The sequence below is a fragment of the Myxococcus dinghuensis genome (assembly GCF_024198235.1).
GTDB lineage: Bacteria > Myxococcota > Myxococcia > Myxococcales > Myxococcaceae > Myxococcus > Myxococcus dinghuensis.
The window spans coordinates 1-57,273 of sequence record NZ_JAKCFB010000003.1 but is presented as its reverse complement, the minus strand read 5'-3'; the positions used below and the strand labels follow the sequence as shown (position 1 = coordinate 57,273).

Here is a 57,273-nt window from a genome sequence, read left to right as displayed (position 1 = left end):
CCTCCAGCCGGAAGTGCAGGTCCCGCGCGGCGCGCTCGCCCGGCCAGAAGTGCTCGCGGATGTTCATGCCCCCGGTGAAGCCCACCGTGCCGTCCACCACGAGGACCTTGCGGTGGTTGCGCAGGTTCATGAACGGCAGCCGGTACGGCATGAGCGACGGGAGGAAGCGCGCGGCCGTCACGCCCTCGCGCTTGAGCCGGCCCAGAATCGTGGGCCACGTGTAGCGGGCGCCCACCGCGTCCACCAGCACGCGCACCGCCACGCCCCGCCGCACCGCCGCGCCCAGCGCGGCCGCGAAGGTGCGGCCCGCCACGTCGTTGTCGAAGATGTAGCTGCACAGGCTCACCGACGTGCGCGCCCCGGCGATGGCCTCCAGCATGGCCGGGTACGCGTCCGTCCGGGACTCCAGCACCGTGACGCGGTTGCCCGGCAGCAGCGGCCGGTGCATCACCGCGTGGCCCAGCCGCGCCAGCGGCGCCAGGTGCGCGGCCCGGGGCTGGGTCATCAGCAGCGCGCGGTCCGGCAGCGCCTCCAGCCCCTTGGTGGGCGGGAACTGGCCGTGCTCCCGCAGCGGCGCCAGGGACAGGGCCCGCCGGCGGATGCGGTTGATGCCCAGCACCAGGTACAGCACCGCGCCCAGCACCGGCACCAGCCACGCCAGCCCCACCCAGCCCACCGCCGCGCGCACGTCGCGCTTGTGCAGCACCGCGTGCGCGCTGGCCAGCACGCTCACCAGCACCGTCAGCACCGCCGCGACGTGCGGCCACGCCGCCTCCAGCCACGCCAGCACGTCGGCCATTTCGTACGAGGAAGGAGACACGAGCCGTCCCCGCCTATACACGTGCCCGGCCCACAACGCAGCGCGCTGCCGCGGGGGCCCCTCACGCCGCGCCCCGTCGACTTGACGCACGGGAGCACGGGGTGCATGGTGGTTGACCCTTTCCACCCGGATTGCGAGCACGTCGGACGCGCGTTGTGGGTCGCCCCTGGGTCCCTGACTGATTCGCGGGCAGCATCGTCCGATTTCCGAACAGTCCCGCCCGCCCCCGAAAAGCGATGGGCGCAGGCCGCGTTGAGCCTCCCCCTGTCAGGTCCGTTTACATCCCGGCCGCCCCGCGCGGAGCGCGGATAGTCCAGGGATGGCCGGTGTGTCCGCTATTCCTGCTCCAGGGCCCCGCTGGCCCGGGGGTTGCTCATGGGCAGGGCGCGCCGGGCGGTCGACGGCACACGGCGAGGCGCCCGGGTTCTGCGACGGGCGGGGCCGGGCGCACGCGCGGTCCCCACGACTTTGACTCACCCGGTGGAGGTCCCCGCCGCCACGCGCCGTGGCGACGGAGGCCGAAGCCCCTGGCCGGAAGGTTTCCTTCTCACGCGGAGGGGGGAGCCTTCCGGCCTTTCTTCCCGGGGTCGGCTCAGCGGGCCAGCTCCTGGCTGAAGAAGATGAGCGTCTTGGAGTTGTCCTCGGCGCTCTCGATGTCGAGGCACTCCAGCTCGCCGCTCTCGCTCTCGTCCGCGTAGATGCGCGCGGGCTTCAGGATGCGGTGGGTGATTTCGTCGTCGTCGCGGCCGGCGATGATTTCGACCACGCCCTTGTCGCTGCCCTTCTCCTCGAGCGAAATCTCGATGAGCGGCAGGTCCTGGGCGAGCGGCTGGTCGCCCAGGTCGGTGCCCTCCACCTCGATTCGCACCGGGTGGTCCTTCTCCATGTTGGTGAGCAGGGCCAGATAGTCCGCCCAGCCCTCCCGGGGAATCTCACGCGTGTGGTCCGCACGGTCCATGTGTGCTGCCCTCCGGTTTCACGGGTGTGGCCCAACCGTAAGGCGCGTGGGCGCCGCGTGAGAGCCGGGCCCGCACTCCCGCCGGGTCGGGGAGTGCCCCACCGAGCCCCCGGCGCCGCGCGGGCCACAGGACTACTCCGCGACGCAGCGCACGCCGTCGCCGTCGCCGTCGCCGTCGCCATCCATGACCAGCCGCACGACGGAGGCGGTGCCCGGCTGCCCGAAGTGGGCGTAGGCGGCCTGCTCCAGGAGGGGGGCGAGCGTGGTGCGCAGGCCCCGGGCGCCCGTCTCGCGCTTGAGGGCGCCGGCGATGACGTGCTCTCGCACGGCGGGCTCCACCGAGAGGTGCAGGCCCTCCTGCTCGAACTCGCGCTCGTAGGCGCGCAGCACGTTGTGCTGGAGGATGTCGCCCAGCGTCGCCGCGTCCAGCGGCGCGAAGGACACCAGCCGGTTGAACCGGCCGATGAGCTCCGGGATGAAGCCGTAGCGCGCGAAGGCCGTCGTCTGCTCCAACTGCTCCTGCGTCACGCTCGAGGCGATGGACTCCTCCTTCGTGGCGCGGGGCTCGCGGCCGAAGCCCAGCCGCTCCTCGCGCGCCATCCCCTCCGCGGTGGCGCGCAGGCCGCTGAAGGCGCCGCACGCGATGAAGGTGACACAGGACAGCTCCATGGTGTCGGGCTGCAACCGGCTGGTGAAGCCGAAGTCGGCGGGGAAGTCCGCGCGGGAGGCGGACAGCAGGTGCAGGAGGCTGCGCTGCACGCCGAAGCCGCTGACGTCCTTGGTGGTCTGCTGGCCCGCGAAGCGGCTGTCCGAGCGGCTGGTGGCGAGCTTGTCGAACTCGTCCATGCAGACGACGCCACACGCGGCCCACTCCGCGTCCCGGCCCGCCACCTCGTGCAGCCGCGACAAGAGCGTGTTGACGTCGTCGCCCACGTAGCCCGTCTCGGAGAACTGCGTCGCGTCCGCGAGCACCGTGGGCACGGCGAGGATTTCGCGGAACAGCAGCTCCACGAGGAACGTCTTCCCGGAGCCGGTGGGGCCCAGGAACATGCAGTTCTCGCGCTGGCCCGGCTCGGGGGCCAGGCCCTCCAGGTGCAGCCGGCGGATGCGGCGCAGGTGGCGGTAGGCGAGCACCGCCGCGGCGCGCCGCGCCTCCGCCTGACCCCGGTAGCCCAGGTCCCCCAGGCGCGCGTCGATTTCCCGCGGGGACAGGACCTCGATGGCCGCGACCCGGTCGCGCACGTCCACGCGGGGGGGACGGGACTCCAGACCAGGTCGGGCGACGGTCATTCCAGGGGACTCCATGCGAGGCGGGCCGAGGTCGACGGCGCATCATCCCGGCGGCGCGCCCCATCCACAAGCAGGTCGGACTCCCGCCGCTTCCCACCCCGTCCGTCGGGCCCGGAACGCACGGGGGGCCGCGAGGGCGGCGGCGCGGGCGCCCGGCCGGCCGGCGGGGTGGCGCGCGGGGTCCGTCCCCTGGTGCCCACTGCGCGGCGCGTGGGGTGCCCACCCGTGAACATCCGACCCGGGTCTCCCCCTACCTTGGAGGCGCCAGCGCTCCCTCCCGGCGCCGACGTGCATTACACGGTCAGGCACATGAGCACTGTGGGCGAGGCAGGCGTGGCGCGGGAGGAGCAGGTCCCCGCGCTGGGGGCATGGGTGGAGGCGGGCCCGCGGGTGCGGTGGCGCGTCTGGGCGCCGGGGCACCAGCGCGTGGAGGTGGTGCTCCACGACGCGGAGGGCGCGCCGGGGCAGGTGCTGGCGATGACGCCGGAGCCCGGGGGCTGCTTCGGCGCCGTGCTCGAGGGGCGGGGCGCGGGGGTGCGCTACAAGCTGCGCGTGGATGGCGAGGGGCCGTTCCCGGACCCGTGGTCGCGCAGCCAGCCCCAGGGCGTGCATGGCCCGTCCCAGGTGGTGGTGGCGGACTTCCCGTGGACGGACGCGGCGTGGAAGGGCGTGCGGCCCGAGTCGCTGGTCCTCTACGAGGTCCACGTGGGCACGGCCACGCCCGAGGGCACCTTCGAGGCGCTCATCCCGCGCCTGGACGACTTGAAGGCGCTGGGCATCACCGCGCTGGAGCTGTTGCCGGTGGCCAGCTTCCCCGGCGCGCGCAACTGGGGCTACGACGGGGTGGACCTGTTCGCGCCCGCGCAGGGGTACGGCGGGCCGGAGGGCCTGCGCCGGCTGGTGGACGCCGCGCACGCGCGCGGGCTCGCGGTGCTGATGGACGCCGTCTACAACCACTTCGGACCGGACGGGAACTACCTGCGCGTCTACTCGCCGCACTACTTCACCGGCCGCCACCACACGCCGTGGGGCGACGCGGTGAACTACGACGGCGAGGGCAGCCGCGTGGTGCGCGCCATGGTGCTCGCCAACGTGGAGATGTGGATTCGCGACTACCACCTGGACGGCCTGCGGCTGGACGCGGCCCACGCCATCCTCGACGAGGGCCGGCCGCACCTGCTCACCGAAATCGCCGAGCGCGCCCGCGCGAGCGCCCCCGGCCGCCAGGTCCACGTCATCGCCGAGGACGAGCGCAACGAGCGGCGCCTGGTGCTGCCGCGGACGCGGGGCGGCCACGGGCTCGACGGCGTCTGGGCGGACGACTTCCACCACCAGCTCCGGCGCGCCTTCGCGGGGGACAGCGAGGGCTACTACCAGGACTACACGGGCAGCGCGGAGGACCTCGCGCGCACGCTCGTCCAGGGCTGGTTCTACGAGGGCCAGACGTCACCCAACCGGGGCCACGCGCGCGGCACGAGCGCGGAGGGACTGGAGCCGTGGCGCTTCGTCTTCTGCATCCAGAACCACGACCAGGTGGGCAACCGCGCGTTGGGGGAGCGGCTGGGGCACGACGTGTCACCGGCCGCCTTCCGCGCGATGAGCGCGCTGCTCCTGCTGTCGCCCTACACGCCGCTGCTCTTCATGGGGCAGGAGTGGAACGCGAGCACGCCGTTCCTCTACTTCACGGACCACCACGCGGAGCTGGGGCGGCTCGTCACGGAGGGGCGCCGCCGCGAGTTCGCCAGCTTCTCGCGCTTCGCGGGCGAAGCGGTGCCGGACCCGCAGGCCCCGGACACCTTCACGCGCTCGCGGCTCGACTGGAGCGAGGCCACGAGGCCGGCGCACGCCGGGGTGCGCGCGCTCTACCGCGAGCTCCTGCGGCTGCGCGCCCACGACCCCGCGCTGCGCGAGGCGCGCCGGGGCTCCTACGACGCGTGGGCCCAGGGCCAGGACGCGCTGGTCCTGGAGCGCCGGGGCGACGGACGGGTGCTCCAGCTCTGGCTGAACCTCCAGGGCGCGTTGGAGGCACGGCCGCCACCCGGCGCGGAGCCGGTGCTGTGGACCGAGGCGCCGCGCTTCGGTGGCGCGCTCGAGGCGCCTCCCCTCCAGCAGGGCGTGCTCCGCCTGGAAGGTCCGGCGGCGGCGCTCGTGCGCCTGTCCCGGTAGCGCGTCGTGGAGACACGCAAGGGGAGGGGGTCCCGGTGGGGACGTGGGCGCGCGCGCGCGTGGAGCGGGCTCGTCCTGGCGGCGGTGCTCCGGGGCGGCGCGCTCGCGCGGGCGTCGGAGCCGGAGCACGTGCGGGAGTGGGCGTTCGCGCTGGCGGGCAAGGACCGGTTCGGCGTGGCGATGCTCTACCCGTCCCGCCTGGGGGGCGAGTCGTGGACCCTGACGGACGCGCCGCTGGAGGACCCGCGCTTCGACCCGCGCTCGGTGCTCACGCGCAACGAGGACGGCTCCTGGAAGGCGCGCGACCCGGAGCTGCGCATGCAGGTCTTCACGTCCGAGGGCTACGACGCGTCGCGCATCACCACGTACGACCGCGAGGTGCTCGCCCGCCGCGGCTACATGCAGTCCCCGGCGGACTGGCACAACGTCGAGATGACGGGCTTCGTGAGGCTCAACGCGGCCACCGTCATGACGGACAACTTCGACTGGTACGCGCGGGGCGGGCGGCACAACACCGAGGCCGCCGGCTGCGAGGGCAGCAGCTACAAGGCGGGGTTGCACTACGACGGCCGGGTCCGCTGGCAGAAGGAGTCCTGGCACGTCTCGTACGTCCACGCGCCCTTCCTCCCGGCCGTCTCGCCGCTGCTGGGCCGGTGGGTGGGCTTCAAGGCCGTGATGCGCGACGTCAGGGTCGGCGGGCGGACGACCGTGCGGATGGAGAGCTACGTCAACGACAACGCGGACCAGGTGACCTGGCGGAAGGTCTACGACTGGGTGGATGCGGGGGCCTGGGGCGGTGACGCGGGGCATTGTGGTGGCGGGGTGGGGGCCGCGCCCATCACCTGGGGGGGACCCATCGCCACGTTCCGGTGGGACAACGCGACGGATGTCGACTTCAAGTGGTTGTCCGTGCGTGAAATCCAGCCCGAGTAGGGGCGCGAGGGTTCTGCGGGTTTCACCGGCGGTGGCTCGAGGTCGACACGAACGGCTTCCCGTGCTCAGCATCCGCCCCCATGAACGTCCAGACCGCTTCCGCCTCGTCCGACCGTATCTGGGAGAAGGAGATCCTCCCGGCGCTCGAGCGCTACATCCGCATCCCCAACAAGTCGCCCGCCTTCGACCCGGACTGGGTGAAGGCCGGCCACATGGAAGCCGCGGTGCAGCTCATCGCGGAGTGGTGCCGGGCGCAGGCGCCGCACCTGCCCGGGCTCACGCTGGAGGTCGTCCGCCTCAAGGACGAGCAGGGCCGCGACCGCACCCCGGTCATCTACATGGAGGTCCCCGGCACGCGCGGTGACGACACCGTGTTGATGTACGGCCACCTGGACAAGCAGCCGGAGATGACCGGCTGGCGCGAGGGCCTGACGCCGTGGACGCCGGTGCGCGAGGGCGACAAGCTCTACGGCCGCGGCGGCGCGGATGACGGCTACTCCGCCTTCGCGTCGCTGACGGCGCTGCGCCTGCTGCGCGAGCAGGGCATCCCCCACGCGCGCACGGTGGTGCTCATCGAGGCGTGTGAGGAGAGCGGCAGCTACGACCTGCCGGCCTACATCGAGGCGCTGGCGCCGCGCATCGGCAAGCCGTCGCTGGTGGTGTGCCTGGACTCGGGCTGCGCCAACTACGAGCAGTTGTGGATGACCACGTCGCTGCGCGGCATGGTGGCCGGCAACCTGCGCGTGGACGTGCTCACGGAGGGCGTGCACTCCGGTGACGCCAGCGGCATCGTCGCGTCGTCCTTCCGCGTGCTGCGCCAGGTGCTCTCGCGCGTGGAGGAGGAGGGGACGGGCCGCGTCACCGTGCAGGGCCTGCACGTGGAGATTCCCCAGGCGCGCCGCGAGCAGGCGAAGGCCGCCGCGAAGGTGCTGGGCGAGGAGGTGTTCTCCAAGTTCCCCTGGGTGCCCGGCATGCGCCCCATGTCCGATGACGGCGGGGAGCTGGTGCTCAACCGCACCTGGCGGCCGGCGCTGTCGGTGACGGGCGTGGAGGGCATGCCGTCGCTGCAGAGCGCGGGCAACGTGCTGCGGCCCTTCACCACGGTGAAGCTGTCCATGCGCATCCCGCCCCGGCTCGACCCCAAGGCCGCGCAGAAGGCGCTCAAGGACGCGCTGGAGAAGGACCCGCCGTACGGCGCGAAGGTGGCGTTCGAGGGCGACAAGGCGAGCGTCGGCTGGGACGCGCCGCCGCTGGCGGACTGGCTGTCGCGCGCGGTGGAGACGGCGTCCTCCACGTACTTCGGGCGGCCGGCCATGGCCATGGGCGAGGGCGGCACCATCCCCTTCATGGGCATGCTGGGGGAGCGCTTCCCGGAGGCGCAGTTCCTCATCACCGGCCTGCTCGGCCCGGGCAGCAACGCGCACGGCCCCAACGAGTTCCTGCACGTGCCCACCGGCAAGAAGCTCACCTGCTGCGTGGCCGCCGTCATCGCGGACCACTTCAAGCGGTAGGCCCGCATGGGATGTGCGGGGGCCAGGCGCCCCCGCCGTGCCCCGCAGGTCGAGTGACGGATGCAAGGCATTGGGGACCGCTGGGGTGGCCCCCGTCAGGCAATCATGGTGGACGGTCGAGTAGTCTTTGACTCCATGGGGAGGACACGACTCGGGTCGTGCTCAACTCCTGTTTCATGGAGGTATCGAAGCTCATGTTCAACCGTCTCAATCGTAGCTCGAGCAGGTCGCCGGTCAGGCAATCCCAGCCGACGTCCCAACCCACCACGAACGCGGCGACGCAGAAAACGCCGCCTGCGCCGCCGCCCCCGCCCCCGCTGCCTTCGAGCTCGTTCACGAAGGCCTCCACGCAGCCGCAGAAGGTCAGTCTGCAGTCCCCTCCTCCTCCCGGGGCACCGCACCCTGGCTCCGCGTCCACTTCCAACCTCTTCGGGGCGAAGAAGACCCAGAACGCCAGCCCGTCGTCATCGACGTCGACGCAGCAGTCTCCCATCAAGGACGTGCCCGGGACGACCCAGCCCATCGCGGCGACCGGCAAGTCGGGGATGGACAAGACGTACTTCCACAACGAGGGGGAGAAGTTCGGCTGGCTGGCGACCTCGTCCGAAGTCGTGGAACAGGAGGTGAAGGCCTATCAGAAGCTGGAAGGGCTCGACGGCATCCACCTGCCCCAGCGCATCGAGGTTCCAGAAGGGGGGAAGGGGCCGACGACGACCGCCATCCCTGGAAAGGAGGTGCCCGCGACGGGGTTCTTCATCGAGCACCTGGATGTCTCTGCCAAGTTCAAGCCCAAGATGCTCGCCGTGAGCGCGGACTCCTCACTGGGGGATGGGATCAGCAGCAAATACAACAACCTCTCGCCGGCCGCGAAGAACCAGATGCACCAGGACCTCCAGGCCATCGACAAGCACATCAAGGACATCGCGGGCACCGTGGGAGAGTTGACCCTCACGCTCGACCCCGCCTCGGGGCACGTCCGTCTCCTCGACGTCGGGCCCTCCAAAGGGCAGGTCGGTGGGGATGAGCTGGCGGAGCAGGCCTTGAAGGGGTTGGCCAATCTGGTGAAAAAGTGCCCGCAGCCTCCATGAGGCCCCGTGCACCGGACTCCGTCTGATGGTCCGTGTCGCGTCCCTGGGGGCAATCCCTTGCATGGGACGCGACAGTCCTCCCGACCAGGAGGGATGGGAGGGCGAGGTGGGTCTGTCCTCCAGTCCATGTCTGCCCTGGACGCGCCGGACCGCGGCGTTGTGAGGGATTGGCGCGACCTCCTATTCCACGCCTCCCCGTCGTCTGGTCGTCGGACGGCGCGCCGGACGCGCGGGTGCGCAGCGTTCACCAGAATGGGAGCGATGACATGGCAGGCGAAAAGTCACGGGTGGTCACCACGCGGGAAGGCCAGGTCCAGGGCGCGCTGAACGAGGGGGTGTGGTCCTTCAAGGGGATTCCGTACGCGAAGCCCCCTGTCGGGAGTCGGGGCGGGCTGCTCCCTCCAGGCCCGACCCCGCGCTACGTGTCGTGCTGCGAGGGGGTGGGCTTCATGTGCTCGAGCGAGTACTTGGGGTAGTCCCTGGCGTAGCCCAGCTTGTTCATGTGGACGACGGCGAGGTTCACCAGGTCGTCGAAGCTGTTGGCCTTGAACTCACCCGTGTTGGGGTCCATGAGCTTGAACTCGCCGGCGTCGAAGTCGACCTTCATCCCGACGACATGGCCGGGCCCCGCTTCCGGCAGGAAGCTGAGGCGGTAGTACCCGTCCCGGGGATAGAGCTCGTCGCCGTTCGTCGGCATGCCGTCACCGCCGTTGGCCAGCTCCGTGCCGAGCTGCTGGATGTCCTCGGGGTCATCATGGGCGACGGGTGTGTCGCCGGGCGTGTAGCGCAGGCAGAGCTGTCGCTGGAGATGCTCGGCGAAGTTCCCGGTGATGGGCGCCTTGATGGCCAGGCGCTTGAGGGGGAGGTTCGCGCATTGGTCCCGGAGGACGCCGTCGCTGATGTCCTGGACCTTGGCGAGCATGCCCTTGATGTCCCGGAACGTTTGCTTGGACTGGGCGCCCAGGCGCTCCAGCTCCTTCTGTTCGGTCGGTGAGAGCGGCTGCGTCTTGGCCTTCTCCTCCAGCGCGGTCTTGCCGGCCCGGAGGGTGTCGAGCTCGGCCATCTTGGTGTCGATTTCGCCGAGGAGGTGGTCCTTGTGCGCGATGGCCCCGTCGTAGTTGTTCTGCTTGTTGACGAACATGTCGAACTTGTTCGCGAGCTGGTCATGGAAGCCAGCGGGGTCGCCGTGGTTGTCGTTGCCGATCCAGTGCTCCACCATGACGCTGCAGACGCCCGCCGCCCTCCCCGCCTTGATGTCGGGGTGCTCGGTCTGGTTGATGTGGTGCAGGAGCTGGGCGTTCGGGCACTCGTTCCGGATGGAGTTGAAGAGCGTCCGGGCCTCCTGGCCGACACCCCAGCTGTGCGCGGGCGTCGAGGGGCGCGTGTTGTAGCCCAGGGAGCCCCTGCGCGCGTTCAGCGCGGCCTGCTGCTCCGCCGTGGGCGGAGGGCTGGGGGCCCGCTGGGCATGGGCGGGGGCGTTCGCGTCGAACCGGGTGGGCGTGGGGTGCGCGGTCGTGGGGGAACCGGGAGTCGTCCCGTGGGATTGCGCGACGGGCGTCGTCGGGGGAGAGGGGGTGGAGGCGTTGGACCGCGAGGCATTGGACGGCGTCGTGGTGAAGGGGCGCGGCGAAGGCGTGCGGCTGATGGGGGGCACGGGCGGCTCCGGGCAGAGGGCTGGAATAGCTTCCCCCAGACGGCACACCGTGTCATGGCCTCGCGGGTGGAGGTGCGGGCCCGGCGCCGGAAAACCCTGCTGGGATGCGGACTTGCGTCCCGGGGGCAATCCCTTGCATGGGACGCGACAGTCCTCCCGACCTGGAGGGATGGGAGGGCGAGGTGGGTCTGTCCTCCAGTCCATGTCTGCCCTGGACGCGCCGGACCGCGGCGTTGTGAGGGATTGGCGCGACCTCCTATTCCACGCCTCCCCGTCGGCTGGTCGTCGGACGGCGTGCCGGACGCGCGGGTGCGCAGCGTTCACCAGAATGGGAGCGATGACATGGCAGGCGAAAAGTCACGGGTGGTCACCACGCGGGAAGGCCAGGTCCAGGGCGCGCTGAACGAGGGGGTGTGGTCCTTCAAGGGGATTCCGTACGCGAAGCCCCCTGTCGGGAGTCGGCGCTGGAAGGCCCCGGAGCCCATGGCCCCGTGGACGGGGGTGCGGCCGGCGCTCGAGTTCGGGGCCTCGCCGCCCCAGGACCGGCAGGCCTGCATCGACACGGGCGCCGGCGACCCCGGGAAGCTGAGCGAGGACTGCCTGTTCCTCAATGTCTGGACGCCTCGGACGGAGGTGGGCGCGAAGCTGCCCGTCGTCTTCTGGATTCACGGCGGGGCGTTCATCCTCGGCGCGGGGCACCTGCCGGCGTACCTGGGAGGGCCGCTGGCGGCGAAGGACGTGGTGATGGTCACCTTCAACTACCGCCTGGGGCACCTGGGCTTCTTCGCCCACCCGGCGCTGGAGCGGGAGAGCCCGGGAGGCCCGGTGAACTTCGGGTTGTTGGACCAGATTGCCGCGCTGGAGTGGGTGAACCGCAACATCGCGCAGTTCGGCGGGGACCCGGACAACGTCACGGTGATCGGCGAGTCCGCGGGCGCCAAGAGCGTGCTGTCGCTGTACGCGTCGCCGTTGGTGAAGGACAAGCGGTACTTCCGGCGGGGCGTGGCGCTCAGCTCGTACGTCATCAACGAGCTGCCCCGGGACGAGGCCGTCTCGCGCGGCACCGTCTTCGCCAACGACCTGGGGCTGACGGGAGACGAGGTGACCCCGGAGCAGTTGCGGGCGCTCCCGGGGGACGACTTCTGGATGCGCTCGCCCGGGACGGTCGTCACGCCCTCGCCCGTGGTGGGGGACCCGGTGTTGCCCCGGACGATTCGCGCCGCGTTCCGCGACGACCACGCGTTGAGGGTGCCGCTCATGCTGGGCAGCACCAGCTTCGACTCCAGCGTGGCGTTGGCCTTCGGCATCGACCCGAAGGACATCATCGAACGGTTGGGCAACCTCGCGGCGCTGGTGCGCCCCTACTACCCGGACGTGACGGACGACGAGGAGCTGGGGCGGCGCGTCTGCACCGACTTCGTGTTCACCGTGGTGCCCAGGCTCCTGGGGGACCACCTGTCGCGGCACGCGCCGGTGTACCGCTGCTTCTTCGACTACACGGCCGCGCGGCTGCGCCCGGACTACCCCCACGGCGTGCCGCACGGCCTGGACGTCCCCTGGTTCCTCTTCACGGAGGACCACTGCCCGCCCAACCAGGGCAAGCTGGAGGAGGAGGACCGCGAGTTCGCGCGGCGGCTGCAGACGCACCTGCTCCAGTACTTCCGGGGCGGGGAGCCGGGCACCAGCGACGGGCTCGCGTGGGAGCAGCACTCCAGCACCCATGACACCGCGTTGGTGCTGGGGGAGGAGCGCCTGCTGGCGCAGCCCTACCGGAAGGACCTGCTGGGGCTCGCGGTGCTCGCGGTGGGCCTGGGCCTCATCGACAACGCCATGCGCCCGCCCGCGGGGCGCCGGTCCACGCCGCCCGACCCGTACGCCGTCGCCACGTTCGGCCGCGCGGGACAGCAGGCGCAGGCGGCCAGGGGAGGGCGATAGCGCGTGAGGTGGTGACGCCATGGCGGAGGTCGTCCATGGCGTCACTGCACGTCGAGGGGGCGGTCGAGTGGAGCCGCCTCGTCCCCATCCTGAAGCAGTCAGCGCGCCGGCAGCTCGCGAAAGGTGATGCCGTCCAGCTTCAGCCGCTGCACCGCGTCCATGAAGCGTTCCGTGCCGATGACCATCGTGGCGAAGTTGCCCACGCGGAAGAGGTCCAGGTCGGTGGGGAGCGCGGTCGCATCCAAGAAGGGGTCGTCCGGTCGTTTGAACGCATGCCTGCCACAGGTCGGGCATGGTGGCGGGACATCGAGTGGCACGCAGTCCGGGTGGAGGCGTCCACGGGGAGGAATCTGGAACTCCAGGAGCGCTGGTGGAGTCTTCTGGCGGAACCGCAGGGCCGTCGGGCAGGCCTGGAGCCCCTGCAGGTCCTCCGACTGGAGCGCTGTCCAGGCCTCCTGCTGGATGAGCAGTACGTCGATGATCCAGGCGAAGGATGGGAGCTTTCCGAAGCCGGTTCCAGTCAACGGACCGAAGCCTGTTCCAGGAGGCAGCTCCGCGTTTGACGGCACCAGGGGGTGCACCAGCTCGCGCAGTCGCGCGAACTCAGGAAAGGGCTCGGGCCGCGCCTTCTCGAACGCGCGATGCTCCGACAGACGCGTCAGGTCGACACTCGGGAAGTAGTGCCCGGCGCCGCTCCAGGTCACGCCACAGGTCGGGCAGCTCGCGCCGGGCAGCCCCCACTGGTGTGAGCCGTGGACCTCTCCGCCGTATCCATTCGCGACCGCACGATCTTCCCGCAACCAGAAGACTCGCCTCATGGGTTCATGCTCCAGGGCGGGAATAGTACGGCTGGATGGGGCCCCCCATGAGCTGGAAACGATGAATGAGCTCCCCCGCGTGTTTGTAGATCTCCACGGGCGCCGCCGTCGGGTTGGATTCCTTGAAGTCGCGCCATGCCTGGTTCCACTCCCCACCGCGACCGCCCGCGCTGTGAATGCGGTAATGGAGGTCGCGTGGAATGGGCATGGTGTAGTCGTGGATCTTGACACCCTGGCGCTCGAACCACTCCTTCAGCTCACGTTCCTGCGGGAAGATGTGGTGCTTCTCCCAGCGTCCAGGCGTGAGCTGGCGCGAGGGCGGGAGGACGTTCGTCGGAGCCCCGTTCCAGTTCGGGAACGTCATGACGGAGCCTGGGGGGAGTTTCTGGCTCGCGCCCCAGTTCCTGCGGGGGCCGCTACCGGGGGCCGCCGCTGCCGCGGGAGGGCGCGCGGGTGGGAAGCGCGCCAGCTCGACCTCTCCCGGCATGTCCTCGCACCGATAGAAGCCGCAGGCGTCTTCCAGACAGAGGAGTGTGACGCACAGGTCTTCGTCGGGCGCGTTGCACTCCAGCTCCGCCTCTTCCCACGCCTGCTGGATGGGAGTCCTGCCGACGGTGGAGCAGCCCGCCCCGGACGCGACGACCCACAAGAGCACGAAAGCGTGGATGGCTCGCATGCGCTGGAAGGTTAGCGGTCCAGTCAATCCGTGGGCCACGTCACCGCGTCCAGCCCTCGTCGCGAGTGTCTGGCAGCGGCGTCACCCAGGATGGCGCGGGCTCCCAGGCCGCTCGGGCGTGCCGGCAGGGTGCTCGCTCCACCATGCCGGGCCAGGTCCTGCTGGAGCGCTCAGCGCCCCGTCTTGATGCCGAGGTTGCCGCCCGGCTGCGACGGAGGCGTGGGGCGCTTGGTGCCGGTGCCCGGCGGCTTGCCGTTCCCGGCGGGCTGGCGCCGCAGCTCCAGGCGCAGCTCGTCGTCGGCGGCGGACACCTCGCGCGTCACCGGCTCGTAGCCGTTGAGCGCCAGCGTCACCGACACCATGGGCGCGCCCTTCTCCAGCTCCAGCTTCATGGGCGTCACGCCGCGCTCCTCGCCGCCGATGCTCACCGTGGCGCCGGGGGGCTCGGTGATGACGGCCAGCGCCACCGTCTGGCTCTCCACCGGCTGCGCCGGAGTGGCGGGCGGCTCGCGCTCCACCTGCACCGGCCGCGTCGTCGGCTCCGGAGGCAACGTCGCCGCGCCCGCCGGGCCCCGCAGGACGACCAGCGCCACGGCCGCCAGCAGCAGCCCCGCGCCCGCCGCAATCACGGGCACCAGCGGGATGCGCCGGCCCGTCGGCTCCGGCACGCGGTCCATCGGCGCCGTGCCGCGCGTCCGGTCGTTCACCGGCGCCGCCGCGCCCTGCTGCTGCCGCGCGCTCGTCCCGGTGCCGCTCTTGGGCTGCACGCGCGACGGCACCGTCCGGTGTCCCGGTCCGCCCGGCACGCCGCTCAGCGAGGAGTTGGAGCGCGAATCCAGGTCCGCGTCCTCCGCCAACTGGTCCAGCTTCGCCGGGTCCGTCTCCGTGGCGATGCGGTCGGCGTACAGCTCGCGCAGGTGCGCGGACAGGTGCGCGCTGCTGGACGGCAACCGCAGGTTCAGCGCGTAGTCCTCCAGCGCCAGCCGGAACGCGCCGCAGTCCGCGTAGCGCGCCTCCGGCGTGGGCGCGAGCGCCTTGAGCACCACCTCGTCCAGCCCCGGCGGCAGCTTGGGGTTGAGCTGCGACGGCTTCGGCACCTGGCAGTCCTTCACCAGCCGCAGCGTCATCAGGTCCGAGTCCCCCTTGAACAGCCGCTTCCCGGTGAGCAGCTCCCACATCACCACGCCCAGCGCGAACTGGTCGCTGCGCGCATCCATGGCCAGGCCTCCCGCCTGCTCGGGGGACATGTAGGGGTACTTCCCCTTCAACACCCCCGTGGCCGTGTTCGCGCTGCTCGTGGCCGCCTTCGCCACGCCGAAGTCGATGACCTTCACCCCACCGTCGAAGCCGACGAGGATGTTTTGAGGTGAGACGTCCCGGTGGACCAGGTGCATGGGCCGGCCCTGGGGGTCCCGGGCCTGGTGCGCGTAGTGAAGACCCGCCGCGGCATCCGCGATGACGCGCAGAATCAAGCCCACCGACAGCGGCTTGCCCTGCGCCCGCGCGAACTTGTCGAGCCGCCGCACGTCGTCGCCCTGCACGTACTCCATGGCCAGGCAGTGCCGGCCTTCGATCTGCGTCAGGTCGAGGATGGTGATGAGGTTGGGGTGCGTCAGCCGCGCCACCAGCCCCGCCTCGTCCAGGAACATGGAGAGGAACTCATCGTCCTCGGCGAGGTGCGGCAGGATGAGCTTCAGCACCACCAGGCGCTCGAATCCCGTGCCGTGCTCACGCGCCAGGAACACCTGGCCCATGCCTCCGGACGCAATCTTCCGCAACAACTCGTACTTACCGAATGGAACCGCCATGATGTGAGAGGGAGGATATCTCCCTTTCTCACCCGGCGGGAAATGCCCAGTCGTCCGTCACCCCACATTCACACCCAACAGTAGGGGTGGGGGTAGGACTCAGGCCTTCATCTTGTAGCCGCTGCGGAGCACGAAATAGGTGACGGCGGTGGCCACCACGGCGACGCCCAGGAGGATGCTCCCCCCGTACAGCGGCGAGTACATGCTGCGGCCGAGCATCCCGTAGCGCAGCCCCTCCACCATGTAGACCATGGGGTTGAAGAGGCTGATGGTGTTCCAGGGCGCGGGCAGCTCGCGCACCGAATAGAAGACGCCGCCCAGGAACGTCAGGGGCAGCATGACGAAGGTGGGGAAGAAGTTGATCTGCTCGAACTTCTCCGCCCACACCGCCGCGAGCATGCCCAGCACGCTGAAGACGTAGGACGAGACGAGCAGGAAGTAGGCGGCCACCCAGGCGTGCTCCAGGCTGAAGCCCGTGAAGAGCGTGGCCACGGCCCACGTCAGGCCGCCCACCACGAGCCCGCGCACCATGGCGCCGCCGATGAAGCCCGCCATCAGCTCGCCGGGGCCCAGGGGCGCCACCAGCAGGTCCACCACCGTGCCTTGAATCTTGGTGATGAACAGCGACGAGGAGCTGTTGAGGAAGGCGTTGTTGGCGATGCCCAGGAACACCAGGCCCGGCACGATGAAGTGCAGGTACGGCGTGCCCGCCACCTCGTGGATGCGGCTGGAGATGGAGTAGCCGAAGACGATGAAGTACAGCGTGGTGCTGATGAGCGGTGAGAGGACGGTCTGTCCCGGCACCCGCATGAAGCGCCGGACCTCCTTCACGAACAGCGTCTGCATCCCGAGGACGTTCATGGTGTGTGCGCGCTTGCGAGGGCGAAGGGTTGTCAGGCGACCTGGGGCTGGGGCTTGCCGCGCAGGACCTCGAGGAGCACGTCCTCCAGGCGCGAGCGCCGCGTCTCCACGTCGGCGATGGGCAGCCCCTCCGAGTACAGCGCGCGCAGCAGGTCTCCCCCGGGGGCGGCGCCCTCGCGCTCCACGTAGGTGAGCGTGCGGCCGTTCTCGGACAGGCGGGCGGAGAAGCGGCGCGCGGCGTCGGACGGCGCGGACTGGGGCGCGTCGAAGGTGACGACCAGGCGCTTCTCGCCGAAGCGGCGCAGGAGCGTGGTCTTGTCCTCCACCATCAGCAGCCGGCCCTCGTTGATGATGCCCACGCGGTCCGCCAGCTCCTCGGCCTCCTCCAGGTAGTGCGTGGTGAGGACGATGGTGGTCCCCTCCGAAGCCAGCTTGCGCACGTACGTCCACAGGTCGCGGCGCAGCTCCACGTCCACGCCCGCGGTGGGCTCGTCCAGGAAGACGAGCCGGGGCTTGTGCACCAGCGCCTTGGCGATGAGCAGCCGGCGCTTCATGCCGCCCGACAGCGCGCGCGTCAGCGCGTCCTTCTTGTTGGCCAGGTTGAGCGCGGTGAGCACCTCGTCCACGCGCGCCTCGTCCCGCTGCTGCCCGTAGAAGCCCTGCTGGATGCGCAGCGACTCCGCCACGGTGAAGAACGGGTCGAAGTTGATCTCCTGCGGGACGAGCCCCACCTGGTAGCGCGGGCCCACCGAGTCCTGGTCCAGGTCCTTGCCGAAGATGCGGATGGTGCCGGCCGTCTTCTTCACCAGGCCGCACACGCTGCCGATCATCGTCGTCTTGCCCGCCCCGTTGGGCCCCAGCAGCGCGAAGATTTCACCCGCCCGGATGGTCAGGTCCATCTGCTGCAACGCGGTGAACGAACCGTAGCGCTTGGTGAGTCCCTGGAGCTCGAGGGCGGGTGTCGACATGGCGGCGCCTGCTGTAACACCTTCGGATGCGCCGCGCTCGCCTCGTGCGCCGGGCCACCTCGCGTGGAGACGACCCTCGGACGCCGTGTCCTACGCCGTGTCCTAGTCGATGACGATGCAGGGGAAGAAGGCGTCCACGGACGCCGTGTCGCCCGCCGAATCCATCACGGTGAAGGTCACCTGGGCCTGCAGGGACTCCGTGCACCGGCCGTTGCCCACCCGCGCGCCGTCCCGCCTGGGCATCAGGGGCAGGATGGTGGCGTTGGCGGTCCCCATCATGCGGCGTCGACGCCGTGTCCGGCGTGGGACCGTCACAGGCCACCAGGGGCGGGGTGGCCACGGCGAGGAGTGAACGGGGCCGCCCCCTGAACGCCAGCCCGCCCCTTCTGGACCCGGCCATGCCACCGCGGCGCCGCCGTGAAACTTTCGGGTGACACACTCCGGGTGACAGTCCGCGTCATGCGGTGCGGGCTTCTCAGGCTGTCTGGTTTTTGACAGCCTGGGGCCTTCCGCGAGGGTCCGGCAGGCGCGGAAGGCGCGGCGCCCCAGAGGGAGCGCGGCGCCCCGGGTCCGGACGAATCCGTCGGAGAAAAGGGGTCCCCCATGCCAGGTCAGCAGGGCTGGAGTGCGCGCGCGGTATTCACCTTGGGTATGTGTATTTTCGCGGTGGCTTGCAGCCGGGAGTCGCCGGTCCGGGAGCAGGAGGCGCCGGTGCCGGTGGCGGTGGCGCAGGCGGCGAAGAACGACGGAGCGGAGGTGCACAACCACGTCTACGTGCAGGCGTGGGGCACGGGGTGGCCGGGGCGCGTGTACCTGCCGAACGTCGAGCTGTGGGTGCGCGACGTCGCCACGGGCGTGGACAGCGTGCACGTGCGGTCGGACGGGCACGGCTTCTTCGGCGTGCCGCGTCAGCCGGCGGGCACGTATCGGCTGTGCTGGAGCGCGGCGGGGTTCGTCAGCGGCTGCCAGACGACGACGTTCGTCCTGGGGGACGACACGTACGTGATGCCGGAGCACCTGCCGCTGGTGGCGCTGCGCCCGCTGCTGTGGGGGCGGGTGCTGCTGCGCGGGGGCGCGGTGCCGTACCGGCTCCACTCCGCGCTGGGCATCGCGGTGGGGGCCACGGTGCGCGTGTCGAACCCGAGCACCGGCGGCAGCGTGGCCAGCGCGGCCCCGGTCAACGCGCAGGGCTACTACGCGGTGGGCGACGTGCCGGCGGGCACGTGGAGCGTGGTGGCGCAGGTGGAGAACGAGCAGGCGGTGACCGCGCTGGTGATGGGGACGTCGGTGATTCAGCGGGACGTGACGCTGCGCAACGCGCCGCCGGTGGTGCGCGCGCCGGTGGCGTGGCGGGGCTCGCAGGCGCTGCGCCGCGCGCTGCCCGGTGAGACGCTGTCCTTGACGGCCGAGGCGAGCGACTCGGACGGGGACCCGCTGGCGTGGCGGTGGGTGGCCTCCGCGGGCTCCGGCGTGGTGCAGGGCGAGGGCACCCAGGTCCGGTGGACGCTGCCGAAGAGCAACGGGCGGTTCAGCGTGTGGGCCGTCGTCACCGACAAGCGCGGCGGCGTGGCGACGAGCGAGCTGCGGCTGAGCACCCAGGGCCCCATCGCGTACTTCGGCGGCACGGTGGTGAACGCGGAGGGCAAGCCGGTGGAGGGCGCGCGCGTCACCGTCAACGGCGAGGGCGCGGACACCAACGCGCGGGGCGGCTTCCTCATGGGCGTGACGGAGGCGGACCGCTACGTCCTCAACATCCGCGCCACGGGCTATCAGCTCCTGTCGCGCGTGGTGCTCGACGAGGCCCCCGAGCGCACGTACCGGCTGGTGGCCGCGCAGGCCTTCACCATCGACCCCCTGGCGGAGAACACCCTGTCCGCGCGGGTGGGGACGGGAGAGCAGCGCCCGGTGCGCCTGACCATCCAGGCCAACTCGCTGGTGGACGAGGCGGGCCAGCCCGCCACGCAGCCCCTGACCGCGTGGCTGGCGCCGGTGGACCTGTCGGACCCGGAGGGGCGCATGCCGGGGGACCTGGCCGCGTTCGACCGCGAGGGCCGCGTCGTGACGCTGACCAGCTTCGGCGCCATGGAGGTCAACATCCGCGACGCGGAGGGCCGCCGCTACAACCTGCGGCAGGGCCTGCCCGCGAAGGCCATCTTCCCGCTCGACCCCAAGCAGGCGCAGGCCGGCGCGCCGCAGAGCATGCCGCTGTGGTTCTACCAGGAGGAGGCCGGCGTCTGGGTGGAGGAGGGGACGTTCGTGCTGGCCGGTGACGAGTACGTGGCGCCGATCCCGCACTTCTCCGTGTTCAACGCGGACATCGTCTCCACCGGCGCGGACTGCATGCGCGTGCACATCGACACCGCGCGCCTGCCCGTGCCGCTGACGGTGCGCATCACCATCCCCGGCGTGGGCACGCCCACCGTGTACACCACCACGTTCGACGCCGCGCTCAACGCGGTGACGCGCCTGCCGGCCAACACCCTCATCAAGTACGAGGTGCTCGACTCCAACGGCCTCGTCATCAGCACCGCCACCGTGAACGAATTGTCCGGCGCCGGCAACGCGAGCACCAACGACCTGTCGGTGCCCTACCCGTACAGCGTCTGCACGTCCGACGTGACGCTGACCCTGGGGGTGCCGCTGCCCGCGACGCCCAACTTCCTCAACTACTACGGCAACGGCAGCGCGGCGGACGCGGCGACGTACTACGCGGCCATCGACCCGGGGAGCACCAAGCTGACCCTGGCGGCGTGGAAGACGGCCAACGGCTTCGGCGCGGACGACGCCGCGGCCTTCTACTTCAACAACGGGGACCTGGGCTTCGGCCGCAGCATGCACATGAAGCGCTCCGGCGCGAACCGGGCCTTCTACGTCACCAACCACGCCAGCGTGGACCTCTCCATCTTCAACATCGCGCCCATCGCCACGGTGGCCATGGAGTACAGCCCCCACCCCACGCTGGGTGGCACGCAGTACACCAAGTTCTACGTCTTCGACGGGGCCGGCAACCGCGTGGACCGCGCGGACCTGGACGGCGGGGGCGACAAGTTCATCCCCCACCTGTGCAACGTCTGCCACGGCGGCGACCCGTTCACCGCCGACCCGCGCGGCGACACCAACGCCCGCTTCATCCCCTTCGACCTGGAGAGCTACCGCTACTCCACCATGGAGTCCCCGCCCGGCAGCGGCATCTTCCCGTGGTCGCGCGCCAGCCAGGAGGCCCAGTTCAAGGAGCTGAACAAGGCCGTGCTGGAGACCAACTTCACCACCACCGTCCAGGAGCTGGTGCAGGGCTGGTACGGCGGCGCCTCGCTGCCCAACACCACCCAGAACAGCACCTTCGTCCAGCCCAACTGGGCGGCGGCCGGAAAGAGCAACGCGTACCTCCAGGTGCAGGCCCCTTCGTGCCGCGCCTGCCACAGCACCCGCGAGGGCCAACTGAGCTGGCGGTACTGGAGCCTGGCGGGGGGGGGCAACGACTTCCAGGAGCGCTCCAGCATCTACTTCGCCGTGTGCTCGCCCTTCCGGCGCATGCCCCACGCGAAGCGCACGTACCAGAACTTCTGGTTGAGCACCTCGCCCCACCAGCCCAACGTGCTGGCCAACGCCGGAATCGCCGGGTGGACGCCGGCGGACCCCTGCCCGCAGTGAACGGGGACCCGGGAGGGGCCTGAAAGACGTCGGGAGGACGGCGGGCGGGATGCTCTCGTCTTGCGCCCGCTGTTCCTCCTTAGTATCCGCAGGTCCCCCAATCCCCCCGCTGGAGGCAGGTAAGCCGCGATGGCCCAGAATTTCATCTTCACGATGCAGGACCTGCGCAAGGTCAAGAATGGCAAGGAGATCCTCAAGGGCATCTACCTGTCGTTCTTCCCGGGCGCGAAGATTGGCGTCATCGGTCCCAACGGCTCCGGTAAGTCCACGCTCCTGCGCATCATGGCGGGGGTGGACACGGAGTTCTTCGGCGTGGCGAAGCCGGACCCGGGCGCGAAGGTGGGCTACCTGCCCCAGGAGCCGCAGCTCGATTCCTCGCTGGACGTGAAGGGGAACGTGGAGCTGGGCCTGAAGGAGATTCGCGCCTCGCTGGACCGCTTCAACGAGGTGAGCGCCAGGTTCGCGGAGCCCATGAGCGACGCGGAGATGGAGAAGCTCCTGGCCGAGCAGGGGCGGCTGCAGGACGCCATCGACGCGGTGAACGGCTGGGAGCTGGACCGCACCATCGAGATGGCCATGGACGCGCTGCGCCTGCCCCCGGGCGACGCGGACGTGACGAAGCTGTCCGGCGGTGAGAAGCGCCGCGTGGCGCTGTGCCGCATCCTGCTGGAGAAGCCGGACCTGCTCCTGCTGGACGAGCCCACCAACCACCTGGACGCGGAGAGCGTCGCGTGGCTGGAGCAGGCGCTCAAGGAGTACAAGGGCACCATCGTCTGCATCACCCACGACCGCTACTTCCTCGACAACGCGGCGGAGTGGATCCTGGAGCTGGACCGCGGCGAGGGTGTGCCCTGGAAGGGCAACTACTCCAGCTGGCTGGACCAGAAGCAGAAGCGCCTGGAGCTGGAGGAGAAGGCGGAGAGCCACCGGCAGAAGACGCTCAAGCGCGAGCTGGACTGGGTGCGCCAGTCGCCCAAGGCCCGTCAGGCCAAGAGCAAGGCGCGCATCAACGCGTACGAGGAGCTGCTCAACCAGACGCAGGAGAAGCGCGAGGCCACGGGCGAGGTCATCATCCCGCCCGGTCCCCGCCTGGGCGGGCTGGTGGTGGAGGCCAAGGGCCTGCGCAAGGCGTACGGCGACCGGCTGCTCATCGACGAGCTGAACTTCAAGCTGCCGCCGGGTGGCATCGTGGGCGTCATCGGCCCCAACGGCGCCGGCAAGACGACGCTGTTCCGCATGATGACCGGCACGGAGAAGCCGGACGCGGGCGAGCTGAAGATCGGTGAGACGGTGGTGATGGCCTACGTGGACCAGAGCCGCGACGCGCTCAACGGTGACAACAGCGTGTTCCAGGAGGTCAGCGGTGGGCTGGACCACCTGGACCTGGGCCGCGCGGGCCAGGTGCCCAGCCGCGCCTACCTGGCGGGTTTCGCCTTCAAGGGCCAGGACCAGCAGAAGCGCGTGAAGGACCTGTCCGGCGGCGAGCGCAACCGCGTGCACCTGGCGAAGATGCTCAAGAGCGGCGGCAACCTGCTGCTGCTCGACGAGCCCACCAACGACCTGGACGTGGAGACGCTGCGCAGCCTGGAGGACGCGCTGCTCAGCTTCGCCGGCTGCGCGGTGGTCATCAGCCACGACCGCTGGTTCCTGGACCGCATCGCCACGCACATCCTCGCGTTCGAGGGCGACAGCAAGGCCTTCTTCTTCGAGGGCAACTTCCAGGACTACGAGGCGGACAAGAAGAAGCGCCTGGGCCCCGACGCCCTGGAGCCGCACCGCATCCGCTACCGCCCCATCTCCAAGGGCTAGCGCGGGCGTCGTCCTCCCCTGACAGGAATGTAGGGGAGGACAGCTTGTACGGTTCTTGATGAGGGTTCACGGGTGGTCATAGCCTCCCGGGCATGAACCCTTCCAAGAGCGTTTTGTGGCGCAGTGGTCTGGTGGCCGTCCTCCTCGGGGTGGCCGCGTGCAACGCGGGCGACCCGGCGGAGGTGGACCCGACGCTGGAGTCGTCCGAGGACTCGCTGGTGTGCAACGTGTCGCAGACGTGCCCGAGCGGCACGCCGGTGACGTGCTCGTCGGCGTCGGGCGTGTGCAACTCCGGTGCGGACAACGGCGGCTGGGTGGAGTGTGACGGCGTGCGCACCTTCTGCCCGCCCGCGTGTACCTGTGGCACGACGCGGTACACGGCGACGCGCTCCGGTGAGGGCGCGACCTGTGGCGCGGCGATGAGCCAGGCGCGCACGCTGCTCACGTCGGCGGTGACGGCGAAGTGCCCGGCCGGCGGCTGCAACAGCTCGGATGCGCTGGGCGAGTGCGTGGCGCTGGGCCCGAACCGCACGGACGGCTTCCGCGCGACCATCACCCGCACCTACTCCTGCAAGGAGCCGGCGAACTGCCAGTAGCCCCGGGCTAGGGGGCTTCCACGATGGAAGCCCCCGTTTCGGAGTGGCTAGCGTCACCCGGATGCAAACACACACCCAGTGGCTGTGGCGAAGTGGTGTCCTCCTCGGCGTCGTCGCGCTGGCCGCGTGCAACGCGGGGGGCGTGGAGGAGGGCGCCGTCCTCGAGAGCTCCGAGGCGGAGCTGGCCTGCAACGTGTCCCAGCAGTGCGCCAACGGGACCTCGGTCTCCTGTACCGGCGCGGGGGGCATCTGCATCTCCGGGACGGACAGCGGAGGCTGGGTGGATTGTGATGGCACCCGGACCTACTGTCCTTCCACCACCCCGTGTACCTGTCAGCCCACGCGGTTTCAGGTCGGCACGACGGGGGTCTCCTTCAGTTGCAATTCCGCCTACATCCAGGCGAGGAACACCCTGCTCGCGCAGATGGCGGCGCAATGCCCCAAAGGAACCTGCAACGCCGTCGAGACCCGGTACCCGTGTGAGAGCCCCGACCCCGAGACCGAACGGGCGGTGGGGGTGTCGTACGAGTTCTCCTGCATGGGGCCGCCCAACTGCCAGTAGCCCCGGGCTAGGGGGCTTCCACGATGGAAGCCCCCGTTTCGGGGTGGCTAGCGTCACTCGGATGCAAACACATCTCCAGTGGCTGTGGCGAAGTGGTGTCCTCCTCGGTGTCGTCGCGCTGGCCGCGTGCAACGCGGGGGGCGTGGAGGAGGGCGCCGTCCTCGAGAGCTCCGAGGCGGAGCTGACCTGTCAGGTGTTCCAGCAGTGCGCCAATGGTTCGAGCGTGAGCTGTGGCTCCGCGAGCGGGGTCTGCAACTCCGGGACGGACAACGGGGGCTGGGTCTCGTGCGATGGGACCCGGACCTACTGTCCCTCCACCACCCCGTGTACCTGTCAGCCCGAACGGCAGGTGCTTTTCGGAATCGGGCTCAGCTTCAATTGCACCATCTCCTACCTCAATGCGAAGAATGACGCGTACGCGCAGATGGCGGCGCAGTGCCCGAAGGGGGCCTGCAATGTCGTCGAGGCGCGAGGAGGGTGTGCTCCGACCGAGCCTCCCGATGTCCAGCAGCAGGCGACGGTGAGCCTCACCTTCTCCTGCATGGGGCCGCCCAACTGCCAGTAGCCCCGGGCTAGGGGGTTTCCACGATGGAGGCCCCCGTTTCTGCGTGTCTAGCGTCACTTGGATGCAAAAACATCTCCAGTGGCTGTTGCGAAGTGGTGTCCTCCTCGGTGTCGTCGCGCTGGCCGCATGCAACGCGGGGAGCATGGAGGAGGACGCCGCCCTCGAACGCTCAGGGGCGGAGCTGACCTGCGGCGTGTCCCAGCAGTGCGCCAATGGTTCGACCGTGAGCTGTGGCTCCGCGAGCGGGGTCTGCACCTCCGGGACGGACAACGGGGGCTGGGTGGAGTGTGACGGGGCTCGGACCTACTGTGCCCCCGCGTGTACCTGCAGCGCCGCGAGGCAGTTCGCCACCGCGACCGGGGCGGGGGATCGGTGTCCCATCGCCTACGCTGATGCACGCGACGCCCTCGAGGCTCACGTCGCCGCGCAGTGCCCGGCGGGCGCTTGCGGCATCATCGAAGTCGAGAACGGCTGCCGCGCCATCGGCTCGGGCCCTTGGGTGAGCTTCGAGGCGTCGCTCACGTATTCGTACTCGTGCCTGGAGCCCGCGAACTGCCAGTAGGCCCCGTCTCACCGTGGCCGCCGCGGCGTCAGGCAGAAGCGCACCGTGGCGCATTCGATGCCCTGGAGGCTCGCCGCCAGCGCACGGGCGGCGGCCCGGGTATCGCGGAGGGGGAAGGCCCCGCTCACCGTCCCGTCCTCCAGGATGGCCTCCAGCAGCGCCAGCTCGCGGGCTCGGGGGCCCGCGAGCAGTGGCTCCAGTCGTGGCACCAGGTCCACCAGCGCCTCCGGCGTGACGCGCAGCGCGCGAATCATCCGCTCGGCCATGCCCTGCCGGTGGGTGATGAACGTCCGCACCCGCTCCTCCGGAGGGCCGGCCTCCCAGACGGCGGCCTCGAGGTCCGCGAGCGCCTCCGCCCAGACCTGGTCCACCACCCGCTCGAACAGCTCGCGCTTGTCCTTGAAGTGGGTGAGGACCCGCTCCAGCGACAGGCCCGCGCCCCGGGCGATGTCGTGCAGCGACGTCTCCAGGAAGCCCCGCCGCGCGAAGTGCTCGCGGGCCGCCGCGAGCACGGCGGCCCGTTGCCGGGGCACCATCGACACGATGTTGTGCGCGGTCGCTCCCATGGCGTTCACAGGCCGAAGCCCACCGCGACGGAGGTGACGACGTCCCCCGTCTGCGGGTCCCTGGTCACCTCGAAGCCCACCGCCGGGATGGCCACCTCGCGGACGTAGGCGCGCACGCCGATGCCGGGCGACACGTACCGCAGCACCGTGTTCCTCCACTCCACGCGGCCCACGTCCACGAAGGCATGCGCGGTGAGCGTCATCATGCGGGGACTCCAGAGGGGCACCTGATACTCCAGCGTCGCCAGGCTGGCCGTCTCCGCCCACAGCGTCCCGGTGGCGAAGCCCCGGCTCCCGGTGCGCCCGCCCAGCAGCTGCGCGTCCAGGAACGCGTCCCCCCAGGACTGGTTGTGCTGGGCCGTCAACGTCAGGGCGTGGGTGCCGAACACGGGCAGCGTGTAGCTCGCGAGGAGCGTCACCTGCCGCATCTCCCGCGTGGACCCGAGGAAGTCCAACCCCTGTCGGAGCAGCGCGCGGACCACCAACCCCTCGTCGAAGTAGAAGTGGAAGTCCTGGCCCAGGTACTCGGCGGAGAGGCTCACCCCGTACACCTCACCGCGAGAGGGGGCGAGGCTTCCACCCTCCGTGGCCAGGGGCTTGTTGACGAGCGCGAACGCACCCACGCCGAGGTTCAGCTCGGGCGTCACCTGGTAGCCGAGCGTCCCGGCGATGTCGAAGCGCCGGTCGGTGTACGTGTCCACCACGACGTCCTCGTTGCGCCGCTCGCGGTCCGTCTTGGCGAACTGGAACGACAGCAGGCCCGTCCACCGGGTGCCGCCGATGCTCGGGTCCCGGAACATCGAAAACAGCGAGCCACCGCGGTTGCCCGCCATGCCGCCCGCCACCAGCGTCTTGTTGAGCCCGAAGAGGTTGCTCTCCAGGGCGAAGATGCCCGCCTGCCATTGCCCCTTCCCGGAGCTGAAGACGGGGATGGGCAGCAGCGTCCAGCGCTCCTCCACGTCGACCTGGAGCCCCACGCCCGAGCGCTCCGGCAGCGTGAGGACCTCCACGCTCTTGAAGAGCTTCAGGTTGAGCAGTCGCCGCTTCAGCTCGGGGACGTCGCCGGTGGCCAGCACGTCACCCGGGCCCAGGCGCAGCGCCCGGAGGATGACGGAGTCCCGGGTGCGGGTGTTGCCGCGCAGCTCGATGCGCTCGATGCGTCCCGTCAGCGGGCGGGGCTCCGGCGCGGTGGCCTCGAGGCGCAACCCGTCGGGGTGTCCACCGGCCTGGGCTTCGCGGCCCTCCTGGGCCAGGGCTCCGCAGGGGAGCCCCACGGCTTGCAGCACCACGAGCAGGCGGACCTGGCTCAACGAGGAGTTCGTCGGGGGCATGTTCTTCATCCAGGGAGCGTGTGGCGCGGGGCTACTTCGCCGCGAGGGAGTTGCCGGTGGGGTCGAAGAGGCCCATCGCTCGCGCGAGGGCGAGGCGGGAGAGCTGCACGTTGAGCGCCTCGGCGACGGCGGAGAGCTGGGCGCTGGCGAGCGTCGCGTTGACGTCCGTCACCTGGAGGTACGTCGTGGCGCCCGCGTCGAAGCTCTGCTTGGCCAGCCGCGCGCTCTCCCAGGAGAGCTTCACCCGCTCCTCGGCCGTGGCGAGGTTGACCTCCGCGGTCTCCAGCTCTCCGCGCGCCTTGCGCACCTCGTCGCGAATCTTCTCCTCGGCGCCGCGCAGGTTGGCGTTCGCCTCGGCGATCTTCCCGGAGGCCTCCCGCAGGTTGGCCTCGCGCAGCCCGCCGTCGAACAGCGTCCACGACAGCGACAGCCCCACGTTCCAGTTGGTGGCCTGACCGGTGAGCCCGCCGGTGTTCGTCGCGGTGAAGTTGCCCGTGGCGAACAGGTTGGGCAGGTACTCCATGGCCACCTGTCGGCGTCCGCCGCGCGCGAGGTCCACGTTGAGGCGCGCCGCCGCCGCGTCCGGGCGCTGGTCGAGCGCCGTCTTCTCCGCGGTGGCCGCGTCCTTCGCGTCGCTGGGGAGCGCGACCTTCGTCTCCTCGGGCGGCGCCACGTCGAAGTCCACCGGCCGGCCGAGCAGCGCGGCCAGGGCGCTCTTCGCGGTCGCGTAGGCGTTGCGGCTGCGCACCACCTCCTGCTCGGCCTGCTTGCGGTCCAGCGTCGCGCGCAGGACGGCCAGCCGCTCCACGTCCCCCACCTCGAAGCGGTTCTCTGCGTCGCGCTCGAAGCCCCGGCGGACCTCCAGGAGCTGGTCCTGCACCGCCAGGGACTCTCGCAGGCTCGCGGCGCCGAGGTAGGCCTGGGCCACCGCGAACAGCGTCTCGCGGCGCGTGTTCTCCGCCGTCAGCGCGCCCACCCGCTCTCCGAGATAGGCATTGCCGATGGCGGGCCACAGCTTGGGGACGAGCAGCGCCTGCTGCGCCGTGAGCTGGCCCGCGAGCTGGTTCTGGTTCTGCAGGACGATGGGGTCCGGGATGCCCGCCATGGAGAAGGACAGCTCCTTCGGATACCGGGTGTAGGAGCCGCTCGCGGTGACGCTGGGGAGGTAGCCCGCCCACGCCTTGTTCGACAGCTCCCGGGACTGCTGGAGCCGGGCGCGGGCCGCGTCGATGCCGGGGCTCTGCTTCTCCGCGAGCGCCAGCGCCTCCTCGAAGGTGAGCACCGGCAGCGCCGTGGCCGCGGGGAGCGGGACGTTGCTCGTGAGTTCAGCCGGCCGCGTGGGCGTGTCCGCGGCGACGGGCGCCGTTCGCGTGGTGGGGGTGGGCTCGGGAGTCGCCGGGGTGGCGGGAGTCTGCGTCAGCAGGACACTGGAGAGCAGGACGGGGATGAGCATGACGGAGGTCCGGGAGGAAGCGGGCACACGCGTGGCGTCGTGGTCCCGTGGTGAGTCGGGGATTGGCGGGTGGAGGTCGGGAGGTGTGGCGGAGCCCGGGCCTGGCGCCGGGCCCCGCGTTCAGCGCGGGAGGGAGGTCGGGCTGCTCAGTGGGAGCCCTCCACGAGGTCGTTCGCCGCGCCGGCGGTCATCGCGACGTCCGCGTGCGTGTCCCCGGTGGCCTTCGCGCGGCGCTGGAAGCGCGCGGAGAGCCCGTCCAGCAGCGAGTAGACGACGGGCACCACCACCAGCGTGAGGACGGTGGAGCTGACGAGGCCGCCGATGATGACCAGCGCCATGGGCACGCGCGTCTCGGCGCCGTCGCCCTGGGCGAGCGCCACCGGCACCATGCCGGCGACCATGGCGATGGTCGTCATGAGGATGGGGCGCAGGCGCACCGGCGCGGCCTGGAGCAGCGCGTCCCGCGCGCTCTTCCCCGCGTCCCGGAGCTGCTGGGTGAAGTCGACCAGCAGGATGCCGTTCTTCACCACCAGGCCCATGAGCATGATGACGCCGATGAGGGCGATCATCGACAGCGCGTGGCCCGACAGGAGCAGCGCGGCGATGGCGCCGATGAACGCGAAGGGCAGCGACAGCATGATGGTGAAGGGGTGGATGTAGCTGCCGAACTGCGACGCCAGAATCATGTAGAGCAGGAGGATGCCCAGCCCCAGCGCCATCCCGAACGCGCTGGCCGTCTTGCCCATCTCCTTCGCGTTGCCGGAGAACGTCCCCACCACGCCCTTGGGCAGGTCCTGCTGGGCCTGCGCCGTGAGGTAGCCCATGCCCTCGCCCAGGGTGTAGCCGGGCGCCAGGTTCGCGAGCAGGGTGATCTGCCGCCGCTGGTTCTGGCGGTCGATTTGGACCGGGCCCTCGGACGGGACGATGTCCGCCACGCTGCGCAGCTCCACCAACTGGCCGTTCGACGTGCGCACGGTGAGCTGCCCCAGCGCCTCCTCGGAGGCGAGCGTGGCGTCCGGCAGGCGCAGCTTCACGTCGTACGTCTCGCCACCCTCGCGGTACTTCATGAACTCGTCGCGCCCCAGGTAGGCGCGCAGGGCGGTGCCCACCTGGGCGGCGGGGACGCCCACCTGGGCGGCGCGCTCACGGTCGACGCGCACGTCGAACTGCGGCTTGCCGCTGCGGAACGTCGAGTCGATGTCGGTGAAGCCGGGGTTGGACCGCATCGCCGTGAGCAGCTTCTCGCTGGAGGTGACGACCTGGTCCCAGTCCGAACCCTGGAGCACGTACTGGACCTGCTGGGTGCGTCCGCCGCCGCCGGTGCTGGAGGTGTCCTGGACGGAGAGCAGCACGCCGGGGTGCTGCCCCAGCGCCTCGCGCAGGCGCACCTTGAAGGTCTCCTGGTCGAAGGAGCGCTCCTTGCGCGGCACCAGGTTCACCTGCACCTCGCCCTTGTGCACCTCCTCCAGCGTGCCGCCGCCCGCGGTGCTGAACGTCTCCTTCACGCCCTCCAGGGTCCGCGCCTGGGCGGCGACCTGCGCCATCTCCCGCTCGGTGTCCTCCAGGGTGGAGCCCACCGGCAGCTCGAGCGTCACGCGCACCGCGCTGTTGTCGGACGGCGGGATGAAGGTGAACTTGAGGAACTTCGCCATGCCCAGCGTCAGCAGCAGCACGCCCACGGCCGCGGCGACGGTGAGGCCCCGGTGCCGGAGCACGCCGTCGAGGACGCGGCGGTAGCCGTTCTCCATGGCCACCAGCGCGCGCTCGATGGCGGCGCTCACCCGGTTCTTGGGGCCGTGGCCGTGCGACTTGAGCAGGCGGCTGGACAGCATGGGTGTGAGCGTCATCGACACCGCGTAGGAGATGAGCACCGCCACGGCCACTGTGATGCCGAACTGGTAGAAGAACTGGCCGATCATCCCCTCCATGAAGGCCACGGGGACGAACACCGCGACGATGGCGAGCGTCACCGCGAGCACCGCGACGACGATCTGCCGCGTGCCCTCCAGCGCCGCCTGCATGGGCGTCTTCCCCTCCTCCAGGTGGCGCACGATGTTCTCGATGACCACGATGGCGTCGTCGATGAGCAGGCCGATGGAGAGCGTCAGCGCCAGCATGGTGATGATGTTGAACGTGAAGCCCAGCAGCGCCATCACCGCGAAGGTGCCCACGACGCTCACCGGCAGCGCGATGGCGGACACCAGCGTCGAGCGCGGGTCGCGCAGGAACAGGAACACGATGAGGACGGAGAGCACGCCGCCCAGGAGCAGGTCCTCCTGCACCGCGTGGATGGAGGCGCGGATGGTCGTGGAGTTGTCGCTGATGGTGCTGACCGTGACGCCCTGGGGCAGGCTGGCGTTGAGCTCGGACAGCGACTCCTTGACGCTCTCCGCGACCTGCACCGTGTTGGCGCCGGACTGCTTGCGCACGACCAGCGCCACCGCGGCCCCCGTGTCGGACCGGGCCGCGCCGCGCGCCTCCTGCGCGCCGTCCACCACCGCCGCCACGTCACGCACGCGCACCGGGGTGCCGTTGGGGCTGGCGAGGATGATGTTGCCGATTTCGTCCACGCTGCGCGCCTCCGCCGTCAGGCGCACCACGCGCTCGCGGCCCCCCTGCGTGGCGCGCCCGCCGGGGAGGTCCACGCTCTGCGCCTGGAGCGACTGGCTGACGTCGCCGATGGCCAGCCCGTAGCCGCGCAGCCGCTGCGGGTCGACGACGAGCTGGATCTCCCGCTCCTGGCCACCCACCACGGTGATGCTGCCCACGCCCGGCTGGCTCTGGAGCGACGGCTTCACCACGTCCTCCGCCACGCGCGTCAGCTCCTCGATGGGCAGCGCGCCGGAGAGCGACAGCGTGAGGATGGGCGCCGCGCCGATGTCGAACTTCTCCACGACTGGCGTCTCGATGTCGTCCGGCAGCGAGCGCAGCGTGGCCTGCACGCGGTCACGCACGTCCTGGGCGGCCACGTCCACGTCGGTGCCCAGCTTGAAGCTGAGCGTCACCTGGCTGACGTTCTCCAGGTTGATGGAGTTGAGCTCGTCCACGCCGTTGATGGTGTTGAGCGCCTCCTCGAGCGGGTCGGTGACGTTCTTCTCGATGGACTCCGGGTCCGCGCCCGGCAGCAGCGTGGTGACGGTGACGACGGGGATGTCGACGTTGGGGTACTGGTCGACGCCGATGCGCGGGTAGGCGTAGAGCCCGAAGACGACGACCGCGGCCATCAGCATGACGGTGAAGACGGAGTGTTTGATGAAGGTCTGGAGCATGGCGAGGGCCTGCGTCGGAAGAGAGGAAGGGAAGGGGAGGGGCTACTGGACGACCTGGAGCGCCGTGCCGTTCTGCAAGGGCAGGCTCGCGTCGGCCACGACGCGGTCGCTGGCGCCCAGGCCGTGCACCACGCGCACGAAGCCGGGCAGCACGCGCTCCACCTTCACGTCACGGCGCTGCGCCTTGCCGTCCTGCACCACCCAGACGAAGCCCTGCTGGCCCCGCGCGTTGACGGCCTGCGTGGGCAGGAACAGCCCCGCCTGCCCCGCGTCGTCGGCGCCCGCCGTGCCAGAGAAGTCCATCTCCACCAGCGCGCCCGCGCGCAGCACCACCGCGTCGGCCTTCGCCGGCAGCACGTCCGCGAGCACCTCCACGGTGCGCGTCTGCGCGTCGATGGTGGCGCCGAGGCTGCGCACCTTCGCCTCGAAGGGCGCGCCGGAGGGGTTGAGCGTGCCCTGGATGACCGCGCCCACCTTCACGCGGTCCACGAACGCCTCCGGCACGGGGACCCGCACCTCGAGCGCCTGCGTGTTGACCAGCCCGAAGATGGCCGTGCCCGGGGACACGTAGTCACCCTCGTTGGCGGTGCGGCTGGTGATGACGCCGTCGAAGGGGGCGGTGAGGGTGGCGTCGCGCAGCGCCTCCTGCGCGCCGTCGAGCTGCGCGGCGGCCTGCTGGGCCTGGGCCTGCGCCTGGCGGTAGCCCACCTCGGCCTTGTCGAGCGACGCGCGCGCGAGGCTGCCCTGCGCCGCCAGCGTCCGCGCCCGCTCCACCTCCGTCCTCGCGCCCTCCAGCGCCGCCTCCGCCGCGGCCTTCCCGGCGCGGGCCTGGTTGGCGGTGATGCGCGCGTTGGAGGTGTCCAGTTGCGCCAGCACCTGCCCACGCTTCACCGCGTCGCCCGCGTTCACCGTGACGCGCACGAGCGTGCCGGACGCCTCCGCGCTCAGCTTCGCCTCCTGCTTGGAGCGCACCCCGCCGGTGGCTCGCAGGACGCTCGCCTCCAGCTTCGTGGCCGGCGTGACGGCGCGCACGCCCACCGGCTTCTGGACCACCTGCGCCGCGGGCGCGGGCGGAGGGGCGGACTTGTCTCCCTCGCCACACCCCGCCATCACCACCGCCACCACTGCCGCGCTCAGGATTCTCTTCATGGCTTCGTTCCTCGTCTTGCGGCCGGGGCTCTGGGATTCCGGCACTGAGTGACTGGATTGGTTTTCTGGTCAGTCCCAGGCAAACGAACACCCTGCTCCGCCTGGGTGCGGGGGAGGGGCTTCAGGTCGTGGGGGGAGGCCGGGCCTTGAGGCCGCGGATGAAGAGGTCGAAGCAGGTCTCCAGCGACTGATGGAACCGGGCGTCGGGTTCTTCCACCATCATGCGGAGGGTGGGCACGGAGATGAGCTCCTGGAGGCCCTGGGCGGTCAGGGCGGGGGACGCCGTCATGAAGACCCCCTGCGCCACGCCCTCCTCGATGATGCCCTCCAGCACGGCGGTCTCCGCCGCACGCATCCGGGGCACGAGGTCCTTGGCCTTCATCGCCTGGACGCCCAGGTCGAAGAGGTGGCTCAGCTCGATGGTGTGTCCGCCGGGCTTCCGGGCCTGCTGCTCGAACTTGCAGCGGATGTAGGCGCGGAGCTTCTCCTCACTGGTGGTCGCTTGCTGCACGCGGGTCTTGAGCTCGGAGATGCCCTGCTCGTGCGACCGCAGCACGATGGCCTCGAACAGCGCCTCCTTGCTCTCGAAGTGCAGGTAGATGCTGCCCTTGCCCACGCCCGCCTTCCGGGCGATGTCCTCGATGGACGCCTTCTTGAACCCGAACCGGGCGAAGATCTCGCCGGCGGCCTCCAGGATGGCGATGCGTGGGTCAGAACTCATTGACCAGATTTGTAATCCAGTCAGTCAGTCAGCGCAAGTCGTCGCTCAACCCACCGGAATTCCATGAGGTGGGCCTCCCGGTGGGCGAGCAGCCGGGCTCAAGGCCAGGCGGGGCGAGCAGCTTCCCGGGGCGCTCATCCGCTCATCCTCCGAGGCGAGGGGACGACCCACCCCCAGTGTGAGGGGCTGGCACCCCGCGCGTCATGGACAACCCACTGGAATCCGGATGACCCAGTGCTGGCATTGCCATTGCTCTACTCCTGACACTCATTGAAAGGAGTTGCATCGATGCAATTGCATTCCAATAACCAGAGAGGCCTCGTGGCCGCCGCGCTCGCGCTGTGGGTGGGCGCGTGTGGTGAGCCGGTGGAGACGCCGTCGCCGGAGCCGCGCTCCGCGTCGGCGGCGCTGGTCACGTCGCAGCGGCTGACGCTCGCGCCGTCGATGCTGTCGCCGGATGGCGTCCGCCCGACGGCGGGGGCGTACCAGAACCTGGTGGACGAGCAGCACCTCGTCGGGGACCCGCGCGCGGGAACGGGGGGGGCGCCGGTCACGACCTGGGGCAACGTCGTCTACACCGAGTCCGCCTACCCCATGGGCTTCATCATCGACCTGGGGCAGGAGTACGACCTGACCGAGGTGGGCGTCTACGACACGTACGAGACAGGCACCATCACCTTCGAAATGGGTGCGCCGGGGGCGTGGGTCCACACCCTCTCCTTCGAGTCCACGCAGTGGCAGAAGTGGGTGCTCAAGTCCGTCCAGGTGCGCACGCGCTATGTCCACTTCGCGCGGTCGATGAAGGGCGCTTCGGACGAAATCGTCATCTACGGCTCCCCGGCGGGCGGGCCCCCGGCGAACCTGCCGCCCACGGTCTCCGCGGGCGCGGACGTCGCGGTGGTGCAGCCCGCGACCTCCGCCGCGCTGAGCGGCACCGCGTCGGACATCGATGGCGCGGTGGCCTCCGTGCAGTGGACGCAGGTCTCCGGCCCGAGCACCGCGACGCTCTCCGGCGCGACGACGCTGTCCGCCACCGCCTCCAACCTGGTGCTGGGCCTCTACGAGTTCGAGCTGGTGGCGACGGACGACGACGGCGCCACCGCGTCGGACCGCGTGAAGGTGCAGGTGAACGCCGCGCCGAACGGCCGGGGCGTCGTGCGCGAGTTCCGCAAGGACACCACCCCGCTCAAGACCTACGGCTACGTCGTGTACACGCCGCCCGGCTACGACGCGGCGAGCAACTGGCCCATCGTCTTCTTCCTCCACGGCATGGGGCAGCAGGGCAACGGCAACAGCGAGCTGCCCAAGGTCCGTGAGGAGGGGCCGCTGCGCTACATCGACCAGGAGAACAAGGACTATCCCTTCGTCCTCGTGGCGCCCCAGACGGCCAAGGACGGCTTCTGGAGTGAGTGGGAGGTCGAGAACCGGGTGGACCCGTTCTTCGAGTTCATCCTCTCGACCTACAAGGTCGACCGCAAGCGCGTCTACCTGACGGGGCTGAGCATGGGCGGCGCCGGGACCTTCAACTACGCGGGGCGCTTCCCCGGGAAGCTGGCGGCGGCCGTCCCCGTGTGCAACGGCGGATATGGCTCCGACCAGGCCCGGGCGCAGTCGATGGTGGACGCCAACCTCCCCATCTGGGCCTCGCACGGCTACAACGACGAGGCCATCCTCTACGTCGCCACCTCCGGCTGGTTCGACAAGCTGGGCAAGGCGATGGCGTCCGGGAGCAGCGACGTGATGAAGGCGTACGCGAAGACGCCGGAGCGGCACCAGACGGCGTTCTACCGCCCCGCGACGGCGAGCTGGCAGTGGGTCGACGGCCTCACGGCCCTCGACGCCAACGGCCAGGGCCCGGAGCGGCCATACCTCTTCACCGTCCTCAACCCGGGCACCCACTACATCTGGGACACCGTCTACAAGGACCCCAAGGTCTTCAACTGGATGCTGGCCCAGTCCCGGCCCTGAGGTCGTCGCGGGCGCCGCGTCCGTCGTCCCAGGGCGCGGCGCTCACGGCGCCGCGCGGCGCTTCCCGGTGAGCGCGCCGCGCAGCGCGCGCACCTCCGCCAGCAGCGCGTGGGCCGCCTCCAGCGACGTGTCCACGAGGACCGGCGCCTGGGGGGACACGTGCTCCGTCGGCTCGCCGAGCCCGGTGTCCCGGTGCGTGCGCACGCGCGCGAGGATGAGGTCGCGGATGGCCTCCGCGTCGTCGACGCCGCGGAAGTGGGCCTCGTGGGGGCGCTCGCCCATGCCGGCGCTCTCCTCGTGCCTGCCGCCGCTGCCGCCTCCCGCCGTCTCCACCTTCACGTCCGCGATGCCCAGCAGCCGCTGGAGCGGGTTCTGGTGGATGGACAGCTGCTGGATGTTGGCGAAGGCCAGCGTCTTCTCGCGCAGGCTCAGGATGCCCTCGCGCACGCGCAGGCTGCGGTCGGACAGCACGTACCAGCGCAGCTCGTAGTTCAGCCGCGTCACCAGGAAGCCGAGGGTCAACTGGAGCAGGAAGCCGCCCCACGCGAGCACCTCCACCCCGTAGAAGACGAGCGGGCTCAGGTAGGGAATCTCCGCGTGGTGCACCAGGGGGCTCAGGATGACCCAGCCGACGACGAGGCCGGACAACACGCCCACCTGCTTCAGTCCCCAGAGGATGCGCAGGTACGTGAGGAACGCGGGGGACGCGCGGAACACGCGCTGCGTCCCCTCCGGGAGATGAGGACGGGGGTCCACCTTCAACAGGCGCAGCAACCCTTCCCGGACCAGGTCAGCCATGCCCTGGCTCCGGTGGCTTCGTCGGAGGGGCGGACGTGGCCAGCTCCTCGCGGAGCGCGCGCACCTCGGAGGCCACCTCGCGCAGCGCGTCCGCCAGCGCGTCGGGGCGTGTCACGCCCACCCCCGACCCGGGGGCAGTCGCCTGTCCACCCGTGGCGCCGTCGCGCGTGCCGCGCATGCGCGCATAGAGGAAGTCCCGCATCGCCTCGAAGTGCTGGAGCCCCTCGATGGTGATCTCCGCCTGCGCGCTGCCGCTCGCCGTCTGGAGCTGGATTCGCGCCAGCCCCAGCCAGCGCTCCAGGAGGTTGCTGGACAGGTGGATGTCCTGGATGCGCGCGTACGTCAGCGACACCTCGCGCCGGAAGAGGATGCCCCACCGCACGGTGATGCCCTCGTCGTCCAGCGCGTAGCGCAGCGTCTGGAACTTGAAGAAGCGCTGCACCATGAAGACGGGGAACGCCGGCCCCAAGAGCAGCGAGGACAGCAGGTAGTGGGTGAGCAGGTTGGCGTGTGGCTGGAGCACGGTGGGCAGCGGCCACAGCGCTCGCGCGCGCTCCGGGGCGAGCGCCTGTCCGGTCGTCGTCGAAGCGGCGGCGGGTCCACCACCGGGTGTCATGTGCGGTTCACCAGGGCTGTCCTCCAGGGGCTCCAGGAATTCAACGAGCGAGCGCCATCCCCATTTCATACGCGCTCCGGACGCCGGAGTCATGTCACGCCGTGAGGCTCTCTCGGCGTCTGGGAATGCGTGGGGAGGCGAGTCGGCGGGCGTCCGAGCAGGCGCCTCGCGTGGAACCCGCGTGCGACGCGCGCGCAACGAATTCGCCCGGGCCGCGTGCACTCCTCGTCGCTGCCCACTCGGCGACGTGATGGCTGTGGAGCAAGGCACGTTTCGACATGGTGTCTGACACACCTGAGACAGACGCGGGTCGTTTGTGGCGCCAGAGGTCTTTCCGGTTCGACGCCGCGCCCTACCGTGGCGTGCATGAATCTGATGCCCTGGCGGAACCTGGACGAGATGTTGAGTGGTCTTGAGATCCCTGCGGGATGCACCGCGGAGCAGCTCGCACGGGAGGACATCCCGCGCCTGACGGCGCTCCTGCGGGCGTGGTACCCGGACATCCAGGTGGGGACGGAGAGCCGGCACCTGGAGCCCTCCTTCTACGAGCGCGAGTTCTTCCTCCGGGGCGAGTCCTCGGACCGGAACCTGTACGGCATCGTGTGCCGCGCGAAGGACTCGGGAGACATCATCGGCCTCTTGTCGCTCGAGAAGAACGTGCGCGGGCTGCAGTTGTCGGCGGTGATGGGCGTGGTGGAGCCCTCGAAGCGGGGGCTGGGCATCGGCCACATCGGGTCGGCGGCGCTGGTGGTGGTGGGGGGCAACATCGGCGCGGAGGTGGTGCTCTACTACTCCACGCTGAAGACGGCGCGCGCGCAGCGCAACGCGGAGGGGCAGGGCTTCAAGCTGGTGGGCCTGGTGCCGGCCTTCGACGTGGACGCCATCGCGCCCAACACGGTGAAGCGCGTCTACGAGGCCCTCTACGCGAGGGTGCTGGTGGGCCCCGAGCGCATCCACCTGCCGGACTGGAACGAGCTCATCCCCACCACGCGCGCGCTGTTCACGCACCTGTTCGGGGACGCCCGGCAGCAGGGCGCCGCGGAGGCCAGGCCGCAGAACGTGGTCGTCGCGCCCGGCGGCGCCAGCCCGGGCGCGGGGCGGGAGCAGCTCCATGGTTGAGATCCGCTCCTACGACGGCGACGCCGTCGAGGCCGCGCGGTTCGTCAACAGCGTCTGGACGCGCTACTACGCAAACAAGGTCCCGGTGACGGACTTCTCGCCCCGGTTCCTCGACTGGATGTTGTTCGGCAACCCGGTGGCCCGGCGCGACTACATGCTGGCGGCGTACTCGGGCTCGCGGCTGGTGGGCACGCTGTTCGCGGAGCCCATCCGCATGCGGCTCGGGGAGCGGGACGTGGACGGGACGTTCGGGAGCTGGGCGAGCGTGGACCCCGAATTCCGCGGCCAGGGCGTGATGATGAAGCTGTCGGAGACGATGGCCACGCGCATCCGCGAGCGCGGGGCCGCCTGCATGCTGGCGTGCGTGGCCACCGGCTCCACCGCGCAGCGGTTCTGGGAGCGGGTGCGTGACACGCGCTTCCTCAACCACCTGGGCCTGTGGGTGCACGTCTTCGACGCGGACGCGGTGGTCCGCTGGTCCATGTCGTCGGCGGAGCGCGCGCTGTTCACCCTGGCCAGGCCCCTGCTGCGGCAGGGCTACCTGCGCACCCCGGTGGAGGGCGTGCGGCCCTATCGTCCGGAGGACCTGTCCTCCAGCATGGCGCTCGTCGCCCGGATGCTGGAGCCGGTGAACCTGGGCTACGCCTATACGGCGCAGCGGCTGGCGCACCAGCTCCAGTACCGCGACGTGCCCAACACGCTCGTGCTGGAGCGCGACGGCGCGGTGCGAGGCCTCGCCAACTACTACACGCTGCGGATGAAGGCGCGCGGGGAGCTGACGGTGGGCCTGGTGGACCTGATGGCCTTCCACGACTCCGTGACGCCGGCCGAGCGCGCGCAGTTGTTGGCGGCGACCATGCGGCACATGGCGGGGCAGGGCGCGAGCATCGGCGCGATGTTGCGGGGGCCGTGTGTCTCCACGTCGCTGATGTGGCGCTCCGGGTGGATGCCGTGGTCGGGTGGGGCGCGGGTGGTGAGCGCGTTCCCCGCGGCGGGCATCCAGCTTCCCACCGACCCCCAGGTCTTCGTGCACATGCGCTGAGGGTCGCCGGGCGGGAGGCCGTGGGGGCCTCCCGTCCACGGGGTGCGGGGAGTGGGCCCGGGCCCGGGTGGGTTCGGCAAGGAACTGGGACCTGGCGCGCGTCGCGCTATGGTTCCCTTCCGCCGCGTCCCGAGGAGCCATGAACTTCGTCTTCATCTCCCCCCACTTCCCGTCCCACTTCTTCCACTTCGTCTCGGCGCTGCGTGAGCGGGGTGTCACGGTCCTGGGAATCGGTGACGCGCCCTACGAGTCCCTGCGCGGTGAGCTGAAGGAGTCCCTGCGGGAGTACTACTTCGTCCCCAGCCTGGCGGACGAGGACGCGCTCCAGCGCGCGGCGGGCTACCTCACGTGGCGGCACGGGCGCATCCACCGCATCGACTCGCTCAACGAGGCCTGGCTGGAGGTGGAGGCGCGGCTGCGCGAGGACTTCCACGTGCCGGGGCTCCAGCCCGCGGACATCCTGCGCATGCGCTCCAAGTCCGGCATGGCCCAGGTCTTCCACCAGGCGGGCGTGCCGCACCCGGACCTCATCCGCGTGCGTGACGCCGCGCAGGTCAAGCAGTTCGCCGGGCGCGTGGGCTACCCGCTGGTGCTCAAGCCCGACGTGGGCGTGGGCGCCGCCAACACCTTCAAGGTCTCCAGCGACCAGGAGGTCGACGACGCCCTGTCGCACCCGCTGCCCACCACGTACGTGGCCCAGCCCTTCGTGCGCGGCACCATCGTCACCTACGACGGCATCGTGGACCGCCACGGCGTCATCGTCTTCCAGCTCAGCCACGAGTACAGCGACGGCGGCATGGAGACGGTGGTGGAGAAGCGCGACATCTCCTTCTGGAGCCACCTGGAGATTCCCCCCGCGCTGGACGCGCTGGGCCGGCAGGTGGTGGAGGCGTTCGGCCTGCGCGAGCGCTGGTTCCACCTGGAGTTCTTCCGCCTGCAGGACGGGCGCTTCGTGGTGCTGGAGGCCAACCTGCGTCCGCCCGGGGGCTTCATCCCGGACATGATGAACTACACGTGCGACATCGACGTGTACCGGCTCTGGGCGCGGGTGGTGACGGGGGACCCGGTGGCGGACTTCCGCTACACGCCGCGCTACCACGTGGCGCACAGCGCGCGGCGCCGCGGGCGCAAGTACCTGAACGACTACGCGGCCATCGCGAAGAAGCTGGGGCCCGCGCTCATCCTCCACCGCGAGCTGCCGCCCGTCTACCACAGCCTCCTGGGCGAGGAGATGTACCTGACGCGCCACCAGGACCTGGACGCCATGCACGAGGCGGTGCGCTTCATCCAGGCCACCGGGGAGCGCGCGCTCAACGCTCCTTCCACGTGAGCAGGTACCTCGTCTCCCCGTCGTCCTGGGTGAGGATGAGGACGCGCGGGGACTCCGCGCCGCCCACGCGCAGGAGGCTCTCGAACAGCGTCTCCGAGTAGCCGGGGCAGGGCAGCGCGGAGTTCATCCACATCTCGAACGTGGTCGGGTCCTTCTCCGTCAACTCCACCCGCGTGTAGTTGTCCGTGGCGCGCAAGGTCTGCGGCAGCCGCAGCACCAGCCGCCGGGGCCCGAGCAGGCGCATGACGCCGTACACGGCGCGGCCGATGAGCGTGCGGCCATAGCCCTCCACGTGCGCGGCGGCGAGCCGGGGGAAGGCCTGCTCCGGTGGGAGGCCCGGCCAGGTCTCCTCCACGATGATGTGGAGGCAGCGCAGCCATAGCAGCACGGGGTAGGTGGGCAGCAGCGGGCGGCCCAGGTCCACGCCCGCCTCCTTCAACCGCGCCTTGAGCCGGGGGGAGACGCGCCCGTTCAAGCCGTGCTCGAGCAGGCCCTCCACGACCTGCGCGTACACGAACCGGTGCTCCAGCGGGAGGTCCTGGGGGGACTTCACGGCGACCGTCTCACGCCAGCAGCCAGCGCATCGCCTGCGGGAGCCGACGCTGCCAGTCCCGCTCGTGGTGCTCGCCGCCCGGCTCCAGCACGAGCGACACCTCGTGGTCCGCGTAGCCCAGCGTCTTGAGGTGGTCGTAGAAGGCGCGCGTGGCGCGGCCGTAGTCGAGCGGCACGCCGTCCGCGTGGATGAACTCCTGCGCGCCGGCGTCCAGGTAGATGCGCGTCCAGCGGCGGCTGTGGGCCATCCACTCGGAGAACAGCCGGCCGTCGCCCCACATGACGGTGGGGGACAGCGCGCCGATGCGGCCGAACACGCCGGGGTAGCGGTGGCCCAGGTACAGCGACATGAGCCCGCCCAGCGAGGAGCCCATGGCCCCCGTCCACTGCGGCTCCGTGCGCGTGCGGTAGTTCAGGTCCACCTGGGGCTTGAGGTGCTCCACCAGGAAGCGACCGTAGGCCTCGCCCCGGGCCTTCGCCTGCGTCCGGGGCTCCTCCCAGGGGGAGTACTCCTGGAGCCGGCCCGTCCCGGAGTCCACCGCGACGATGATCCACGGCTCCAGGTGGCCGTGGTCCACGCCCTGCTCCAGCGCGAGGTTCGCGCACCACGTGTCGAACAGGGCCGACTCCGGATGCGCGAAGACGTTCTGCCCGTCGTGCATGTAGAGCACGGGGAAGCGATGCCAGGGCATCGCGTCATACGCATCCGGCGTGTAGATGCGCACGGTGCGGTAGATGCCCTCCTGCGGGGAGGGAAGGTCCCTGACGATGTGGACGTGGCCCATGGATGCTCGCCCCAGCATACATGGCCGGGCCCCACGCTGACGCGGGGGGCGCCGCGCCCGGTGGTTCCCCGGCGCACATGCCCTGGCGGGCGGCCGAGCGCGCGCCAGGCGCCAGCCGCGGCGTGAAGGGTTGGCCCCTGGAATGCAGTGAAATCCAGGAAATTGCCGAGGTGCCTTCGCGTGCTTTCCATGAGAGGAGAGAAGGGCCGGGGCCGCTGCGGGAGCGTCGTGGATGGAACTGAACCGCTTGAACCTCTGTGCGCTGCTGCTGACCACGGAGGAGGACGTGCGCGCCGCGAGGGCCTCGCTGGATGGCAGTGAGGAGGCCCGGCTGCGGCTGATGGCCGCGCAGGCGCAGATGGTGGCGGCGCGCTCGGTGGCGGAGGAGCTGCTGCTGGCGGACCCGCACCTCGTGCAGGTGTGACGCGGTTGCGTTCCGGTGGCTGCGCGTCCCGTGCGTGGACGGCGCGTCCTGGTGGCGGACGGCGCGTGACGGGGTGTCGCCTGTAGGGAACGGTGGTCTCCGGCGTGCAGAGGCGGCGCCGCGTGTCCGGGTCCTTCTGGGGTGGCGTGTTGGGGTGGTGGGTGGGCTGGCTCGTGGGGGTGTCGCCCGCGGGGGCCGCGTCGTACGAGGTGGAGCCGGAGGCGGCGGAGGAGCTGGAGCTCGTCGCGCTGCTGGAGGACGGCGCGATTTCGGCGGAGACGCTGGGCGCGCTGCTGACGCTGCGTGGGGCGGGCGTGGACCTGGAGCGGGCGACGCGGGCCTCGCTCCACGCGCTCCCCGGCCTGACGTATGCGGACGTGGACGCGCGGCTGCGCGGGCGCGAGGCGCGGGGCGAGGCGGCGCTGTTGAGCGAGGACGAGCGCGTCCGGCTCGCGCCATTCCTCGTGCGCGGGGCGCGCGACTCGGTGACGGGGACCGCGCGGCTGGTGACGGACTTCGCGCTGTCGGACGTGCTGGTGCCGCCCGTTTCGTTGCAGGCGCGGGCGCGGGGGCCGCTCGGGTTGAGCGTGGGCGTCGTCGTGTCGCGGGCGCGTCGGCGGCTGGGGGAGGTCCGCCGCGACGCGCGGCTCCGGTCGCTCGTGGTCGACGCGCCCGGTGCGGGGTGGGGGGTGCCCAAGCTCCACGTGCGATGGGAGGGGGCGCACGCGTCGGTGCTGCTGGGGACGTACCGGCTGGGGTTCGGTCAGCGCCTGACGCTGGACACGACGGCGCTGCCGGCTCCCGAGGGCTTCATCCCCGACGACGCCCTGCGCCCGCCGGCCGCGCTGGAGCAGGCCTGTCTCGTCGCGGGGACCGGATGCGAGGCCGGGGCGGGGGCCGCGGACGTGACGCCCGACCATCGCTGGGACGAGGGCTTCCGTGGCGTGGCGGGCACCCTGCGCGTGCCGTTGGGGGACGGGCAGGTGCTGGCGCTCACGGGGTTCGGTTCGTACCAGTCGCGTGGGCTCGTGAAGTCCGCCTTGAGGGACCTGTCCACGTGTGGAGGCCCTGGCGGCGACTGCGCGGCGCCGGAGGTGCTCGTGCCCGTCGGCCACGGTCGCGCGGAGCGGCTCCGGGCGCGCACGCTGCCCGGCGTGTTCGATGAATGGGCGGGAGGAGGGCACGCGAGGTGGGCCTTCTCCTCGCGCGCGCAGGTCGGGGTGACGGGCTGGACCGCGCGGCCGGTGTGGTCCGTCCCGGGGGCGCGGCTCGACTTCGGACCGGGGGCGCGCTACCCGTCGGGAGGCGGCTTCGGCGCGGTGGGCGCGGACGCGGCCTGGGGTGTCGGCGCGCTGGACCTCTTCCTCGAGGCGGCTCGGAGCTTCGATGTCTCGGCGGGGGGCGGTGGGGGCTGGGCCTTGTTCCAGCGCACCGTGGTGTCCGGTCGCGAGCAGGAGTGGGAGCTGTCGCTGCGCTACTACAGCCGGGGCTTCGCCAATCCCTACAGCGGGGCGACCTCCGGACCGGACCTGTTGGACGGGATGCGCGTGCGCAACGAGCTGGGGGCGCGTGTCCGGTCTCTGCACCGGGTGAGGGGCGCGTGGAGGCTGCGGGGACAGGTGGATGCGTGGACGTTGCCCTCGGACGGCGCGGTGGCGGGCACGGCGGGCAGGGCCCACGTGCGTGGCTCCGCCCGCGCGGACTGGCTCGCGTGGGAGGGCTTCCAGCCCTCGCTCCAGGTGGACGCGCGGGAGTCGGGGCTGCGCCCGGGACGCGCCTGCGACACGGAGGCGGGGGACTCCGTGGAGGAGGTCTCCGAGGCGTGTGCGGGCGGGAGCCGCTACGGCGCGGCGCTGCGGGTCCGCTCCGTGCTGAGCGAGCAGGTGGTCCTGGCCTTCGGCTACGGACATTCGCGCGGGGTCGAGGCTGGCGCCGCGAGCCCCCGGCAGGATGCGCGCGCGGTGGCCGAAGTCCGCCTCCGTCCCGTGGAGGCGCTGCGGCTGTCCGGGCGCGTGGCCTGGAAGGACGAGGACCTCTCCGAGCGCACGCGGCTCCGGCAGGAGGTGCGCACCACGGTGGACGCGAGCTGGGCGATGCATGACGCCGTGACGCTGCGGGGGCGGTACGCGTGGGTCGTGGACCTGAAGGACGCGCGAGGCGCCCGGGTGGCGCCGGATGCGCCGCGGCACCTGTTCCGGTTGGAAGTGGAGACCCGCCTCTGACGCGGGGTGGGCGGGGTCGATGGGGAAGGAGGCGGACGTGGGGCGTGGGGGTGGCGTGGGGGCGGTGGTGTTGGGCTGGGCGTTGGTGGCGTGTGGGGGCGCGCCGTCCGAGGCGTGGGAGGACGAGGCCTGCGCGGCTGTCCGGAGCGGGGACGTCGTCATCTCCGAGTACCTCAACGACCCGGAGGGGACGGACACGGGTCGGGAGTACGTGGAGCTCCACAACCCCACCCATGCGGCGGTGGAGCTGGAGGGGCTGCTGCTCTACGCGGCGCGCGCGGACGGTTCACAGGAGAAGGGCTTCCTGTTCCTGGAGCCGTTGTCGATGGCTCCGCGGGACTACCTGGTGCTGGGGGACGTGCGCGACGGCGCGCTGCCCGCGCACGTCGACCTCTCGTATGGGAGCGCGCTGGGGGCGCTGGGCAACACGTCGGGGGCGGTGGGGCTGCGCTGTGGGGACCGGGTCATCGACGAGGTCCCGCTCGCCGCGCCGGGACGCAGCGGCGTGGCCCGAGGCTATGACGGGAGGCTGGTGCCCGACTCGGCGGGGAACGACGACCTGTCGCGCTGGTGCGACGCGCCGGATGCGGGGAGCACGGGGGCGTTCCGAGGCAGCCCGGGCGAGCCGAACGCGCCCTGCGGGACGACGGTGCCCTCCTCGCCCGGCGGCCAGGATGGCGGTGTGGACGCGGGCGTGGACGCCGGGGTCGTGGAGACGTGCCTTCCCGCTGGTGAGCGGACACCCCGGGCGGTGCGCAGGCCTCGGCCTGGGGCGCTGGTCCTCACGGAGGTGATGGCGAACCCCCTCGGCGACGACACCCTGGGCGAGTGGGTGGAGGTCCTGGCCCTGGAGGCGATGGACCTCAATGGGCTGACCCTGGCGACCGACAGCTCCTCCGGGACGACGCTGAAGCGCGAGCAGTGTCTGTCCATCCCGGCGGGGGGCCACGCGCTCCTGGCCCGGAAGCTGGACGCGGTGCTCAACGGTGGGCTGCCCGCGCCGCTGGCCACGTTCGGGATGGACCTGCGCAACGCGGGGGGCGTGGTGTCGGTGCGCGCGGGGGAGGAGGTCCTCGACGCGGTGACCTATGGACCGGCGGTGGAGGGCGTGGCGACGCAGGTCGCTCCGGAGCGGGCGACCTCCTCCGCGAACGACGCGCCGGAGGCCTGGTGTCGGGCCTCGCTGGGATATGGCACGCGGGGGAACCTGGGCACTCCCGGCCTGCCCAACACCGCGTGCTCCGCGGGGAGCGCGGACGCGGGCAGCGCGCCGGACGGCGGCATGGATGCCGGGACGCGGGATGGCGGCGCGGATGCGGGCGGTGTCGACGCGGGGCCTGATACCTCCTGCGTCGACCGCGTCACCGGGAAGCCCCGGGCCCGGCGTGTCCCGGACGTGGGCTCGGTGGCGTTGACGGAGTGGATGGCGGACCCGAGCGCGGTGGCGGACGTGGTGGGCGAGTGGGTCGAGGTCCTCGCCCTGCGCGACGTGGACCTCAACGGCGTCGCCCTGTCGAACGAGAGCGGGGCCCGCTCGGTGCTGGAGTCGCCGCTGTGCCTGACGGTGCGCGCTGGCGCCCGGGCCGTGCTGGCGCGCAGCGCGGACACGGCGCTCAACGGAGGACTGCCCTCGGTCCTGGGGACATTCTCCTTCATCCTTCCGAACGACGCGGGCCCCCATGTCCTGCGGCTGTCGGTGGAGGGACGGGAGTTGGATGCGCTCGGGTGGAGCACCGCGGCGAAGGCGGGACAGTCGTGGCAGGTGGCGCCCGCGTACAGCGACCCCGTGCGCAACGACGTCCCGGGCAGCGCCTGCCTCACGCCCCTCGCCGTGCGCTATGGCCTGGGAGACCGGGGGACGCCGGGACTGGAGAACCGCCCGTGCTCACCCTGAGGCGGCAGGCGGGCGTCGTGGGACTGGGGCTCCTGGTCGCGGCCTGCGGCGGAGCGGTGGAGGGCGCCTGTGGCCCCACGACGGGGCGCGTGGTGGAGGTCATCGACGGAGACACCCTCGTCCTCGAAGGGGGCGAGCGCGTGCGCTACCTGCTCGCGGACGCGCCGGAGACGACGGGCGGGCACGCGGACTGTTTCGGCGCGGAGGCCCGGGCCTTCAACCGCCGCCTCGTCGAGGGGCGCGGGGTGACGCTCGTCGACGGGGAGGCCTGCGAGGACCGCTTCGGTCGGCGACTCGCCTATGTCTGGGTGGACGGGCAGGAGGTGAACTCGCTCCTGGTGGAGCGGGGCCTCGCCTGCGTGCTCCATGTCCCGCCCGCCGGGAGCGCGCGCAGGGCCGAGTTCCAGGCGCTGGAGGTCCGGGCGAGGAGCGCTCGGCATGGCATGTGGGGCGCATGCTCGCCCGTGGCCTGCGCGCGGTGAGCGCCGGACGGGACACGCGGCGTCCTGGTGCCCGCCCCCTGTGCGGGGCTTCGCGCGGGCGGCACTCGGGAGCGGGGAGCCTCGACGCGCGAGGAGACGTATCCCAATCATGTGACGGTCATGCCGACAAGAGCGGAGCCGGCGGGCATGGGCAGGCAGCCGGCGGCGGGGGAGCCCATGGCGGGGGAGGAGGCTCGGGGGCGGTCCGTGCTCGGGAGGAGGGCGTCATGACGCCATGTCCCGTGCCTCCCTGTTCGCTGTCGGAGCTGCTGGCGGCTCGCCGGGAGGACATCGCCCGCCGCTGGGAGGCACGGACGGGAGGCACGGGGGAGGACGGCCCGCCGCGCGACGCGGAGCCCGCGCCGGGCTCCCTGGAGTGGGTGGACGCGGTGGTGCACGGCCTGCGCCTGCTGTCCGACACGTCCGAGCACCCGACGTCACGTGCGCTCGGTGGAGGGCACGGGGTCGGGCGCTTCCGGGCGGGCACGGACATCGACGTGGTGGTGCGCGAGTACGGCCTCCTCCGCGACGTCGTCCTCGAGGTGCTCGAGGAGGTGGGTTGGTCACCGGACTTCCGCGGCCTGCGCGCGCTCAACCACGCCATCGACGCGAGCATCGCCGCCGCGGTGACGCACCATGCCCGTGAGCACGCGCGGACGTTGCACGCCACCGAGTCCAAGCTCCACGACATCCTGGACCACGCGCCCGTCGCCATCTACGCGAAGGACCTGGCCGGCCGGTACTTGTTCGTCAACCGCGCCTTCGAGCGGAACACCGGCCTGCGTGGCCCCGACGTGGTGGGCCACACCGACTTCGAGTTGTTCTCCCTGGAGGTGGCGCGGGTCTTCGCGGCCAACGACCGACGCGTGTTCGAGACGCGGCAGCCGTGGGAGTCCGACGAGCACGTGTCGTGGACGGATGGCTGGCACACCTACCAGTCGCTCAAGTTCCCCCTGCCTGGAGAGGATGGGCTGCCCTCCGCCGTGTGTGGCATCTCCACGGACGTCACCGAGACGCGCCGCGCCCAGCGCGAGCGCGACGAGGCCCGCGAGCGCCTGCGCCGGGTCATCACGCAACTGCCGGTCGTCCTGTGGGCCACGGACGCGGTGGGCTACATCACCTTGTTCGAGGGCAAGGCCCTGGAGGCCATGGGTGTGAAGCCGGGGGCGATGATTGGCCTGCACACCTCCGAGGCCTACGCGGACCGGCCGGACCTGCTGGACGCGGCCCGCCGCGCTCGCGCCGGCGAGACGTTCAACATGGAGATGGAGCTGGGGGGCTCGTGGTTCATGGCCTACGTCTCCCCGGAGCTGGGCGCGGATGGGCGCGTGACGAGCGTGTCGGGCGTCTCCCTGGACATCACCGAGCGCCGGCGCGCCGAGGAGGTGCTGCGGCAGTCGGAGCGGCGCTACCGCCTGGCCACGCGCGCCACGCGCGACGTCATCTACGACTGGAACCTGGCCACCGGCTGCATCGAATGGAGCGACCTGGCCGCGCAGCAGTTCCGGCTGGGGCCGGTCCCGGGGTCGATGGATGTCGACTGGTGGACACGCCACATCCACGCGGATGACCGCGAGCGCGTCGCGCGCGACATCCAGGAGGTCCTGGAGCGGGGCGAGGACTACTGGCACGACGAGTACCGCTTCCAGCGCGGCGACGGCTCCTGGGCGGTCATCGAGGACCGCGGGCAGGTGATTCGCGACGCGCGGGGGCTCGCCACGCGCATGGTGGGCGCCATGCACGACGTCACCGAGCGGCGCTCCGTGGAGCAGGAGGCGCGCCGCCGCGCGGAGTTCGAGCAGCTGCTCATCGGCATCGTGGGGCACGACCTGCGCAACCCCATCTCCGCCATCACCATGGCCTCCACCACGCTCCTGCGGCGCGAGGACCTGGACGAGCGCCAGCGCAAGGTGCTGGGCCGCATCCTCTCCAGCGCCGAGCGCGCCACGCGGATGCTGCGTGACGTGCTGGACTTCACGCAGGCGCGGCTGGGCGGCGGCATCCCCATGCAGCCGCGTCCCCTGGACCTGCACGAGCTGACGCGGCAGGTGGTGGACGAGGTGCGGCTGGCGTATCCCGAGCGGCAGTTGGACCTGGTCTGCCTGGGGGACGGCGCGGGCTCGTGGGACCCGGACCGGCTGGCGCAGGTCATCACCAACCTGGTGAGCAACGCCATCAACTACAGCCCGGAGCCGTGTCCGGTGCTCGTGCGCACGCATGGGACGCGGGGCGCGGTGTCGCTGTGCGTGCACAACATGGGCGCCCCCATCCCCGCGGAGCTGGTGCCGCGCCTGTTCGAGCCGATGAAGCGCGCGGAGCGGCTGGACGCCCGCGACGGGCGGGGCCTGGGGCTCGGACTGTTCATCGTGAAGCACATCGTGGACGCGCACGGGGGCCGCCTGCGGGTGCGCTCGTCCGAGCAAGACGGCACGCTCGTCACCGTGCGGCTGCCCCGGTGTCTCGACCCGCTGCCTCCCTGTCCCGAAAAACTTCGATACCGCTGAGCCTCGAGGGACCTTCCCGCACCCTGGGTGTCCCGTCCCAGGACGGGCGGGCGGGCAGGGGCCTCTTGCTCCTCGGGGCGGGGCCGACTAGCACGGGGCTCCTGACTCGTTTCCCTCGGAGGGGTGCATGAGCAACAAGGTCATCATCGGGCTCGGTATCGGCTGCGGCGTCATCCTGCTGGGTGTCGTCGGCGTGTTCGTTGCGGGCGGTATCTGGGCGAAGAACACGTTTGGCGGCACCGTCGAGGCCGCGAAGAAGATGCAGGACCAGGAGAAGGACCTGGTCGCGCTCAACCGCAGCCACCCCTTCAAGGCCCCCGCCGAGGGCGAGGTGCTGGCGCTCGACGAGCAGCGGCTGGCGACCTACCTCTCCGTGCGCGAGGCGTCGCTGCCGGTGTTCAAGTCGTACGAGGAGAAGTCGAAGGCCTTCCAGGAGAAGCACAAGACGAACGAGGAGGGCGCGCAGCCGGGCCTCGACGCGGCGCTGGAGGCCACCAACCTCCTGATGGCGCTGTCGGCCGACGTCCGCGCCGCCTACATCGCCGGGCTGAAGGAGCACCAGATGTCGCCCGCGGAGTTCCAGGCCATCACCGGCACGGTGTACGCCTCCATGGTCGCGGACAGCACGGAGGCCCTGAAGAAGATGGGCGCCCAGTCCAAGAAGATGATGGAGAAGCAGCTCGCGGAGCTCGACAAGCGCCTGGAGAGCGGCAAGCTCAGCGACGAGGAGCGCACGGAGACGCAGCAGGCGCGCGACGACCTGAAGCAGAGCATGGACGCGCTGGACGAGGAGCTGGGTGGCTCGCAGGGCGAGCTGTCCGCGGAGGCGAAGAAGAACGCCGCCGCCAACGTGGCGCTGCTCAAGAAGTACGAGGACCGCGTGAAGACCATGGCCAACGTGGCCTTCGACGGCTTCGTGATGGGCGGCGCGGCCAACGAGATGGGCGCGTCGGAGTCCGATTCGGAGTCGGAGGACTAGGGTCGCGCGGGAGCGTCCGGACCGGGCCCGAGCGGGTCGGGTCCGGGGCGCTCCCGGGAGTCACCGCGGGGCCCGCGCCGTGGGACGCGGGCCTCCCGGCGCCGGGCCCGCAGGCTCGCCCACACGGACACGCCGACGAGCGCCACGATGATGGCCACGGACGGCAGGGGCGGGAGGTGGACCCACGGCGCGAGGACCATCTTCAGGCCCGCGAAGGCCAGCACGCCGGACAGCCCGTAGTGCAGGTAGCGCAGCCGTCCCAGCGTCCCGGCCAGCACCAGGTACAGCGCGCGCAGCCCCAGGATGGCGAACGCGTTGGAGCTGTAGAGCACGAAGGTGTCCTGCGTCACCGAGAAGGCGGCCGGCACCGAGTCCACCGCGAAGAGGATGTCCGTCAGCTCCAGGCCCATGAGGGCCAGCAGCAGCGGCGTCGCCAGCCACCGCCCGTCCGGGTGCTTCACGAAGAAGCGCTTGCCGTGCGCCCGCTGCGTCATGGGCAGCCTGCGTGACAGCCAGCGCACCGCGCGGTTGCCCTGCTGCTTCGCCGGGTCCTCGCGCAGCACGCGCCAGGACGTGACGAGCAGGATGCCGCCGAAGACGTAGGACACCCACCCCCAGCGCTCCAGCGCCGCCGCCCCCACGAAGATGAAGAGGGCGCGGAACACGAGCGCCCCGAAGATGCCCAGGAAGAGCACTTGGTGCTGGGCCCTCAGGGGGATGGAGAGGCTCTGGAAGATGACGAGGAAGACGAAGACGTTGTCCAGGCTGAGGCTCTTCTCGATGGCCCACGCCGCCAGGTACTCCTGACCCGCCTGCGCGCCGAGCGTGTGCCAGACCCCTCCGCCGAACAGCAGCCCCGCGGTGATCCACACGCAGCTCCAGACGATGGCCGCCCGGTGGGACTCGCCGTGGTGGCCCCGGTGCAGCAGCAGGTCCACCGCGAGCAGCGCCAACACCGAGCCCCAGAAGACGGCCCAGAGCCATGGGGGAGTCGCGTGCATCCGGGGAAACGTATGCATCCGTCCCGGAGGCCGACCCCGCGGGGCGCTCGCCGCCCCCCTCCTGGACGGGCGACCGACCGGCGCCGGCCGGGACCGGTCATCCCCGGTCCCCGACCGCTCACCGCCACGCCACCCGAAGCGGGCGTCGCCGCGCGCATCCTTTCGGCAACTCAGTATCGATGTCCGAGGTGTGTCGCATGTCCCTGCCTCCTTCCTCCCTGCCGTTCGAGGCCCCGCCCGCGCGCCCGGCCGCGCCCGCCGCCCTGCCTCGTCTGACGCGCACCGCCCGCCAGCGCCTGGCCGTCGCCCTGGGGCTGGGCGCGCTCGCGCAGCTGCTGCTGGACCGGCCCCGGTGGGGTGTCTCCTTTCCGTTGGTGATGGGGGCCTTCCTCGCCGCGCTCGCCTGCCTGGGGGGACGCGAGGCGTGGCATCGCGCGCGGCCCAACGCCTGGCTGCTGGCGCCGCTCGTCGGGGTCTCCGGCTTCGTGGCGGTGCGGGCCAGCCCGTGGCTGACCACGCTCAACGTGCTGACCGCGGGGGTGCTGGTGCTGATGCTGGCGCACTTCTGGGCCGCGGGGCGGGTGCAGCGGCTGGGGCTGTGGGGCTACCCCCGGGTGGTGTTGTCTTCCTTCTGGCGCGGCCTGTTCCATCCGCTGCCGCTGGTGCGGGACTCGGTGGACATGCGGGCCGCGGGTCGGCTGGCGCCGCGCGTGCTGCCCTTCGTGCGGGGGCTCCTCATCGTCGTGCCGGTGCTGGGCGTGTTCGCGGGGCTGCTGACCTCGGCGGACGTGGCCTTCGATGCCGCGGTGGGGCGGTTGTGGGCGGTGGACCTGGGCCAGCTGCTGGGGGACACGGTGTCGTGGACGGTGGGGATGCTGGTCTTCTCCACGGCGTGCGCCGCGGTGATGGGCCATGCGCTGCGCCGCCGCGCGGTGTGGGACGCGCCGGAGCTGGGGGACACGGAGGTGGCGCCCGCGACGCCCCGGTTGGGACTCACGGAGGCGTTGATGCTGGTGCTCGGGGTGGACGCGCTGTTCCTCGTGTTCGCGGGCTTCCAGGTGGCGTACCTGTTCGTCGGCGCCGCGACGTCGCCCGCGCCGGGCTACACCTATGCGGAGTACGCGCGGCGCGGCTTCTTCGAGCTGATGCTCGTGTCCATGCTCACCCTGGGGCTGGTGATGGCGCTGGCGCGGTGGACGCGACGGGAGACGCCGGTGGCGCGCGTGGCGTTCCAGGTGGGCACCTCGCTCATGGTGGCGCTGACGCTGGTCATCGTCGCCTCGGCGGTCCAGCGCATGGCGTTGTACGAGGACGCGTATGGCTATACGCGGCTGCGCCTGTTCACGCATGTCTTCATGGTGGCGCTGGGCGGGGTGCTGGCGTGGCGGGGCGTGACGTTGTGGTGGCGGCCGGAGCGCTTCGCGGTGGGGGCCTTCGGCCTCGCGCTGGCGGCGGTGGGGGTGGTCAACGTCATCAACCCGGACGCGCTCATCGTCCGCCTCAACCTGGCGCGGGACACGCAAGAGGCGGAGCTGGACGTCCTCTATCTGGCGGGCTTCCTCTCCGAGGACGCGGTGCCGGAGCTGGTGCGCGCGCGGGGCGATGCGCGGCTCGGCGCGGGCTTCGAGCGGGCGCTGCGCGAGCGCTTCCTCGTGGACGAGGACGCGCCCACGTGGCCGGAGTGGAACCTGGGCCGCTGGCGCGCGCACCGGGCGCTGGAGTCTGTTCGCTGACGTAGCGCAGGAAAGCTAGACATTCCCGTGTGAGGGTGGCTCCACCGGCTTTCGCGGCGGTGGAGACTTCCGGGTTTGCTGGGGTCGGCGGCGGAGAGTCCGCGTTGCTTCGACCCGTTGCCATTCTTTTCCTGCTCCTGGGCGTCACTGCTTCGGCGCAACCCGTTCCCGCTGCGCGAGAGCGCCAGGAGCGGCGCGTCACCTCGTCCAGCAGCCCCGCCGAGCCCGTGCCGGAGCTGCGTGTGGCGGCAGGCGTGGCGACGCTGGTCCTCTTCGATGCCTCGTTGGAGCGAAGCGCCCTGGAGTTGGAGGGGCGGGAGCGCTTCCGCATCGTGGATGTCGGGGAGCGTACCCTCGTCCTGGAGCCCTCCGTGGACCTGGGGGCCGGTGAGCGGCTCGGGCTCCGTGTTCGCTATGCGGATGGCTCGGCTCCGGAGCGTGGAGCGTTCGTGCTGGTCACCGCTCCTGCTGCGGTGGACTCCCGCGTGGAGGTCTTCCGTCGTCGGGATTCAGTCGAGGCGTTGCAAGCCGAGCTGGCCGAGGCACGCTCGAGGCTGGCGGCTCAGGACGTGGAGTTGAGGGCCCTGCGCGCACGAAACGCCGCGACCGGACCTGTGGGAATGGTCATGTCGAGCCTCTTGAATGACCGCGGAGTGCACACCCATCGAATCAGACCCAAGAGCACGAAGCATCGTGCGGACGCGCTGATTGCCGAGGGAGGAGCCAGCTTTCGCGCTGAAACCTGGGCCGTCGTCAGCGTGACGGTTCGGAACAATGGGCAGCAGCCTTGGAGTCCAAGGCTGGCGCGTGTGGTCAACGCAAGGAGCGGTGTTGCTGTCCGGGTGATTGGCGTACACGCGGAGCCGGCGCAGGTGGCACCTGGAGATGTCGGCCTGGTCGTCGTTGAGACCGAGTCGCCAGCGTGGACGGTGGGCGAGGTGTTCCAGGTGGAGCTTCTCGACGCGGACGGCTCTGCCCGAATTCTCGTCCCCGGCGTCGTCCTGTAGGGGGAGCCATGCTGACGTTGATTCACCACCCCTCGCAGTTCCCACCTGGGCACGTGGTCCATGGCTGGCGCGTCGTGAAGCTGGTGGGCGCCGGGGCCTACGGAGCGGTCTACAAGGTGGTGATGGACGGCAAGCACTACGCGCTGAAGGTCGCGATGCACCGGGCCACCAGCGGCGACGAGGAGAAGGCGGACGCGCGGCTGATGCGCGAGCTGGGCTGCCTCGTCCACCTGCGCCATCCGAACATCATCGCCTCACGCTCCTATGGTCGCTGGCCGGAGCTGGACAACGGTTGGCTCTACGTCGTCCTCGACTTCGTGGAGGGCTACACGCTGGCGGAGTGGGTGGAGCGGGTTCACCCCACGGCACAGGAAGTCGTCCGGCTCTTCGTGAAGCTGGCGGGGGCCGTGGACTACATGCACGGGCGCGGCGTCTTCCACCGCGATTTGAAGCTCAACAACATCATGGTTCGCGCCTCGGACCATGAGCCGTTCATCATCGACTTCAGCGCGGGAGACTACACCCACGCGGAGGATTTGACGGACGCGCCGTTGCCGCCTGGAACACGCCGATACCGCTCGCCGGAGGCGTCCCGCTTCCTGCGCGAGCATGGCGACAACCAGGACGCCCGCTACGAGTTCAAGGTGACGGACGACGTCTACGCCCTGGGGGTGTGCCTCTTCGACGTGCTGACGGACCCACATCCCGCGAGCGCCTTCATGCGTGCCCCTGTCGAAGGCAAGCTGATGCCGCCAGGTCCGCGTCTGCTGAACGAGCGGGTGCCCAGCGCCTTGAGCGATGCGGTGATGTGCTTCATCGCGCGCAAGCCAGAGCACCGTCCACCTTCAGCGGAGGCGATGCGCCGCGAACTGGAGATGCTGGCGTCCGCGTCGGGTCCAGAGTGGACCTCGCCACTCCACACGGAGACCGCGAAGCCGCAACTCACCCCGGCCACCGGAACGGAGAAGGAGCCCGTGAAGGCTCCACCGCTCCGAAAGGGCGCGCTCGGTGTGCTGGGCGCGACGCTCCTCGCCGGTGTCGTGGCCACGATGCTCAACGTGGTCCCCTCCGCGCCTGCGTCGAGTGACGAGGTCGTTCCCGAGCGCGAGCAGGAAACCGCATCCAAGGCCCCTCTACTGGACGATGCCGGAGGGCCTTTGATGGCCAGCGCCGCGCCGCCGGCGCCTGCTGACTCTGACCGATTTGGCCCTGCTGGGGTAGCGTCGCCTGAGCGAGATTCAGCCCAGAAGGAAAGCCCTGCCGTGAAGCGTGCTCCTATCGTCGCCAGTCCGTCCGAGTCCCCGGCCCCGAAGGCCCCTGCACCCAATGGCGGCAGGGTGGAGTTCCTCAGGAAGTGCGCTGTTGCCACTGCTGCCGTGGCCTTGCAGCTGGGGTGCCCCGGCAGCTCCCAGGTTCGCCCCGGGCCGAGCGAGTGCCCGTCCGAAGCGCGTGACGCCATGTTCGACGTGCTGCGCTTGTGGGAGGGGGATTCGGTGGACCTGACCCTCGACATGAATCAGCCAGGTCCGTCAGCGGATCAGGGCGTCTATTCGGATGGTCCGGTTCGCGGTGTCGTTCGCGACGGCCGAAGGCGGCTGCCCACGGGGACCATTCTTCGCGGCCAACTGTGGACGAGTGGAGGGGCCTTGCTCGCTCGCTACACCGAAGCCCGGTATCCGGACGGGCGCACTTTTCCTGTCTGCATCGCCATTGGAAAGGATGGGGCCGAAGAGGGAGAGGAGGGCTCGAAGCCCGGGGCTGTGTTGTTCCCCCGGACCTTCCCCGCCTACGTCGTAAAAAAGTGGCCTTGACGGTCCGAGTGTAAAGCCGCTTTCCAGTCTGGAAAGGGAAGGCCGCGCGCAACTGACGACCCGTGGCGTCGTTCACCTGGGACATGACTGACGGTATTGTCTGTCTGTCTTCACGCGAAGCCCTTTCGCGGAGACATGCAGGAGACTCCCTTCATGTCCAATGGTGCTGACCCTCGGCTTGCCGAGGGGGTGGTCCTCTTTTGTCACGAGGACACGCCCTACGTGCTGTTCCAAATCCTCGGGGAGGGCCGCAATGGCGAGCGCCTTCTCCTCGCGCGGCCTCGCACGCCGGAGGGATTCCAAGCCAAGGTGGTCGTGAAGTTCGTGGCGCTTCCGAGCGAGGCGAGCGATGCGGAGCCGCGGCAACGCGCCCGCGCTCGTCTGGAAGAGGAGGTGCGGCTGGCGCAGTTCCTCCAGCACCCCAACATCGCCTGCGTCCACGGCCTCTTCGAGATGACGCAGGGCCTGTGCATCGCCACGGAGAGCGTGGACGGCTTCATCCTGAATCCCACCATGCACGCGCCGATAGGGTCATGGCGGCACTTCGCGCGACCCCTCCCCCCGCTGGCTGGCGCCCGCTCGGTCCCGACGACGAGCTTCTCCGGACGCTCCTCCCCGATGACGAAGCCTGACCGCTACCGCTCGCCGGTGAGGCAGAGCCCTCCTGCGCGGTTCGAGGACTGACCCGCGAGGGCGCGCGTACCAGGCGCTGGAGGCAGCGCCGTTGCGCGGAGGCCCCTCAGCGCAGGTGGTAGTTGAAGGGCAGCTCCACCGTGACGGGCGCGCCGAGCGCGGCCGGCGGCGGCGGGAAGGGCGCGGCCTCGCGCACGGCCTGCATCGCCGCGTCGCACAGCACATAGTGCGGACACGTGCCCACCACCGCCAGCGCGAGCAGCCGACCCCGCGCGTCCACGGAGATGCGCACCGCGAAACGCCCCTCGATTCCCGCCACGGCCGCCTGATGCGGGTAGCGCACGTTCTCGAAGCGGTCGCGGAACATCGTCTCGAAGTACTCCTCCTCCCACGCCGCGCGCTCCGTGGCCGAGGGAGGCGGCGGCGCCACCGGCAGCATCCCCGCGCTGCTCGCCGCCAGCACACCCCGCACCATGCCGCCGATGATGCCGTTGGCCAGCCCACCCGGCGTCGCGCCGGGCACGGCGTCCGTGGGGCTCTCCGCGGCCGCGGCCACCGACGACGCGACGGTCGTCTCCGCGCCCGGCGTCGCGGGCGCCTCCGGGCCCGTCTCCGGCGCGGCGGGGGACGGCGGCCGGGGCGAGGCCGGCGGC

47 protein-coding genes and 1 pseudogene (1 of these 48 only partly in view) are annotated in these 57,273 nt (G+C 71.1%); 25 read left to right on the top strand and 23 right to left on the bottom strand.

The features are described 5' to 3' along the window. The 3 genes from cls to LZ198_RS05190 form a co-directional block, all read right to left on the bottom strand. Positions 1–799, bottom strand: the 5' portion of a protein-coding gene (gene cls / locus LZ198_RS05200) for a cardiolipin synthase (RefSeq protein WP_253971097.1). Its footprint begins 656 nt before the window's first position; 799 of the gene's 1,455 nt are visible here — the first part of the coding sequence; the start codon lies at positions 797–799; its stop codon lies beyond the left edge, outside the window. 613 nt (positions 800–1,412) lie between these two features. Continuing rightward, positions 1,413–1,778 carry a DUF5335 family protein gene (locus LZ198_RS05195; protein WP_253970760.1) on the bottom strand — a complete coding sequence of 122 codons (366 nt, stop codon included), beginning with the start codon at positions 1,776–1,778 and terminating at the stop codon, positions 1,413–1,415. Between the two features lie 132 nt (positions 1,779–1,910). Next, a complete protein-coding gene (locus LZ198_RS05190; protein ID WP_253970759.1) occupies positions 1,911–3,068 on the bottom strand; it encodes an AAA family ATPase in 1,158 nt (385 codons plus the stop codon). A gap of 309 nt (positions 3,069–3,377) precedes the next feature. Here LZ198_RS05190 and treZ point away from each other — a divergent pair, with 309 nt between their 5' ends. The 3 genes from treZ (at position 3,378) to LZ198_RS05175 (ending at position 7,678) form a co-directional block, all read left to right on the top strand. Further along, positions 3,378–5,234 carry a malto-oligosyltrehalose trehalohydrolase gene (gene treZ, locus LZ198_RS05185; RefSeq protein ID WP_253970758.1) on the top strand — a complete coding sequence of 619 codons (1,857 nt, stop codon included), beginning with the start codon at positions 3,378–3,380 and terminating at the stop codon, positions 5,232–5,234. 6 nt (positions 5,235–5,240) lie between these two features. Next, positions 5,241–6,167 (top strand): carbohydrate-binding protein, encoded by a 927-nt coding sequence (locus tag LZ198_RS05180; protein ID WP_323381942.1) that lies wholly within the window; start codon positions 5,241–5,243, stop codon positions 6,165–6,167. A gap of 80 nt (positions 6,168–6,247) precedes the next feature. Next, entirely contained in the window at positions 6,248–7,678 is a 1,431-nt protein-coding gene (locus LZ198_RS05175; protein ID WP_253970757.1) for a M20 family metallopeptidase, read from the top strand. 103 nt (positions 7,679–7,781) lie between these two features. Here LZ198_RS05175 and LZ198_RS05170 read toward each other — a convergent pair whose 3' ends face one another. Beyond that, a complete protein-coding gene (locus LZ198_RS05170) occupies positions 7,782–8,231 on the bottom strand; it encodes a hypothetical protein (RefSeq protein ID WP_253970756.1) in 450 nt (149 codons plus the stop codon). Here LZ198_RS05170 and LZ198_RS05165 point away from each other — a divergent pair. Further along, the gene (locus LZ198_RS05165; protein WP_253970755.1) at positions 8,224–8,766 is read left to right on the top strand and encodes a hypothetical protein; all 543 of its coding nucleotides are present in this window, start codon (positions 8,224–8,226) and stop codon (positions 8,764–8,766) included. The two genes, LZ198_RS05170 and LZ198_RS05165, sit on opposite strands and share 8 nt — an antisense overlap. A 418-nt stretch (positions 8,767–9,184) precedes the next feature. Here LZ198_RS05165 and LZ198_RS05155 read toward each other — a convergent pair whose 3' ends face one another. Next, entirely contained in the window at positions 9,185–10,420 is a 1,236-nt protein-coding gene (locus LZ198_RS05155; RefSeq protein WP_253970753.1) for a hypothetical protein, read from the bottom strand. A gap of 342 nt (positions 10,421–10,762) precedes the next feature. Here LZ198_RS05155 and LZ198_RS05150 point away from each other — a divergent pair, with 342 nt between their 5' ends. After that, positions 10,763–12,355 (top strand): carboxylesterase/lipase family protein, encoded by a 1,593-nt coding sequence (locus tag LZ198_RS05150; RefSeq protein ID WP_253970752.1) that lies wholly within the window; start codon positions 10,763–10,765, stop codon positions 12,353–12,355. Between the two features lie 98 nt (positions 12,356–12,453). Here the strand turns inward: LZ198_RS05150 and sitI6 are convergent, their stop codons facing one another. The 6 genes from sitI6 to LZ198_RS05120 all read right to left on the bottom strand — a co-directional run bounded on the left by sitI6 (position 12,454) and on the right by LZ198_RS05120 (position 17,765). Next, the gene (sitI6, locus tag LZ198_RS05145) at positions 12,454–13,173 is read right to left on the bottom strand and encodes a SitI6 family double-CXXCG motif immunity protein (RefSeq protein WP_253970751.1); all 720 of its coding nucleotides are present in this window, start codon (positions 13,171–13,173) and stop codon (positions 12,454–12,456) included. Positions 13,174–13,177: 4 nt separating this feature from the next. Beyond that, the gene (sitA6, locus tag LZ198_RS05140) at positions 13,178–13,849 is read right to left on the bottom strand and encodes a SitA6 family polymorphic toxin lipoprotein (protein ID WP_253970750.1); all 672 of its coding nucleotides are present in this window, start codon (positions 13,847–13,849) and stop codon (positions 13,178–13,180) included. A gap of 170 nt (positions 13,850–14,019) precedes the next feature. Further along, on the bottom strand, positions 14,020–15,657 hold the full coding sequence (locus tag LZ198_RS05135; protein WP_253970749.1) for a protein kinase domain-containing protein: 1,638 nt from the start codon (positions 15,655–15,657) through the stop codon (positions 14,020–14,022). Between the two features lie 99 nt (positions 15,658–15,756). Then, entirely contained in the window at positions 15,757–16,518 is a 762-nt protein-coding gene (locus tag LZ198_RS05130; protein ID WP_253970748.1) for an ABC transporter permease, read from the bottom strand. A 32-nt stretch (positions 16,519–16,550) separates the two neighbouring features. Further along, entirely contained in the window at positions 16,551–17,486 is a 936-nt protein-coding gene (locus tag LZ198_RS05125; RefSeq protein WP_253970747.1) for an ABC transporter ATP-binding protein, read from the bottom strand. A 102-nt stretch (positions 17,487–17,588) separates the two neighbouring features. Next, positions 17,589–17,765: a hypothetical protein gene (locus LZ198_RS05120; RefSeq protein WP_253970746.1), complete on the bottom strand. Its 177-nt coding sequence runs from the start codon at positions 17,763–17,765 to the stop codon at positions 17,589–17,591. A gap of 372 nt (positions 17,766–18,137) precedes the next feature. Here LZ198_RS05120 and LZ198_RS05115 point away from each other — a divergent pair, with 372 nt between their 5' ends. The 6 genes from LZ198_RS05115 to LZ198_RS05090 all read left to right on the top strand — a co-directional run bounded on the left by LZ198_RS05115 (position 18,138) and on the right by LZ198_RS05090 (position 25,231). Next, positions 18,138–21,137 carry a carboxypeptidase-like regulatory domain-containing protein gene (locus LZ198_RS05115; RefSeq protein ID WP_323382079.1) on the top strand — a complete coding sequence of 1,000 codons (3,000 nt, stop codon included), beginning with the start codon at positions 18,138–18,140 and terminating at the stop codon, positions 21,135–21,137. 129 nt (positions 21,138–21,266) lie between these two features. After that, positions 21,267–22,946, top strand: coding sequence for an energy-dependent translational throttle protein EttA (gene ettA, locus LZ198_RS05110; RefSeq protein ID WP_253970744.1), 1,680 nt, complete (start codon positions 21,267–21,269; stop codon positions 22,944–22,946). A gap of 92 nt (positions 22,947–23,038) precedes the next feature. After that, positions 23,039–23,542 carry a hypothetical protein gene (locus tag LZ198_RS05105; RefSeq protein WP_253970743.1) on the top strand — a complete coding sequence of 168 codons (504 nt, stop codon included), beginning with the start codon at positions 23,039–23,041 and terminating at the stop codon, positions 23,540–23,542. 61 nt (positions 23,543–23,603) lie between these two features. Next, positions 23,604–24,104, top strand: coding sequence for a hypothetical protein (locus LZ198_RS05100; RefSeq protein ID WP_253970742.1), 501 nt, complete (start codon positions 23,604–23,606; stop codon positions 24,102–24,104). A gap of 61 nt (positions 24,105–24,165) precedes the next feature. Beyond that, positions 24,166–24,669, top strand: a complete 504-nt coding sequence (locus tag LZ198_RS05095; RefSeq protein WP_253970741.1) for a hypothetical protein — start codon at positions 24,166–24,168, stop codon at positions 24,667–24,669. Positions 24,670–24,730: 61 nt separating this feature from the next. Beyond that, complete coding sequence (locus LZ198_RS05090) at positions 24,731–25,231, top strand: hypothetical protein (RefSeq protein WP_253970740.1); 501 nt, start codon at positions 24,731–24,733, stop codon at positions 25,229–25,231. An 8-nt stretch (positions 25,232–25,239) separates the two neighbouring features. Here LZ198_RS05090 and LZ198_RS05085 read toward each other — a convergent pair whose 3' ends face one another. The 6 genes from LZ198_RS05085 to LZ198_RS05060 form a co-directional block, all read right to left on the bottom strand. After that, on the bottom strand, positions 25,240–25,797 hold the full coding sequence (locus LZ198_RS05085; RefSeq protein ID WP_253970739.1) for a TetR/AcrR family transcriptional regulator: 558 nt from the start codon (positions 25,795–25,797) through the stop codon (positions 25,240–25,242). A 5-nt stretch (positions 25,798–25,802) separates the two neighbouring features. Continuing rightward, entirely contained in the window at positions 25,803–27,128 is a 1,326-nt protein-coding gene (locus LZ198_RS05080) for a BamA/TamA family outer membrane protein (protein WP_253970738.1), read from the bottom strand. Positions 27,129–27,159: 31 nt separating this feature from the next. Further along, complete coding sequence (locus LZ198_RS05075) at positions 27,160–28,581, bottom strand: TolC family protein (RefSeq protein WP_253970737.1); 1,422 nt, start codon at positions 28,579–28,581, stop codon at positions 27,160–27,162. 146 nt (positions 28,582–28,727) lie between these two features. Then, entirely contained in the window at positions 28,728–31,850 is a 3,123-nt protein-coding gene (locus LZ198_RS05070; RefSeq protein ID WP_253970736.1) for an efflux RND transporter permease subunit, read from the bottom strand. 42 nt (positions 31,851–31,892) lie between these two features. Continuing rightward, entirely contained in the window at positions 31,893–32,999 is a 1,107-nt protein-coding gene (locus LZ198_RS05065) for an efflux RND transporter periplasmic adaptor subunit (protein WP_253970735.1), read from the bottom strand. A 121-nt stretch (positions 33,000–33,120) separates the two neighbouring features. Beyond that, on the bottom strand, positions 33,121–33,720 hold the full coding sequence (locus tag LZ198_RS05060) for a TetR/AcrR family transcriptional regulator (protein ID WP_253970734.1): 600 nt from the start codon (positions 33,718–33,720) through the stop codon (positions 33,121–33,123). Between the two features lie 288 nt (positions 33,721–34,008). On the opposite strand from LZ198_RS05060, the gene LZ198_RS05055 reads away from it, so the two are divergent. Beyond that, positions 34,009–35,688 (top strand): carboxylesterase family protein, encoded by a 1,680-nt coding sequence (locus tag LZ198_RS05055; protein WP_253970733.1) that lies wholly within the window; start codon positions 34,009–34,011, stop codon positions 35,686–35,688. 42 nt (positions 35,689–35,730) lie between these two features. Here LZ198_RS05055 and LZ198_RS05050 read toward each other — a convergent pair whose 3' ends face one another. Continuing rightward, positions 35,731–36,486, bottom strand: coding sequence for a PH domain-containing protein (locus LZ198_RS05050; RefSeq protein ID WP_253970732.1), 756 nt, complete (start codon positions 36,484–36,486; stop codon positions 35,731–35,733). After that, positions 36,479–37,102, bottom strand: coding sequence for a PH domain-containing protein (locus tag LZ198_RS05045; RefSeq protein WP_253970731.1), 624 nt, complete (start codon positions 37,100–37,102; stop codon positions 36,479–36,481). Before LZ198_RS05045 ends, LZ198_RS05050 begins: the two co-directional genes overlap by 8 nt. A gap of 366 nt (positions 37,103–37,468) precedes the next feature. Here LZ198_RS05045 and LZ198_RS05040 point away from each other — a divergent pair, with 366 nt between their 5' ends. The 3 genes from LZ198_RS05040 to LZ198_RS05030 all read left to right on the top strand — a co-directional run bounded on the left by LZ198_RS05040 (position 37,469) and on the right by LZ198_RS05030 (position 40,593). Continuing rightward, complete coding sequence (locus LZ198_RS05040) at positions 37,469–38,221, top strand: hypothetical protein (protein WP_253970730.1); 753 nt, start codon at positions 37,469–37,471, stop codon at positions 38,219–38,221. Next, complete coding sequence (locus LZ198_RS05035; RefSeq protein WP_253970729.1) at positions 38,214–39,263, top strand: GNAT family N-acetyltransferase; 1,050 nt, start codon at positions 38,214–38,216, stop codon at positions 39,261–39,263. The genes LZ198_RS05040 and LZ198_RS05035 overlap by 8 nt, the downstream gene beginning before the upstream one ends. A 139-nt stretch (positions 39,264–39,402) precedes the next feature. Then, positions 39,403–40,593 carry an ATP-grasp domain-containing protein gene (locus tag LZ198_RS05030; RefSeq protein ID WP_253970728.1) on the top strand — a complete coding sequence of 397 codons (1,191 nt, stop codon included), beginning with the start codon at positions 39,403–39,405 and terminating at the stop codon, positions 40,591–40,593. On the opposite strand, the gene LZ198_RS05025 is transcribed toward LZ198_RS05030, so the two are convergent. Both LZ198_RS05025 and LZ198_RS05020 read right to left on the bottom strand, forming a co-directional pair. Further along, positions 40,574–41,146, bottom strand: a complete 573-nt coding sequence (locus LZ198_RS05025; RefSeq protein ID WP_253970727.1) for a TIGR02265 family protein — start codon at positions 41,144–41,146, stop codon at positions 40,574–40,576. The two genes, LZ198_RS05030 and LZ198_RS05025, sit on opposite strands and share 20 nt — an antisense overlap. A gap of 10 nt (positions 41,147–41,156) precedes the next feature. Continuing rightward, positions 41,157–41,930 carry an alpha/beta hydrolase gene (locus LZ198_RS05020; RefSeq protein WP_253970726.1) on the bottom strand — a complete coding sequence of 258 codons (774 nt, stop codon included), beginning with the start codon at positions 41,928–41,930 and terminating at the stop codon, positions 41,157–41,159. Positions 41,931–42,162: 232 nt separating this feature from the next. On the opposite strand from LZ198_RS05020, the gene LZ198_RS05015 reads away from it, so the two are divergent. From LZ198_RS05015 to LZ198_RS04990, 6 genes are all read left to right on the top strand, one after another. After that, a complete protein-coding gene (locus LZ198_RS05015; protein ID WP_253970725.1) occupies positions 42,163–42,354 on the top strand; it encodes a hypothetical protein in 192 nt (63 codons plus the stop codon). A gap of 122 nt (positions 42,355–42,476) precedes the next feature. Further along, positions 42,477–44,576 carry a hypothetical protein gene (locus LZ198_RS05010; RefSeq protein ID WP_253970724.1) on the top strand — a complete coding sequence of 700 codons (2,100 nt, stop codon included), beginning with the start codon at positions 42,477–42,479 and terminating at the stop codon, positions 44,574–44,576. Between the two features lie 37 nt (positions 44,577–44,613). After that, positions 44,614–46,470, top strand: a complete 1,857-nt coding sequence (locus tag LZ198_RS05005) for a lamin tail domain-containing protein (RefSeq protein ID WP_253970723.1) — start codon at positions 44,614–44,616, stop codon at positions 46,468–46,470. Continuing rightward, on the top strand, positions 46,458–46,952 hold the full coding sequence (locus LZ198_RS05000) for a thermonuclease family protein (RefSeq protein ID WP_253970722.1): 495 nt from the start codon (positions 46,458–46,460) through the stop codon (positions 46,950–46,952). The genes LZ198_RS05005 and LZ198_RS05000 overlap by 13 nt, the downstream gene beginning before the upstream one ends. 227 nt (positions 46,953–47,179) lie before the next feature. Beyond that, positions 47,180–49,456: a PAS domain-containing sensor histidine kinase gene (locus tag LZ198_RS04995; protein ID WP_253970721.1), complete on the top strand. Its 2,277-nt coding sequence runs from the start codon at positions 47,180–47,182 to the stop codon at positions 49,454–49,456. 127 nt (positions 49,457–49,583) lie between these two features. Then, positions 49,584–50,435 (top strand): hypothetical protein, encoded by an 852-nt coding sequence (locus tag LZ198_RS04990; RefSeq protein WP_253970720.1) that lies wholly within the window; start codon positions 49,584–49,586, stop codon positions 50,433–50,435. Here the strand turns inward: LZ198_RS04990 and LZ198_RS04985 are convergent. Then, positions 50,432–51,436: a TerC/Alx family metal homeostasis membrane protein gene (locus LZ198_RS04985; RefSeq protein WP_253970719.1), complete on the bottom strand. Its 1,005-nt coding sequence runs from the start codon at positions 51,434–51,436 to the stop codon at positions 50,432–50,434. The genes LZ198_RS04990 and LZ198_RS04985 overlap by 4 nt on opposite strands. Before the next feature lie 197 nt (positions 51,437–51,633). Between LZ198_RS04985 and LZ198_RS04980 the strand changes: the two genes are divergently transcribed. The 4 genes and pseudogenes from LZ198_RS04980 to LZ198_RS04965 all read left to right on the top strand — a co-directional run. Then, complete coding sequence (locus LZ198_RS04980; protein WP_253970718.1) at positions 51,634–53,169, top strand: DUF4153 domain-containing protein; 1,536 nt, start codon at positions 51,634–51,636, stop codon at positions 53,167–53,169. Between the two features lie 104 nt (positions 53,170–53,273). Further along, positions 53,274–54,176, top strand: a complete 903-nt coding sequence (locus tag LZ198_RS04975; RefSeq protein ID WP_253970717.1) for a DUF2381 family protein — start codon at positions 53,274–53,276, stop codon at positions 54,174–54,176. Between the two features lie 8 nt (positions 54,177–54,184). Further along, complete coding sequence (locus LZ198_RS04970) at positions 54,185–55,987, top strand: serine/threonine protein kinase (protein WP_253970716.1); 1,803 nt, start codon at positions 54,185–54,187, stop codon at positions 55,985–55,987. Positions 55,988–56,490: 503 nt separating this feature from the next. Beyond that, positions 56,491–56,619 (top strand): annotated as a pseudogene (locus LZ198_RS04965) (NUDIX hydrolase); the annotation flags it as partial. A gap of 107 nt (positions 56,620–56,726) precedes the next feature. On the opposite strand, the gene LZ198_RS04960 reads toward LZ198_RS04965, so the two are convergent. Beyond that, positions 56,727–57,273: TonB family protein (locus LZ198_RS04960; RefSeq protein ID WP_253970715.1), on the bottom strand; the 547-nt coding region annotated here is incomplete at its 5' end.

Excerpts from the sequence above, each read along its gene's own strand:
- LZ198_RS05195 (WP_253970760.1), bottom strand. The coding sequence starts at position 1,778 with ATGGACCGTGCGGACCACACGCGTGAGATTCCCCGGGAGGGCTGGGCG.
- LZ198_RS05190 (WP_253970759.1), bottom strand. The coding sequence starts at position 3,068 with ATGACCGTCGCCCGACCTGGTCTGGAGTCCCGTCCCCCCCGCGTGGAC.
- treZ (WP_253970758.1), top strand. The coding sequence starts at position 3,378 with ATGAGCACTGTGGGCGAGGCAGGCGTGGCGCGGGAGGAGCAGGTCCCC.
- LZ198_RS05175 (WP_253970757.1), top strand. The coding sequence starts at position 6,248 with ATGAACGTCCAGACCGCTTCCGCCTCGTCCGACCGTATCTGGGAGAAG.
- LZ198_RS05165 (WP_253970755.1), top strand. The coding sequence starts at position 8,224 with ATGGACAAGACGTACTTCCACAACGAGGGGGAGAAGTTCGGCTGGCTG.
- LZ198_RS05150 (WP_253970752.1), top strand. The coding sequence starts at position 10,763 with ATGGCAGGCGAAAAGTCACGGGTGGTCACCACGCGGGAAGGCCAGGTC.
- sitI6 (WP_253970751.1), bottom strand. The coding sequence starts at position 13,173 with ATGAGGCGAGTCTTCTGGTTGCGGGAAGATCGTGCGGTCGCGAATGGA.
- sitA6 (WP_253970750.1), bottom strand. The coding sequence starts at position 13,849 with ATGCGAGCCATCCACGCTTTCGTGCTCTTGTGGGTCGTCGCGTCCGGG.
- LZ198_RS05135 (WP_253970749.1), bottom strand. The coding sequence starts at position 15,657 with ATGGCGGTTCCATTCGGTAAGTACGAGTTGTTGCGGAAGATTGCGTCC.
- LZ198_RS05130 (WP_253970748.1), bottom strand. The coding sequence starts at position 16,518 with ATGAACGTCCTCGGGATGCAGACGCTGTTCGTGAAGGAGGTCCGGCGC.
- LZ198_RS05125 (WP_253970747.1), bottom strand. The coding sequence starts at position 17,486 with ATGTCGACACCCGCCCTCGAGCTCCAGGGACTCACCAAGCGCTACGGT.
- LZ198_RS05120 (WP_253970746.1), bottom strand. The coding sequence starts at position 17,765 with ATGATGGGGACCGCCAACGCCACCATCCTGCCCCTGATGCCCAGGCGG.
- LZ198_RS05115 (WP_323382079.1), top strand. The coding sequence starts at position 18,138 with ATGTGTATTTTCGCGGTGGCTTGCAGCCGGGAGTCGCCGGTCCGGGAG.
- ettA (WP_253970744.1), top strand. The coding sequence starts at position 21,267 with ATGGCCCAGAATTTCATCTTCACGATGCAGGACCTGCGCAAGGTCAAG.
- LZ198_RS05105 (WP_253970743.1), top strand. The coding sequence starts at position 23,039 with ATGAACCCTTCCAAGAGCGTTTTGTGGCGCAGTGGTCTGGTGGCCGTC.
- LZ198_RS05100 (WP_253970742.1), top strand. The coding sequence starts at position 23,604 with ATGCAAACACACACCCAGTGGCTGTGGCGAAGTGGTGTCCTCCTCGGC.
- LZ198_RS05095 (WP_253970741.1), top strand. The coding sequence starts at position 24,166 with ATGCAAACACATCTCCAGTGGCTGTGGCGAAGTGGTGTCCTCCTCGGT.
- LZ198_RS05090 (WP_253970740.1), top strand. The coding sequence starts at position 24,731 with ATGCAAAAACATCTCCAGTGGCTGTTGCGAAGTGGTGTCCTCCTCGGT.
- LZ198_RS05085 (WP_253970739.1), bottom strand. The coding sequence starts at position 25,797 with ATGGGAGCGACCGCGCACAACATCGTGTCGATGGTGCCCCGGCAACGG.
- LZ198_RS05080 (WP_253970738.1), bottom strand. The coding sequence starts at position 27,128 with ATGCCCCCGACGAACTCCTCGTTGAGCCAGGTCCGCCTGCTCGTGGTG.
- LZ198_RS05075 (WP_253970737.1), bottom strand. The coding sequence starts at position 28,581 with ATGCTCATCCCCGTCCTGCTCTCCAGTGTCCTGCTGACGCAGACTCCC.
- LZ198_RS05070 (WP_253970736.1), bottom strand. The coding sequence starts at position 31,850 with ATGCTCCAGACCTTCATCAAACACTCCGTCTTCACCGTCATGCTGATG.
- LZ198_RS05065 (WP_253970735.1), bottom strand. The coding sequence starts at position 32,999 with ATGAAGAGAATCCTGAGCGCGGCAGTGGTGGCGGTGGTGATGGCGGGG.
- LZ198_RS05060 (WP_253970734.1), bottom strand. The coding sequence starts at position 33,720 with ATGAGTTCTGACCCACGCATCGCCATCCTGGAGGCCGCCGGCGAGATC.
- LZ198_RS05055 (WP_253970733.1), top strand. The coding sequence starts at position 34,009 with ATGCAATTGCATTCCAATAACCAGAGAGGCCTCGTGGCCGCCGCGCTC.
- LZ198_RS05050 (WP_253970732.1), bottom strand. The coding sequence starts at position 36,486 with ATGGCTGACCTGGTCCGGGAAGGGTTGCTGCGCCTGTTGAAGGTGGAC.
- LZ198_RS05045 (WP_253970731.1), bottom strand. The coding sequence starts at position 37,102 with ATGACACCCGGTGGTGGACCCGCCGCCGCTTCGACGACGACCGGACAG.
- LZ198_RS05040 (WP_253970730.1), top strand. The coding sequence starts at position 37,469 with ATGAATCTGATGCCCTGGCGGAACCTGGACGAGATGTTGAGTGGTCTT.
- LZ198_RS05035 (WP_253970729.1), top strand. The coding sequence starts at position 38,214 with ATGGTTGAGATCCGCTCCTACGACGGCGACGCCGTCGAGGCCGCGCGG.
- LZ198_RS05030 (WP_253970728.1), top strand. The coding sequence starts at position 39,403 with ATGAACTTCGTCTTCATCTCCCCCCACTTCCCGTCCCACTTCTTCCAC.
- LZ198_RS05020 (WP_253970726.1), bottom strand. The coding sequence starts at position 41,930 with ATGGGCCACGTCCACATCGTCAGGGACCTTCCCTCCCCGCAGGAGGGC.
- LZ198_RS05015 (WP_253970725.1), top strand. The coding sequence starts at position 42,163 with ATGGAACTGAACCGCTTGAACCTCTGTGCGCTGCTGCTGACCACGGAG.
- LZ198_RS04995 (WP_253970721.1), top strand. The coding sequence starts at position 47,180 with ATGACGCCATGTCCCGTGCCTCCCTGTTCGCTGTCGGAGCTGCTGGCG.
- LZ198_RS04990 (WP_253970720.1), top strand. The coding sequence starts at position 49,584 with ATGAGCAACAAGGTCATCATCGGGCTCGGTATCGGCTGCGGCGTCATC.
- LZ198_RS04985 (WP_253970719.1), bottom strand. The coding sequence starts at position 51,436 with ATGCACGCGACTCCCCCATGGCTCTGGGCCGTCTTCTGGGGCTCGGTG.
- LZ198_RS04980 (WP_253970718.1), top strand. The coding sequence starts at position 51,634 with ATGTCCCTGCCTCCTTCCTCCCTGCCGTTCGAGGCCCCGCCCGCGCGC.
- LZ198_RS04970 (WP_253970716.1), top strand. The coding sequence starts at position 54,185 with ATGCTGACGTTGATTCACCACCCCTCGCAGTTCCCACCTGGGCACGTG.